Consider the following 57671-nt stretch of genomic DNA (forward strand, 5'->3'; position numbering starts at 1 on the left):
ACAATGACATTTACGAGCATTAGTGGATTATCCAATACTAAATTTAAAACAGCTTCTGTAACAAGAAGCTGTTTTATTTTATAGGCCTCTTATTTTTTTTAAAATATATTATGCATGCATAATATATTTTTATATCTTTGGAAGAACCAACAAAACAACATGCAAGACATAACGATAGATTACGCGCTCCGAGCAACTTGGCAAGCGGTAACAAAGATGTATAATGAGGAGGCGCGGAAATTCAATAGTACAATGGCCGTAGGTTTTACATTACTGAGTATAGACCCCAAAACCGGCACTCCTTCGACAGCCCTTGGCCCAAAAATGGGTATGGAAGCCACGAGTCTATCGCGAATATTGAAAAGTATGGAGGAAAAGGGACTTATAGAACGTAGGCCCAACCCCAATGATGGTAGGGGTGTACTAATACACCTCACTGCTTTTGGTCTGGAAAAGAGGAAGGATTCAAAAGATGTTGTACTTCGTTTTAACGATGTGGTGAAGGCGCATGTACCCTCGGAGAAATTAAATACCTTTTTTGAGGTAACGGAGGTCATCAACAAATTAATTGCGGAAAAGAAAATTTATTAAAAAAGTTAAAAAACTAGTTAACACCTTTTTATTGATGAACAAACACATTAAAAAAGTAGCAGTTATTGGTTCAGGTATTATGGGAAGCGGCATAGCCTGCCATTTTGCCAATATAGGAGTGGAAGTATTGCTTTTGGATATTATACCACGTGAACTTAATGATAAAGAAAAAGCAAATGGCCTTACCCTAGAGGATAAGGTTGTTAGAAATAGATTGGTAAACGATTCCTTGGCCGCTGCATTAAAATCCAAGCCCTCCCCTATTTATCACCAAAATTTTGCCCAAAGAATCTCCACGGGGAATCTTGAGGACGACATTTCCAAAGTTGGACAGGTAGATTGGATCATTGAAGTGGTAGTAGAACGTCTGGACATCAAAAAAATAGTATTTGAAAAACTGGACAAGCATAGAAAACCAGGCACTTTAATTACTTCCAACACCTCGGGCATACCCATAAAATTTATGAGTGAGGGAAGAAGTGAAGATTTTCAAAAACATTTCTGCGGAACCCATTTTTTTAATCCGGCCAGATACTTAAAACTTTTTGAAATAATTCCTGGACCAAAAACTTCTACCGAAGTATTGGACTTCTTAAATGGCTATGGGGAGCAGTTTTTAGGCAAGACCTCAGTGATAGCCAAAGACACTCCAGCTTTTATAGGGAATAGAATAGGGACCTTTAGCATTATGAGTTTGTTCCATGCTGTAAAGGAAATGGACCTTACCGTTGAGGAAATAGACAAACTTTCAGGACCGGTAATAGGCAGGCCAAAATCGGCCACCTTCCGCACAGTAGACGTTGTTGGCTTGGACACTTTAGTGCATGTAGCCAATGGTATTGCCGAAAACTGTAAGGATGATGAAAGACGGGAGCAATTTACACTTCCGGATTTTATCGGAAAAATGATGGAAAACAAATGGTTCGGAAGTAAAACAGGGCAAGGTTTTTACAAAAAGGAAGGTCGGGAGATATTGGCCCTAGACCTTAACACCATGGAATACCGACCCAGCAAAAAGGCTAGTTTTGCCACTCTTGAACTCACCAAATCTATAGAAAATGTAATCGACCGATTTAAGGTCTTGGTAACCGGAAAGGACAAAGCAGGAGCCTTTTACAGAAAAAGTTTTTCTTCATTATTTGAATATGCGTCCAATAGGATTCCCGAAATAACAGGAGAATTATATAAGATAGATGACGCCATGAAAGCAGGTTTTGCCTGGGGACATGGTCCCTTTCAAATTTGGGATGCCATAGGTGTTGAAAAAGGAATTGAAATAATGAAGGCCGAAGGCTTTCAACCGGCAGCCTGGGTTACGGAAATGATATCCTCTGGAAATAAGTCGTTCTATACTATTAAAGACGGGGCTACTTATTATTACGACATCCCTAAAAAGTCGATGGAGAAAATACCAGGTCAGGATTCCTTTATCATTTTGGACAATATTAGAAAATCCAATGAGGTATGGAAAAACTCCGGTGTTGTTATTGAAGATTTGGGCGATGGCATTTTGAATGTGGAATTCCAGTCCAAAATGAACACCATTGGTGGCGATGTTTTGGCCGGACTGAACAAGGCCATCGATTTGGCCGAAAAAGACTTTCAAAGTCTGGTGGTGGGCAACCAAGCCCCTAACTTCTCTGTTGGCGCCAATATTGGAATGATATTTATGATGGCCGTAGAACAGGAATACGATGAGCTTAATATAGCCATAAAGATGTTTCAGGATACCATGATGCGCATGCGTTATTCGGCCATTCCTACAGTTTCGGCCCCACACGGGTTGACCTTGGGCGGAGGTTGCGAGTTGTCTTTACATGCCGATAAGGTTGTTGCCGCAGCTGAAACCTACATGGGACTGGTAGAATTCGGAGTTGGGGTTATACCAGGAGGTGGCGGTTCCAAGGAAATGGCCTTAAGAGCGTCGGATACCTTTAAAAAAAATGATGTAGAGCTCAATGTACTTCAAGAGTATTTCCTCACCATTGGAATGGCAAAAGTTTCAACATCTGCTTACGAGGCCTTTGATATGGGAGTACTTGAAAAAGGGAAAGATATAGTCGTCGTAAACAAAGACCGACAAATTGCAACGGCAAAAGCCTACGCCAAACTTATGGCAGAACAGGGCTACACCCAACCTCCCAAGAGAAAAGACGTTAAGGTGCTTGGAAAACAAGCCCTTGGAATGTTTTTGGTAGGAACGGATGCCATGGAAGACAGCAATTATATAAGTGAACACGACCATAAGATTGCCAACAAATTAGCCTATGTAATGGCCGGGGGAGACTTGTCGGAGCCAACTATGGTTACAGAGCAATATCTTTTGGATCTGGAACGGGAAGCTTTCCTATCCCTATGTACGGAACGAAAAACCTTGGAACGCATACAACATATGTTAAAGACAGGGAAACCGTTGCGGAATTAAGGTAATAGACGACTAGACCCTAGAGACTAGACCAAATGGGACGACATAATTTTAAGAAATTGAAAATATGGCAAGAGGGAATGAATCTTGTAAGTGAAAACTATAAACTGACAAAAACATATCCAGATTTTGAAAGGTTTAATTTAATCAGTCAAATGAACAGATGTGCAGTCTCCATTCCATCAAATATATCTGAATGTTCAAGTAAAAGTACAAATAGGCATTTTATAAAATATTTAGAGAATAGTCTGGGGTCAGCTTTTGAATGGGAAACTCAATTAATTGTTTCTCATAATGAAAATTATTTAGACAAAGAAAAGTTCGAAGAACTTGAAAATAAAATTTTACAAATTCAAAAAATGATTGCCTCCTTTACAGATAATCTAGGCAATCAAAGCCTAGACTCTAGTATCTAGCAGTCTAAACTCTCATTATCAAAACAAAAATAGAAATATGAACAAACAAGCCTTTATAGTAAAAGCATATAGGACTGCAGTAGGAAAAGCTCCAAAAGGTGTTTTCCGTTTTAAAAGAACGGATGAGTTGGCTGCCGAAACCATAGCGTATATGATGAATGAGTTGCCGCAATTGGATAAAAAACGCATTGATGACGTTATTGTTGGAAATGCAATGCCCGAAGGTTCCCAAGGTCTTAACATGGCTCGATTAATATCCTTAATGGGGCTTAATATTGTTGATGTACCAGGGGTTACTGTAAATAGATTTTGCTCCTCTGGAATAGAAACTATCGGTATTGCCACCGCAAAAATCCAAGCAGGTATGGCCGACTGTATCATTGCTGGTGGTGCAGAAAGCATGAGTGCGGTTCCCATGACCGGATATAAAACAGAACTCAACTACGACTTGGCAAAGGCAGGACACGAAGATTATTACTGGGGTATGGGAAATACTGCGGAAGCGGTGGCCAAACAATTCAATGTATCCCGTGAGGACCAGGACGAGTTTGCCTATAATTCACATATGAAAGCGCTTAAGGCGCAGGCAGAGGATCGTTTTCAAAGTCAGATCGTACCCATTGAAGTGGAACAGATCTACGTTGATGATAATGGAAAGAAAGCTACTAAAAAATACACGGTAACCAAAGATGAGGGACCACGAAAAGGAACCAGCAAGGAAGCCTTGGCAGGACTTCGACCTGTTTTTGCTGCAGGGGGAAGTGTTACTGCTGGGAATTCCTCACAGATGAGCGACGGAGCTGCTTTTGTATTGGTCATGAGCGAGGATATGGTAAAAGAGTTAAAATTGGAACCTATTGCCAGATTGGTCAACTATGCCGCTGCCGGAGTTGAACCAAGAATCATGGGAATTGGCCCTGTAAAAGCAATTCCAAAGGCGCTAAAACAAGCTGGTCTTAAACAGAACGATATTGAATTGATCGAATTGAACGAAGCTTTCGCCTCACAGTCGTTGGCTGTAATCCGGGAACTTGGATTAAACAATGATATAGTCAATGTAAATGGGGGTGCAATTGCTCTTGGCCACCCATTGGGCTGTACCGGAGCCAAGTTGTCCGTTCAACTTTTTGATGAGATGAGAAAGAGAGATATGAAAGGTAAATATGGCATGGTGACCATGTGCGTAGGTACTGGTCAGGGTGCAGCTGGGATTTATGAATTTTTAAATTAAAAATACAGGACATATATATGAAGGGATTACTATTTCAATATACCCTTCAATACATATAATAAAACTTAATAACACGAACAATGAGTACAGAAACAACAACTAAAGAAATATTGAGGGGTGGACAATTCCTTGTGAAGGAAACCAATTGTGAGGATATTTTTACGCCTGAGGATTTTTCCGAGGAGCAAAAAATGATGCGCGACTCCGTTATTGAGTTCAACGATCGGGAGATTGTGGCCAATAGAGATCGATTCGAAGCCAAGGATTATGCCCTAACACAGGAAGTAATGACCAAGGCGGGAGAAATGGGCTTTTTAGGTGTTGCCGTTCCTGAAGCGTATGGCGGATTGGGAATGGGCTTTATTTCTACCATGATCGTTTGCGAATATATTTCTAGCGGAAGTGGTTCTTTTAGTACAGCATTTGGTGCACATACCGGTATTGGGACCATGCCCATTACGTTATACGGTACTGAAGCCCAAAAGCAAAAATATGTCCCCAAATTGGCCACTGGTGAATGGTTCGGCGCTTATTGTTTAACGGAACCAGGCGCAGGTAGTGATGCCAATTCTGGTAAAACCACTGCTACCCTTTCGGCTGACGGCAAGAGCTATAAAATCAATGGCCAAAAAATGTGGATTTCCAATGCCGGGTTCTGCAAATTGTTTATTGTTTTTGCACGTATAGAAAATGACAAAAATATCACCGGATTTATAGTTGAAAATGATCCTAGTAATGGTATTACTTTAGGGGAGGAAGAACACAAATTAGGAATTCGCGCCTCCTCTACCAGACAGGTATTCTTTAGCGATACGGTAGTTCCCGTTGAAAATATGCTTTCCGAGAGGGGAAATGGTTTTAAAATTGCCATGAATGCATTAAACATTGGACGTATTAAGTTAGCGGCCGCATGTTTGGATTCACAAAGGCGAATTACAACCAATGCCTTAAAGTACGCTACGGAACGTAAGCAGTTTAAAACAGCTATAGTAGATTTCGGGGCAATAAAATCAAAGTTGGCAGAAATGGCCACCAGTTTGTATGCTGGGGAAGCTGCCTCATACAGAGCTGCTAAAAATATTGAAGATCGTATTGCCATGCGAATGGCGGCTGGTAATAGCCATCAAGAAGCGGAGCTTAAAGGTGTGGAGGAATATGCCATAGAATGTTCCATATTAAAAGTTGCTGTATCCGAAGACGTGCAGAACTGCTCGGACGAAGGTATTCAAATTTTTGGTGGTATGGGCTTTTCAGAGGAAACCCCTATGGAAGCCGCCTGGAGAGATGCACGCATAGCCAGGATATATGAAGGCACCAATGAAATCAACAGAATGTTGTCCGTTGGCCTGTTGGTCAAGAAAGCCATGAAAGGTCATGTAGACCTGTTGGGCCCGGCTACGGCCGTAGGGAATGAACTAATGGGCATCCCCTCTTTTGACACTCCGGACTATTCAGAATTGTTGTCCGAAGAAAAAGAAATGGTTGCAAAGCTTAAGAAAGTATTCTTAATGGTGGCAGGATCTGCGGTCCAAAAATATGGACCCGCCCTAGATGAACATCAAATGTTACTGTTGGCCGCATCCAATATTTTAATAGAAATTTATTTGGCAGAATCTGCCATCCTAAGAACTGAAAAAAATGCAAAACGATTCGGGGAAGGAACTCAAAAAGAACAAATCGCCATGTCCAAATTGTACTTGTACAATGCTGTGGACACTGTTATAAAAAATGGTAAAGAGGCTATAGTTTCAATGGCTGAGGGTGATGAGCAACGTATGATGCTTATGGGCCTAAAACGGTTTACAAAATATACAAACCAACCCAATGTAGTTGAACTGCGTAATACAATTGCCGAAAAACTTAAGGCTGAAAACAAATATTGTTTTTAGTAAAGAGTAGCTAACTCAAGCTCATGCTTCTAAATGAAGCGAAACAAAGAACCGCTCTTTACAGAGCGGTTCTTTTATTTTAGGACCGCCGTTTATCTCCCATTAATACTTTCCACCTGTATTTCAAATGTGCTGATAACCAACCCAACAACTTCCTTTCCGTTTCATATACCAACAGAGGAGTAAGGTTGCCGTACCTATATAATCGGCCTATTCTCCGAATCCATTGTATTTATCCTGATTGACTCAAATATTTTTCGAGTTAATATTCAATTCATTTGACACATCCAATAATTAAAATTTCCTTAAATTTATGATTATGTGGCAATTAAACAGCTTATAAGACATTTTAGAGCCTTCCAAAGATTGAGAATGCTAAAATGAAAAACTTGTAAGCCAGGTTGAAATGGTGACAAACTATATGGTGATAATCAGGATTTAAGTTCATAAATCAGTTTATAATAAATATTCTTAGCCGGCAGTTAATCAATTAAAATATACAGTTATGAATCCTATTAACATTTTTCTAGCAGACGATGACCAAGATGATCGAGAACTTTTTATGGACGCTTTGTCCGAATTACCTATTGAAACTTCGGTAAAACAATTTGAAAACGGCGTTGATCTAATGGCGGAATTGTACTCTGACCACCCCAAGCCAGACACCATTTTTTTAGACCTTCGAATGCCCCTTATGGACGGATTTGAATGCCTAACGGATATCCGTAACATACCTGAATTATCAGAAATACAAATAATCATTTATTCCACATCCTATAATGAAAATGAAGTAGAACAACTGAAAGAGAGTGGGGCCAATCTTTACATTAAGAAACCCAACTCGTACAATCAATTAAAAACCGTCTTATATAAATCTCTGAAACCTATTCAAAATACAACCTCAAAAACCAATGACGATTTAAGTTTTATGGTTATTGTCTAGAATTACAGCAATTATACATAAGTTTTTACTTTTTTAATCCTATCGCCTATATCAAATTTGGTGGACTGCGACCTTATTCCAATAAAGCGAACGGATATATTAATCACATTTTTGCCTTTTAGGTACAGCATACAAAAGGCACAATTATCATCTTTTAGTCCTCTACGGGAAGATATATGTTAAAAGTAGCACCCTTGCCCAATTCACCCTGTGCCGTAATAACACCGTGATGATTCTCTACAATACGCTTTATTATAGCGAGTCCTATTCCTGTTCCTGGATATTCTGTCCTCCCATAAAGGCGCTGAAATAGTTCAAAGATCTTTTCACTGTATTCTTGTTCAAAGCCTATACCGTTGTCCGCAAATGTGATATGGCAATATTTAGTATCGTCATGAAAATTTACGCCTTCCAATAAATTTCCGGGAACGTACTCGTTTTTTATAGTTACGTGGACAGGTTTTTCTGGTTTTGCAAACTTTAAAGAATTACTTAGCAAGTTATAGAAGAGCTGTTTAAATTGAAATGGAATTATATTGACCATGCAAGTTTTATCTGTTTCGATAATGGCATTTTTCTGAAGAAGTTCTTCACTAAGGTCTTGTTTCACTTCCTCTATGATAAGATTAAGATTGGTTTTCTCAAAATCGCCCTCCATATTATGTGTTCGGGAATAGGCCAACAAATCGTCGATCAGCGTCTGCATCCTTTCTGCGGAAAATTGCATCCTTTTAAATAGATATTTTCCATTTTCTGAAAGTGTATCGTGATCCTTTTCAATTATTCTGGAAGCAAACGTTTGAATTTTTCTTAATGGCTCCTGTAAATCATGGCTTGATATGTATGCAAAGGATTGGAGTTCCTTGTTCATTTTCTGCAGCTCAATGTTCTTTTGTTCCAGCTCAGCTTGCTTTTCCTTAAGTGCATCATCTGATTCTTTCTTGGCTGTAAGGTCATGGGTTACTTTTGAATATCCTATAACCTCATTTTTTTCATTATGCACTGCTGTAATTACCACGCTTGCCCAAAATAAAGTATTGTCCTTTCTTACGCGCCATCCTTCCTGTAATGCCTTGCCGTTTCTGGCAGCCAGACCCAATAACCTTTTGGGAAGTCCACTTTTTCTATCTTCCTCCGTGTAAAAATTGGAAAAATTCTTACCTATTATCTCTTGGGCCTTATAGCCCTTAATTTTTTCTGCTCCTGTATTCCAGTTCTCCACAATTCCCTCGGGGTTCAAATAAAGTATGGCGTAGTCCTGTACTTCCTCCACCATTAGGTGATAGCGCTGTTCGCTTTTTTTAAGCGACTCGTTTAATTCTACCAGCTCGGCAGTGCGTTCCTGAACTTGTTTTTCCAATTTATTAAGGAAAATTTTCTGTTCCTGAATATCCGTACTACTTCCTACCCACATTTGTATAATTCCGCCATCATTACGTTGTGGCTTTGCACGGCTCAACTGCCAACGGTATTCACCATCATGTCTTTGAAAGCGATGCTCCAATAAAAAATCCTTACCGGTTGTAATGGCTTCTTCCCAAGTTTTAAAATTTCTTTTCCTATCGGCCGGATGCACCATCTGTAACCATCCTTTATTAATTAATTGATCCTGCGGCAATCCAGAAAATTCAAAAACTGATTGATTAAAATAATTCAAATTCCCTTTTGGATCTGCAGTCCAAACTAACTGGGGAAGCGAGTCTGCCAGTAATCTGAATTTTTTTTCACTTTCTTCTATTTTCTTGCGGGTAATTACTTGATCCGTAACTTCAATACCCAAAGCCATTATTCCTTCAATTTTCCCGGTAGTATCTAAAAGTGGTTCGAAGCTGAAGTTTAGATAAGCCATATTCAAATTCCCCTTTCTCATGATTTCCACAGGAAACTCCGAAGTAGAAAAAGAATTGCCAGTACTATAGACCTCGTCCAACAACTCTTTAATACCTTGTGACCTAAGTTCTGGCATTGCTTCCAAAATTGGTTGTCCCAATACTTCATCCTCCCTTCTCCCCCACATTTGCAGTGCAAGTGAATTGACCAATTCCGTAACATGGTCCTTACCTTGAAATATAGCTATCGATACAGGGGCTTGAGCAATCATTGTGCGAAGCCTACGTTCACTTTCTTGTAATTCCTTTTTGGTAATTACGGTTTCGGTAGTCTCTGTGCAGGTAACAACTACGCCATTTACCTTGCCATCATCATCAAAAGCGGCACTATAGCAGAATGTCCAATATATGTCCTCCATGCTCCCATTTCGGTGAAATGGCACCAATTGGTCACTATATGAAATAGGTTTGGCAGTAGTGACCACTTTACTGATCAAAGGGCCAATAAACTCCCATATCTCCGGCCAAACGTCCTTGCCCTTTTTTCCAATAGCCGGATGTTTTCCTTCTATCCCTAAACTTGGTCTGTACGCATCATTATAAAAGCAGATAAGCTCATCACCCCAAAAAAGAAACATGGGATAGGATGAGTGCAAAATTATGGCTAGGGTGGTACGCAAACTTACAGGCCAATTACTGATAGGGCCCAGAGAGCTGTTATTCCAGTCCATCTCCCTAATAAGCTCGCCCATGTGGCCACTATTCTCAAGGAACGAGAGATTATTTGCTTTATGGGTAGAATTCAATTTCATTTACTTTAAGGTTGTATCACAAATTCTTCTCTAGAGGCTTGTAATACTTCGTTTTGTTTGATCAAATCAATGGTCCTACCAATTACAGATTTGAGTGTAGAAAAATCGGCTGGTTTGCGAATGTAGTATTGCGCCCCTTTGCCGTATAATTGGTCCATGACATCAATATTGGAAGAAGTGGAATAAATTATTACAGGCAAATGTCTAAATTTTTCACTTTGTTTTATTTCCGATAAACACTCTGTTCCAGACTTTCGAGGCATGTTCAGATCCAGAAAGAGCACTTGTGGCAGATTGGGCAAATTATTTTCAAGAAAATCCATAAGCTCTACCCCATTGTTAACAGTTTTCAATGTTGCACACAATGAAAGCTCGTCCAAAGCTTCCTTAAAAAACATGCAATCGTCTTCATCATCGTCTGCAAGAAGTATTTGAAAGTCCCTATTGGCCACGTCCTATTGGTTTAGATATTGAAATTAACATTTGCCTCATTAATTCCTCATACGTAAAAATAAACAAAAATAAACGCCAATTGAATTTCCATTGAGATTGTTTATCACAGGCATATTCTTTAGATTCTTCTGGACTAAAAATTTGGGACCTTTTATATATACTATTATTTTTGGCTTATCTTCCTTGCTTTTAAACGGAAAGGCTTATACCTTTAGGAACAAATGTGTGGTTAACACAAGTTTCAATTAGTTATGGCATTGCCAAGCACCACTGTACTTTAAAATGCCATATGACCAAATCCAAGACCCAAAGCCCCAAGGAATACCTCAATACCCTTATATTCATACATGCTGCATTGCTTATTGGAGTTTTGTTGTTTACCATTTTCATCTATGCAACGGGGGAAGGTTTTTTGATAGATTTCACAAAAGACAATAATGTTTTTGTATATCTTGTCCCAACCATTGCCATGTTGAGCTATTTTATAAGCAACTATGTGTTCGGTAAACAATTAAAGGACTTAACAAAACTTAACTCTTTAAAAGGTAAATTGGTACTATACCTACAGGCATCTGTGGTAAGATTTGCATTTATAGAGGGTGCAGCAATATTGAGTACTATTGCTTATAGGTTGAACAACCATATTTTTTATCTGGTTATTTCCTTACTTTTAATTCTTTATCTTTTTAAACTTAGACCCACCAAGAATATGGTTATAAGCGATTTGGAATTAAAATTGGAGGACCAACAATTTTTCCAAAAAGAAAACGAGGAAATAAAATAAAATTGGTCACTACTTATAGCTTGGCATATGCAACACCTATACAATGGACATCAAAAATAAAATATACAACGACATAGATACGATTATTATCGGCTCTGGGGCCGGCGGATTGTCTGCCGCCATTTGTCTATCAAAAGCAGGCCAGCGGGTATTGGTATTGGAACAACACGATGTTCCAGGTGGCTGGTGCCATAGCTTCTATTTAAATGGCCACCGTTTTTCTCCAGGAGTACATTATATTGGCCTGCTCGGGGAAGGAGAATCTACAAGAACCCTTTATGAAGGATTGGGGATAGCCAATGATCTGGTTTTCTTTAGAATGAACCCTAAGGGATATGAACACTGCTTTATTGGAGAGGAAAGAATTGACCTGCCCGGTAATTTTAATGATTTGAACACCTCGCTAGGGCAAAGGTTCCCTATGGAAAAAAAGCGTATCTATAATTATTTGAAGTTGGTCAGGAATGTTTCCCGACAAATACAACTGATTCCCAAGATAAACGGTTTTTGGGACAATATCACTATCCCTTTTAGAACCAAGCATATGGGTAAGTATGCGCTTTTCAGCTTGAAGCGTGTTATCAACTGGCATATCAAGGACCCCCTGCTGCAAAAAGTCCTAAATATACAATGGGGAGACCACGGATTGGCTCCTTCGCGGGCCAGTTTCCCTTTGCACTGCGCTGTTATGGACCATTATTTTAGCGGGGGATACTACCCCATGGGTGGCGGTGCTGCCATTGTAAAAGCCATGACCAGGGCACTGCAAAAAAATGGTGGAACCATCCGCACAAGCACAGCAGTAAAAAGCATTCTTTTGGAAGGGGATAAAAGGAAAAAAGCCATTGGGGTGGAATTGGAAAGTGGGGAGAAAATATTTGCGTCAAGAATCATTTCCAATGCTGACCCTGGAACAACCTATCTAAACTTGGTAAAAGAACAAAACCTAAGCACAAAACTTCGTAAAAAACTTAAAAAGACAAAGTATTCCTGTAGTTCCCTAATGCTTTTTCTAAGCGTTGATATAGACGTTCGAAAATTAGGAATGGATTCGGGAAATATATGGATGATGGATAACAGGGATATGGACAGCATTTACGAGGAGATGACCGCAGTTGATATTACTAGTGGCGACGTGTTTCCAGGTTTGTTCATAAGCTGTACAACGCTAAAAGACCCCACAAGTTTCGATGGAAAACACCACTCCCTGGAAGTTATTACTTATATTAATCCCGATTCGTTCTCCAAATTTAACGAAGAAGATAAACAACGGTCAAAGGAATATTTGGAATTCAAGGAAATATTGACCCATAAAATGATAAACACTTTGGAACGTGCCCTACCCGGTATTAGCGACCATATTGTTCATAAAGAATTGGGTACACCAATCACCAACAAGTACTATTTGAAAAGTACCAATGGCAGCGTATATGGTACAGAAAAGAGTTTTGGGCAGATAGGTCCCTTTGCGTTTAGGGCTAAGAGCGAAATTGAAAATTTGTATATGTGCGGGGCAAGTATTCAATCCCATGGAGTGGCCGGTGCCAGTTATTCCGGGGTCCAAACGGCAGCTGTTATACTAAATTGCAGACAGGATGACCTGATAAAACCAGATGATTCCCAGAACATTAGGATCTTTGAAGCGGAGGATCATACTGACTATCCAACAGATATCCGACAAAAAATAAATTTGAGAAAAGCTCGATTGCTATCAAATGAAAAAAAATCAATGAAAATTCAAAACTAGCCCTAGTATTATTATTTTATAACCACTTTTACCAATATGAAAACCATGAAATTATCCATTGCCTTGTTTGTACTGACCATCTTTACCATGAATTCTAGTTTTTCCCAAGATTGGGCAAATCTAGAACGCTTTTCAGAAAACAATAAAAAAATAGGCCCACCTCTTGCCAATGAAAATCGTGTGGTATTTATGGGCAATTCCATTACCATAGGTTGGCTGAACAAAAGACCAGAATTTTTTGAGGGGAGACCTTACATCAACAGAGGTATTAGTGGGCAGACTACCCCACAAATGTTATTGCGTTTTAGACAGGACGTAATCGATTTAAATCCCAAAGTAGTGGTTATTTTGGCTGGAACCAATGATATTGCGGGTAACACAGGCCCTTCCACCCCCAAAATGATATTGGACAATATAAAGTCCATGGCAGAACTGGCAAAGGCCAACGGAATTAAAGTTATTATTTCATCCGTGCTCCCTGCCTATGACTACCCTTGGAGACCTGGATTAAATCCCAATGAAAAAATACCTGCATTGAACAAACTATTAAAAGAATATACAGAAGCAAATGGTCATATTTATTTGGACTATTTTACCGCTATGGCCGATGATAGAAACGGACTTCCCAAAAAATATGCGGACGATGAGGTTCATCCTACCCCAGCGGGTTATGCCGTAATGGAGCCCTTGGTGGAAGCAGCAATAAATAAGGCCTTACATCCCAATTAAACGTGGGATGACTCTCTATCCAATTGTTTCATTTCTCATTTCAAAACAACAAAAACTATACTTAAATACATCCGGCAGAAGTTTTATTGATTAATTGAAATACCGGGAAGACCTCTAATTACAACTTCCATTGAGCAGCGAAGGATGCCCTCATAGCAAAATATATTTCTAATTTTGGCAAATGAACAAAAGTAGTACCAGCATCCTTATTCCTTTTAAGAATACCGCGGAATTTCTACCGGATTGCATGCAATCCATCATTGACCAAACATATGACGACTGGGAAATTTTGGCTGTAAATGACCATTCTACTGACAATAGCTTGGATATCATGCATTCGTATGCGCAAAAGGAAACCAGGATCAAAGTATTGAAAAATGAAGGCAAGGGAATAATTGAGGCCCTTAGAACAGCATATTCCCATTCCAAGGGCACTTATATAACCAGAATGGATTCTGATGACATTATGTCCCCAAACAAGTTGGAAATCATGGTCAATTCCCTTAAAGCCCATGGGCAGGGCCACCTAGCCCTAGGTAAGGTGAAATACTTTTCCAAAGATGGGGTTGGGGATGGTTACAAGAGTTATGAAAAATGGTTGAACCGCTTAACGGAAAAGGGATTAAATTATTCAGAAATATATAAGGAATGTGTAATACCCTCCCCTTGTTGGATGGTACATAGGAACGATCTGGAAAAGGCAGGGTCATTTTCTTCAAATCGTTATCCGGAAGATTACGACCTAGCATTCCGTTTTTATGAGCAGGGTCTGAAATGTGTACCAACCAATGAACTTCTTCACTATTGGCGCGATTATGGCCATAGGACTTCCAGAACTAGTGAACACTATGCCCAAAATTATTTCTTGGACATTAAACTTCATTATTTTTTACAACTAGACCATGATAACAAAAGCCCCTTAGTACTCTGGGGTGCAGGCAACAAAGGAAAAACTTTGGCCAAAAAACTTCTAAAAAAAAACATAGCGTTTACATGGGTTTGCAATAACTCCAACAAAATTGGATTGGATATTTATGGTAAAAGGATGGATCACTATTTGGAAATAAATAAACTTCAAAAAGCCCAGATCATAATTACCGTTGCCAACAAAGAAGCCCAGGAATTTATAAAAGACCATTTGTTGGCACAGGGAAAAAAAACTGTTCAAGACTTTTTCTTTTTTTGTTGAACTTGTAATTGCCCCACTTCTTTAAAGAATATCCTTGCTTTTACTGGTAACTTAATTAGTTCACAGATGGACAATAAATTTAAGACTGCCTCGAAATTCTTTTCTTATATTTGAAAAATTAAATTTAGGAATGCTGTTTAAACATCCGGAACTCCTTTGGGCCCTTTTACTTCTCCTTATTCCTATTTTCATTCATCTTTTCCAACTCCGTAGATTTAAGAAAACCCCATTTACCAATGTAAAAATCTTAAAAAAAGTAGTAGCGGAATCCAGAAAGAGCAACTCCTTAAAAAAGTGGCTACTTTTATTTACCCGCCTATTGCTCCTAACTGCACTAATTATTGCTTTTGCCCAACCCTTTATACCAGGAAAATCGGCGCTGAAAAGCAACGAAATAGTTATCTACCTTGATAATTCACTAAGTATGCAGGCCAAAATGGGAACTGCAACCTTATTGGAAAATATGGTGCAGGGGATACTAAAATCTGTTCCTGAAGAAAATATTTTCACTCTTTTTACCAATGATAAAATATTTCGGGAAGTTCGTATTGGCGACATTAAAAACGATTTGCTTGCCCTGCCCTATTCCAACAACCAATTACAGTTGAAAGAAATTAATTTAAAGGCCAAAACCTTATTCTCCGAAGCTGTAGGCGCACAAAAAGATCTAGTCCTGATTTCGGATTTTCAAAAGAGAATTGGTCCTTCCTCTACAGACTCGCTTCCAGACATAAACAGGCATTTGGTAAAAATGACACCGGAAAACCTTGTTAATATTTCAATCGATACTGTATTTATCAATAGTATTTCCTCAGAGAATTTAGATTTAAAAAGTATACTCTCTACCAACGCTGAATTGGACAACACTCCGGTTTCCCTGTATAATGGAGAAAAATTGATTGCAAAAACATCGGTTACCTTCAACAAGAATAAAAAGGGCGAGGTAATTTTTACCATTCCGGCGAACGAACTTATCAATGGCGAAATTTTGATTTCCGATTCAGGACTTAATTATGACAATCAACTTTACTTCAATTTGGCCAAGCAAGATAAAATCAAGGTATTATCCGTAGGGGATGCCGATAGTGATTTTTTAAGACGTATTTACGACAAGGAGGTGTTTCAGTATTCCAATTTAAGCCTAAAGTCTTTAAATTACAGCCTATTGGAGTCGCAAAATTTGATAATTCTCAACGAACTTAACGCTGTCCCCATAGCCTTGCAGAACGCCCTACAAGCCTTTAAAAATGCCGGAGGCAGTTTAGCGGTTATTCCAAGTGGCCAAGCTAATATGGAAAATTACAATTCCTTTTTAATGGGGCTTTCCAATACTATGCTAATTTCTTCGGTTATGGAAGAAAGAAAAATTAGTCAGATTGCTTTTGCCCACCCCTTGTATAAGAATGTATTCGAAAAAGAAGTAACCAACTTCCAATATCCCTCTGTCAATTCTTTTTACAGTATTAAATCGGCCAAGCCAAAAATCCTTTCTTACCAAAGTGGTGATCCATTTTTGGTAGGGGAAGACGGTACTTATTTATTTACGGCACCCATATCAAAGGAAAATTCAAATATTTTAAATTCTCCCTTAATTGTCCCAACCTTATACAACATGGGTATGGCAAGTCTTAAGATTCCCAGAATTTATGAAATGATAGGTAGTAAAACCTCTGTTGATATCCCAGTCAATCTTACAAAAGATCGGATTTTGAAAGTGTCTCAAAAAGATTTTGAATTTATTCCCTTTCAACAATCATTTACCAACAAAACCACCTTAACTTTTGATGATTATCCTGAGATTTCCGGGATATACAATATAACGGATGAAGGAAAGATAATTAAGAACATAAGTTTCAACTTTCCCAGGGAAGAAAGTCAGCTACATTATATGGACCTTGATGAACTTAATGCAAGTAGCAAAAACAACAATATTTCAGCCTTGTTCCAAAATATAGAAAATGACAATAGCATCAACGAGCTTTGGAAATGGTTTATTATTTTAGCATTAGCATTTATATTTATTGAAGTTCTTATACAAAAATTTCTGAAATGAACATACTTTTAAAATCTGCCAAGATAGTTGCTCCTAACAACAAGGAACTTCATTTAAAAAAACGCGATATTCTTATAAAAAAAGGGGTAATTGAAGATATTGCTGCCAATTTGGATGTTCAAGGTAAGACAAAGCTTATCCAATTAAAGAATCTACATGTATCCCTCGGATGGTTCGATTCCAGCGTAAGTTTTGGTGAACCGGGATATGAGGAAAGGGAAACCATAGAAAATGGCCTATACACTGCGGCAAAGAGCGGTTTTACAGACATTGTCCTCAACCCCAATACCAATCCCCTCCCCGATAGCAGCTCCGATATTGTTTTTTTAAAGAATGCTTCCAAAAATGCAGCTACTACACTTCATGCTTTGGGAACATTGACCGTTAAGTCTGAAGGAGAAAGTTTGGCCGAACTATATGATATGAAAACTGCCGGTGCCGTAGGTTTTTATGATTATAAATTACCTTTAAGGAACTCTAACCTTCTAAAAATTGCCCTTCAATATGCCCATAATTTCAATGGCCTTGTACATTCTTTTCCTATGGATCTGCAGATTGCCGGAAAAGGAATTGTAAATGAAGGGGAAGTCTCCACAAAACTGGGTCTGAAAGGAATTCCCAATTTGGCCGAAGAGCTAAATATTGTGAGGGATCTGTTCATATTGGAATATACGGGAGGAAAACTGCACATCCCCACTATTTCAACTGCCAATTCCGTAAAACTCATTGCGGAGGCCAAAAAAAAGGGAATGGATGTTAGCTGCAGCGTAGCAGTACACAACCTATGCTTCACCGACGAGGCCTTGGCAGAGTTCGATTCCCACTATAAATTGATGCCACCGCTCAGGATCCAATCGGACCGCAAGGCTTTGATAAAAGGATTAAAGGATGGGACCATAGATTTTGTTACCACAGACCATAGGCCTATGGATATTGAACACAAAAGAGTGGAATTCGATAATGCCTCGGACGGCACTATAGGTCTGGAAAGCGCTTTTGGAATGCTAAATCAGATTTTTGATCTTGATACCACCATTTCCCTCTTGACCAAAGGTCGCGAAAGATATGGCATTGAAACACCTAGTTTCAAAGTAGGTGAAAATGCAGCACTTACCCTTTTTGATCCCGATCTGGAATACACCTTTGAAGAGCAGGACATTTTATCCAATTCAAAGAATAGCTGCTTTTTGGGAAGTAAACTTAAAGGAAAGGTTTACGGAATTGTATCCAACAATCAAATAATTAACTAAATTTATAGGAACTAAAATCTTAAAGATGGACCAGAATACTATAAGTGAGGGAAAAACTATGGCAATAATTAGTTACATTACTGTAATTGGCCTGCTCATTGCCTTTATAGTGAACAGTGATAAAAAAAATGAATTTGTCAAATTCCATATTGGACAATCATTAAGGGTTTGGATATTGGCCATTGCACTTTCCATTGTCCTTGGACTTATAGCTGTTACTATGGGTATGGGTTTCCTTAGAATATTACAGTGGGCCCCATGGATTTTGGCTATAATGGGTATCATAAATGCCAACAATGGTAAATTGGAAAAATTACCTATTATTGGGTCTATTGGGGAGTAATTATAAGAATCAATAAATTCAGGGAGGTCTAATAAGGGCCTCTTTTTTTGTTCAAATTTTAAACTTGACTAACTTTGCCTCTATGGATAATGTTATTAAGGAAGGAAAGACTACGGCAATTGTGGCTTACCTCACAATGGTTGGGGCGTTGATTGCCATTTCGATGAATTCGGATCCCAAGAACGAGTTTGCCCGGTTTCATACCCGGCAGGCATTTGGATTGCATCTCGTTTTCCTTGGCTTTGCTATCTTTTTAAGCAATTGGTACAACGAATATGCCTGGTATGGCCTCTATGTTTTTTATATAGTACTTTGGTTCTACGGTTTTCTGGGAGCCTTGAACAACAAGAAACAAGAGGTTCCTGTACTTGGTCCCTATTTTCAAAAATGGTTCACTTTTATATCTTAAAATGACTACAGCTCCCCTTTCATTGGAACACCTTATTAGACCTTCAAATAGTAACGAGGGCAAGCCCCCAGTACTCTTTATGTTCCACGGCTATGGAAGCAATGAGGAAGATCTGTTTTCCTTTGCCTCCGAACTCCCTAAAGAACTTTGCATCATATCCGTTAGGGCCCCCTACCCTATGCAACCCTATGGCAATGCTTGGTATGCCATTAACTTTGAAGCAGAAAAAGGCAAATGGAACAATGAGGAAGAAGCGGTTCTCTCCAGGGATAAAATTAAAGTATTTATAGAGGAGGCTTGCAGAACCTATGGACTGGACGAAAAAAATGTAACCCTATTAGGGTTCAGCCAAGGCACCATCCTAAGTTATGCGGTAGCCCTGTCCTACCCAGAGTTGGTCAAAAATGTAATTGCCCTGAGCGGTTATATCAATGAAAACCTTATGTTGAAGAATTATAAGGAAAACGACTTCAAAAATCTAAAAATCTATGTCTCCCACGGAAGTGTAGATCAGGTAATTCCTGTTGCTTGGGCGCAGCAAGCCCCCGCTATTTTAAAAGATCTAAACATAGATTATGTATATGAGGAATTCCCTGTTGGCCATGGTGTGGCCCCTCAAAATTTCTACTCTTTCAAGTCGTGGCTACAGGGCAAAATTTAATTGCTGCGGGTATACAATAAATGGTCCATCAAAGAAAAATCCACACCCAGATCATCCTTAAGTTCATACTTGATCAATACTTCTCCCCAATATTTCCCATCTGAGAAATCGGCCAAAATCCATTTATGGTTTAAAATGTTGATTTTGTTTATTTTAAAATCGTTTTCCATACCCTCATAAGGGATTAGCGGATTATCACCTTTACTTTCATTGGTCTCCAATAATTTATCCGAAATATAGAGGCTGGGATCCTTTAAATTTAAATGATCGTAATAGGCCAAGGCGTCATCATTATTTTCCAAAGAAAAATATTGATTGTCCAAAACCTTTATATGTAATTTCTGTATAGAATCCTCCAACTGGGAAAGCTTCTCCTCCTGGGCTTCTATTTTGGTGTTTTTTGTCTTCACCATGTTATTGGTACTTACAAATTGGTAAAGTGCTATTAGTGCAACGAATATGAACAAATACAAGTAAATCTTATGTTTCATTCCCTTATTTTCTATTTAATTGGTTTAATAAAATTGTTTTAAGTTGAAATATTTCCATTAACCCAGATATATAAGGCTGTTTAAACCTCTATAACCAGATTGTCATAGGCCAAATGCACATTATCCGGAAGCTGTTTCTCAACCTCATCATGAAAACCCAATAAGTGGCTTATATGGGTCAAATAAGCCGTTTTAGGCTTCACTATATCAATAAATTCCAAAGCTTCCTCCAAATTGAAATGTGAATGGTGGGGCTCTATTCGCAAGGCATTGATTACCAAGGTTTTTACCCCCTTTATTTTTTCCATTTCTTCTTTTTCCATACTTTTTACATCGGTTAGATATACAAAGTCCTGTATTCTAAACCCAAAAACCTGTAATCTATTGTGTTGCGCCTCTACAGGTATGGCCATTAAGTTTCCAATCCTAAACGGCTTATTATTTTTAATAGTATTGATCTCAACGGCAGGGGCCCCAGGATATCTATTTTCATCGGCGAATATATAATCGAACCGTTGTTTTATAGAAGTAACAACCCGTTCATGGGCGTAGATAGGAATATCCCCTTGTCTGAAAAAAAATGGTCTTATATCATCTATTCCTGCGGTATGATCGGAATGTTCATGGGTAAACAAAATTCCATCTATCTTTACCACATTGTTGGTAAGCATTTGCTGTCTAAAATCGGGGCCACAATCTATTACATAATTATACGAATCCCAAGAAACCATTACCGAAACCCGCAGCCTTTTATCCTTGGAATTATTGCTTAAACAAACAGGGTGTTTGCTCCCAATTACGGGGATTCCCTGTGATGTTCCAGTACCTAGAAAAGTTATTTTCAATCTTACATCTATTTAATCCAAATTTATAACTATTTTATTTAATAGATAGCCCAAACTTTTTAACTTTGCTACAAGTAAATAAGACACTATGTCCAATATTTTTAAGAAGGAAATCGCTTTTACCAATGTCCCGTCCATTAAGGCAAAAACTTTAAGGATAAATTTGAATCCTGATATTTACGGTACATTTTCTGAAATAGGTGCAGGGCAGGAAACTTCCGCGCACTTTTTTAGGTCGGGCGGTGCTTCGGGTACCATTGCTAAAGCAATGAGTGCCTACGACAAGGATTTTAGTGATGCTATTTACGGTATAGAGGAAGACGGTAGATACGTAACCCAGTCCAGGTTAAAAAAGATGTTGGCCCATGAAATGGAGAACATGGACAATAGGATAAGCCGGGAAAAACACCCCGACAGATTGTTTTTTTCCTATGCCAATACAGTTGCTACTATTGATTTCTCCAAGAGATATAAAGGCCATGGATGGATCGGAATCCGATATCAATTGGATCCCAAACAAAAAGAATTAAACGAAATTATCCTACATATTCGCTTTAAACAAAATGAAGCGAGGTTACAACAGGAAACCTTGGGTATTGTTGGGGTCAACCTTATTTACGGTGCATTTTACAAATACGATAAGCCTAGAAAATTACTTAAATACCTTTATGACCATATCGACAAGGATACGGTTGAAATAGATATGGTTAATTTTTCAGGACCAAATTTTACTGAAGTCGATAATAGGTTAATGAGTTTACAGCTCGTTAAAAATGATATGACCGATGCGGTAATGTTTGGACCCGATGGCAATAATCTTTTGCCGGCGACCATTCTTTACAAAAAAAATATTTTGGCCTTACGTGGTAGCTTTAGACCAGTGACCATGGTTAATATGGACATGTTTAAAAAATCCTATGAAATATTTATCAGGGAGCCCAGTGTTGAGGAGGAAAATACCGTTGTTATTTTTGAAATTACCCTTTCCAACCTTCGTGCTTCCGGGGAAATAGATGAACAGGATTTTATGGATCGGGCAGAACTATTATGTTCTTTGGGCCATACGGTAATGATTTCGAAATTTCAGGAGTACTTTAAACTTGTTGAATATTTTAGCAATTATACCAAATCCAAGATAGGTCTTACCATGGGGGTAAACAATTTGGTCGATATTTTTGATGAAAAATACTACCGTCATCTTAGTGGGGGTATCCTAGAGGCTTTTGGTAAATTATTCTTTAAAGATCTTAAAGTTTACTTGTACCCAATGCGCAACGAGGAAACTGGGCAAATTATGACCAGTAACACCATAAAAGTCCACCCTAGAATGAAAGAATTGTACAAATTCTTCAAATACAATGGAAAGGTGATGGACATTATAGATTACGATCCGGAAATACTACATGTTTTCTCCAGGGATGTACTCAAAAAAATAATCAACGGAGAAGAAGGTTGGGAATCCGTACTTCCTGAGGGCATAGCGGAAATAATAAAAAAGAAGAAACTTTTCATCCGTAAACCCATAGAGGAAGAACAGGAAAAAGCCTAATTTACCAGGGTTTTAATGTAAGGGGCTGTAATAATCTTTTGGATAATTACAGCCCCTTGTGCTTGTATCAGCATTTATAGAATTTGTGCAGCGTGGTCTTTGGTCTTGACCTTATCTATTACCTTTTCTACAACTCCGTCCCCATCAATAACAAAAGTCATTCTGTGAATACCATCATATTTTTTTCCCATAAACTGTTTTGGCCCCCAAACCCCAAAAATATTGAGGATGGTATGGTCTTCATCCGCTAACAACGGAAAGGGAAATTGATATTTATTTTTAAAATTTAATTGACGTTTTTGTGAGTCGGCACTAACACCTAGCAGCTCATAACCCTGTGCTTTTAGTTCGGTATAATTATCCCTCAAATTACAGGCCTCAGCGGTACACCCGGGAGTACTTGCCTTTGGATAGAAAAAGACAATTAGTTTTTTACCCTTATAGTCGGAAAGCTTAATATCATTGCCGTTTTCATCCTTAGCCGAAAATGCGGGTACCTTGTCCCCTACTTTTAAAGTATTCATAGTTATATTTTAAGTAAATTTATATTTAAAAACACACCCAAAAGAAAGGGCGTTTCCATAATTATATTTTTATAAAATTACGCAATAAATGACGAAAGCGGAAAAAGTAAACTTTACCATTGAAACTTTACAAACAATATATCCCACCATTCCAGTTCCTCTAGACCACAAAGACCCTTACACCCTGCTGATTGCAGTATTATTGTCCGCACAAAGTACCGATGTTAGGGTCAATCAGATAACTCCGATACTATTTGCCAAGGCAGACAATCCATACGATATGGTAAAAATGACGGCAGATGAAATAAGGGAAATTATTAAACCGGTTGGACTATCACCCATGAAATCCAAAGGAATTTATGGGCTTTCTAAAATCCTGATTGAAAAATATGACGGACAAGTTCCTCAAGATATCGAATTATTGGAACAATTCCCGGCAGTTGGACACAAAACTGCGAGCGTAGTGGTTTCCCAAGCATTTGGCATACCGGCTTTTCCCGTGGATACCCATATACATAGACTCATGTACAGATGGGGGTTTTCCAATGGTAAAAATGTGGTACAAACAGAAAGAGACGCGAAAAGATTATTCCCAAAAGAGTTATGGAACGATCTTCATTTACAGATAATTTGGTACGGAAGGGAATATTCCCCTGCGAGAGGGTGGAATTTGGAAAAAGACATAATAACCAAAACAATAGGAAGAAAAAAGGTTTTGGATGCCTACTACAAAACAAAAAATCCCAACTAGGAGTTGGGATTTTTTAGTCTAGTTTAAATTATTTTCGAATTGAATATTACTATATTCAACTATTTGCAAAGATTTGGAATAGCCAATCAAAAACTTTATAGTTTCAGGACTCGCTTTGGCAAGTTTACACTTGTGTTGATTCTCAGAGTAAATTTTTTCCATAAGATTATAGTATTGTTATGATAAGATAACGCTACTAAAATGGAAATATTGTCCGGTTCGTCCTATGACCTATTAATTCGTTAAAACGATATTATGTTTTTCAATAATTTTTCTAAGGTTTATAAGTGCGTATCTCATTCTTCCCAAGGCCGTATTGATACTAACCCCAGTGTTTTCAGAGATTTCCTTAAAGCTCATGTCTCTGTAAATACGCATTAAAAGAACTTCTTTTTGATCGTCCGGTAATTCTTCTATTAATAATGTAATATCAGAATCTATTTGATCCTTGATAAGTTGTTTTTCTACATTAAGTTTATCATCACCAATTACGGAAAAGATATTGAAATCATCATTCCCTTCAAACATTGGCATTCTTTTGTTTCTTCTAAAGTGATCAATTACCAAGTTGTGGGCTATTCTCATTACCCAAGGCAAAAACTTACCTTCCTCGCTATAATTTCCCTTTTTTAAGGTTTTAATCACTTTAATAAAGGTATCCTGAAAAATGTCCTCTGAAACATCCCGGTCCAATACCTTAGAATAAATAAAGCTACTAATACGTTGGTTGTGCCTGTTGATCAAAACCTCTAAAGCTTTTTCATTACCGTTAATGTAATCCTTTACTAATACTGAGTCATCTATTTGCAGTTCCATACAAAATATTGTTTTTGGTTAAACTAGGGGGCCTCCCCTTTCGGTTCGGACTTTTTTTTTATTACTTTTTTTTTTTGAAGACTTTAAATCTTCATTATTAATTAGCAACAGGATAAAAGTATATAAATGGTAAGGTGTGCAAAAAACTATGTTGTAAAACCCCCGTTAATTGATGTCAAATGCCAATTTTCTTATTTTACGCATAATAATTGGTCAAAAATGAAGTTGAAAGGGCCTAAAGGAATTACTGGTAAGACTATTTATTATTGTCAGCTGCTGGAAAGATAGAATAACCTATATATTAATGAATAAAGAAAACAAGTACAGTTTATTCTAATGGGCCTACTATAAGGATGCCCTGGTTATAAATTTAATGGGCAGGGTATTACATTGTGAAATGAAATCTTGGGAGAATACTTATTAAGGTATAGCTTTTTAAAACCAATTACCCATGTATTTAAGTAAACCATTACTTAAATACATGGGTAAGCACATACTATTGATAAAACTGTTGTAAGCCTCTAGTTTAAGCAATGCTCATCCAATTCATCCTTACACTTATCGCATTTAATGATATAAAGTGATTTAGAGTAATTCAACAAAAAATCTATTTTGGACCTACGTGTAGACATTAGTTTACAATTGTTCTTAGTAGTAACGTTGAATTTCCCCATAATAATATATTGTTATTGTCAAATAACGCAAGTGTTATGAAGAAATTAACCAAAAGCGGTTGTAAGGCCTATTAATTCGTTAAAATAATGTTGTTCTTTTCTACAATCTTCCGGAGGTTGATAAGTGCATAACGCATTCTGCCCAAGGCTGTGTTAATACTAACCCCTGTATTTTCAGATATTTCCTTAAAGCTCATATCCTTATATAAGCGCATTTCCAGAACTTCCATCTGGTCTTTCGGCAATTCCTTGATAAGAAGTGTCAGATCCTGATCTATCTGGTCCTTAATAAGTCTCCTTTCAGCATTTAATTGATCATCGCTAATTATGGAGAAGATATTAAAATCATTGCTGCCTTCAAATCTGGGCATTCGTTTATTCTTCCTAAAATAATCGATTATTAGATTATGCGAAATACGCATTACCCAAGGCAGAAATTTTCCTTCTTCATTATAATTACCCTTCTTTAGGGTTCTTATAACCTTTATAAAGGTATCTTGAAAAATATCTTCTGTAATTTCCCGATCTTGTACTTTGGAATAAATAAAACTGCTAAGTCGCTGGTTGTGGCGGTCAATTAGTTTTTCCAGGGCTCTTTCGTCCCCGTTCATGTAGTCTTTTACTAGTACTGAATCTTCTATTAATAGTTCCATACAAATTACTTTTTTGAGGCTAAAATGCCAGACCTGTTTTGTGTTACAAGTGCATTTTGAGCAAAATTTTAAAAAAGTAATTTTGTTACGTATAGGCTATTTAGGGTTTATTATGCATCAAATATAAAAAAAATTAAATCGAATCTTACTACTTTCCTTCAATGAATATAATTTAGTTGTAAGACAAAGGCTACTAGCTAATAAAACTCACATATCGTATCTTTGCAAACTTAAATACGAGCATGACCACTATAACAGACGTTAATCCCAAGCATAATATTATAATTAAAGGGGCAAAGCTCCATAATTTAAAGAATATCGACGTTGTAATACCACGTAATAAACTAGTGGTCATTACGGGGCTGTCCGGTTCGGGAAAATCAAGTTTGGCCTTTGACACCCTTTATGCCGAAGGACAAAGAAGATATGTTGAAAGTCTCTCCTCCTATGCCAGGCAGTTTTTAGGAAAGTTGGACAAGCCCAAAGTGGATTATATTAAAGGTATAGCTCCGGCCATTGCCATTGAACAAAAGGTAAATTCTACCAATCCTAGATCTACCGTAGGAACCACTACTGAAATCTATGACTATTTAAAGTTAATGTTCGCGCGTATTGGGAAAACTTTTTCCCCAATTTCGGGCAATGAGGTTAAAAAACATACTGTTTCGGACGTAGTTGAGCATATTAAAACCTTTGAAGAAGGCACAAAATTACTTTTGCTTGCCCCTATTAAAATAAGTGCCGATAGAGACCCCTATAAATCGCTCCAATTATTTTCCAAGCAGGGATTTGCAAGAATATTGTACAATGGAGAGGTTACTAGGATAGATGAGGACCTAAAGGATATAGGCCGGGAATTTGAACTGGTGGTAGACCGAATTATATATAAAAACGACGAGGACTTCTTCAATAGATTGGGCAATGCCATAGATACGGCCTTTTTTGAAGGAAAGGGCGAATGTATTGTTCAGGACCTGGCAACTGGCCAAAATACCCATTTTAGCAATAAATTTGAATTGGACGGAATGCAATTCCTAGAACCCAATGTTCATTTGTTCAGTTTCAACAACCCTTATGGGGCATGTCCCAAATGTGAGGGCTATGGGGATGTTATAGGAATAGATGAAGACCTGGTTATTCCCAACACCTCACTCTCGGTTTATGAAAACGCAATTTTTCCTTGGCGAGGGGAAAGTATGGGATGGTACAGGGATGAATTGGTGAATGTAGCTTATAAATTCGATTTCCCTATCCATAAACCTTGGTATCAGCTATCCGATGAGCAAAAGCAACTAGTTTGGGAAGGAAACAGCTATTTTACCGGTATCCATAAATTCTTTGAAGGCCTAGAAGAAAAAAGCTATAAAATACAGAATCGGGTAATGCTATCCCGATATCGGGGCAAAACCAAATGCAGTACTTGTAAGGGAAGGCGTTTAAGGAAGGAAACCGACTATGTAAAAGTTTCGAAGAAATCTATTTCCGACCTTGTGGAATTGCCAATAGAAGATCTTATCGGCTTCTTTAACCACATTAAACTTAATTATAACGAAGAGAAAATTGCCAACAGATTACTTAGGGAAATAGAAAGTAGATTGGGGTTTCTTAATAATGTAGGACTTAGTTATTTAACGTTGAACAGAAAATCCAATTCCTTGTCCGGTGGGGAAAGTCAACGAATAAATTTGGCAACTTCATTGGGAAGCAGCTTGGTAGGCTCAATGTACATATTGGACGAACCCAGTATTGGCCTTCACCCAAAAGATACCGAGAATCTAATAACCGTACTAAAATCGTTGCGGGACTTGGGCAATACCGTAATTGTAGTGGAACATGATGAAGACATTATGAAGGCTGCAGATGAGGTTATCGATATTGGCCCGGAGGCGGGCACGCATGGCGGAGAGGTGGTTGCCCATGGCACCATGGATGAAATTCTTAAATCCAATTCCCTTACGGCGGCTTACCTTAACGGTAAAATGGAAATTGCAGTACCAAAAACAAGAAGACCTTTCAAAAATTACATAGAAATAAAGGGAGCTCGGGAAAATAACCTTAAAAATATTGATGTCACCTTTCCTTTAAACGTCTTAACAGTCATTACCGGAGTATCGGGAAGTGGAAAAAGTACTTTGGTAAAAAAGCTTCTATATCCTATAGTTCTAAAGGAACTTGGAGGCTACGGTGAGAAAGCCGGGCAATACAGTTCCATGGAAGGTAAATTTCAATCCTTAAAGCACGTAGAATACGTTGATCAAAACCCAATTGGTCGTTCTTCCAGATCCAACCCCGTAACCTACATTAAGGCTTATGACGATATCCGTAATCTTTTTGCCAACCAGAAATTAAGCAAATTAAGAGGGTATCAGCCCAAACATTTTTCTTTTAATGTTGACGGTGGCAGGTGTGAAAAATGTAAAGGCGAAGGAGAGATTACCGTAGAAATGCAATTCATGGCCGATGTGCATTTGGAATGCGAAACCTGCAACGGAAAAAGGTTCAAAAAAGAAGTTTTGGAAGTGAAATTTGAAGACGCCAATATAGATGATGTCCTTAATATGACCATTGATGATGCCGTAGATTTCTTTGACAAAAACAATCAATCCAAAATTGTAACCAAGCTAAAGCCACTTCAAGATGTTGGGCTGGGATATGTCACCTTGGGACAATCTTCCTCCACCCTTTCAGGAGGGGAAGCGCAGCGTATTAAGTTGGCCTCATTTCTAGTAAAGGGGAACACCAAGGACAAAGCCCTATTTATTTTTGACGAGCCCACAACAGGTCTCCATTTCCACGATATTAAAAAATTGCTTAAATCGTTTGATGCATTGATCGGCAAAGGACATTCCATAATTGTAATAGAGCACAACATAGACTTGATAAAATGTGCCGATTACATCATAGACCTAGGCCCGGACGGAGGAAATAAGGGAGGACAACTATTGGCGCAGGGAACCCCTGAAATTGTTGCAAAGAACAAAGCTTCCTACACGGCAAAGTATTTAAAAGAAAAACTGCCCAATTAGATATAGTCGTTGGTTTAAAACTTTTGGCTATAGGCTATTGGCTCTTGGCTATTTGCCAATGGCTTTTGCCCACCGGTTTATTTTTCCTTCAACCTATTTCCTTCACAAGGCCATAAACAAATAAATTATAAATAATTGAAAATCAATATATTAAATTATTAATTGATTTTTTGGCATGCTGTTTGGTATATACAAATTGAATGTAAATAGTTGCATTCAAAATTAAAACCTTATATCATGAGAAATTTAATACTCCTTTTTACAGCGCTTATATTAGGTACTTCGGGTTCCAAGGCAGCTTCAGTGGAAGATAAGGTTGCCACAAGCAATTCTTATAGAAACAACAACTCATTTATTTTTGTTGAAAATGGCATTACATTTTCAGTTTATCCTGATGGGGAGTTCGATTTCTATATTGACAATAGAGGTGGCGTGAATGCTAATGTAAATTTTGGACATACCAATATTACTTTCAATTCAGGTTACGATTACAACCCTTATGTACAGTATGACGATTACGGTGCAGTTATACAGGTTGAGAATGTTCCCATATACTATGATTACTACGGTAGGGTAACCCAAATTGGGGAGGTAGATATCAACTATAATAGTGGCAGGGTATCCAGAGTTGGTGGTCTTTATGTGTACTACAACAACCGTGGGCTTTACAGCCACCACAGGGGGTTCATTAATGTCTATAACAGGCATTATGTGTATAGCCCTTTCCACAGCTTTTTCGTAAGACCGGCCTTAGGCTTTAGTCTAGTATTTGGTAGCCCTTACAGAAGGTATTACCAACCTGTAAGATATACCTACTATAGGCCATATCATCACAACCACAGAAAAGCATATGCTAAAATAGGTCACCATTACAAATACGACAAAGGGCATCATAATAAGAGAAGTACCATTTATAGAAACGACAAACGAGTTGCCGTTAGGGATAATGGGTATAGAAATAACAGTAACCTAAGATCCAACAGGTCCGTTGCAAGTAGAAATGATGGGTTAAGAAAAAATAACACTGTTTCCAGAAGTACTACATCCAGAAGCAACAATGTTAGTGGCAGAAACAATAATGTTTCAAGATCTACCACTCAACGTAGCAATGGAAACGGTACGGTAAAGAGAAGTACTACTGTAAGAAGCAGTACACCAAGTTCTAGAAATGACAGATCAGTTTCCAGAAGTTCTTCGATCCGCCCAAATAATAAGGGCAATGTTCAAAGAACCGTAAGTAGAACAACCAATACAAGGAGTAGTAATGGCAATGGAAGTTCTGTAACAAGGAGCAAAGCAGTTGTATCCAGACCTTCCGGAAATACCAGAACAGTGGTAAAAAAGGAAGTTAACAGAAGCCCTAGAAATACTTCGATAAGTAGAAGTTCTTCAAGTAGAAGCAATAGCGGTTCATCTGTAAGGAATACTACTGTAAAACGACCAAATGTACAGTCGAAAAGTACTGTAAAAAGGTCGGTGACAAAGTCATCTTCCAGCAGTGCAAGAAAAGTTTCAACGGCTTCCACAAGAAGAAGAAGTTCTAGAAGTAATTAAAAATAGTTTTTAGGTTGGTTAGTTGTTTAGCCCCGCAGCGAATTCGTTCCTGCGGGGTTTTACTTTCTTAGTGAGATTGGTGTGCTCCAACCCGTTCTTCGAAATATTAAAAATGCTTTTCGCTTAATGAATGTAAGGCCTGTCCTAGAGATAATCCACCTTGTCCTATTTTTTCCTCCCCAACTTTCCCAAATAAAATGAAATGGCCCCAAATACGTCTTCGGAAATTCTGAAGCGATATAAAACAAAAACATAACCAAGCAGAATCAACATACCCCTTAGGGCAATGTTCACCAATGGATGGAATGGAAACGATACAAAGTAAAAAATGGCAGATAGTATAACGAGAAGAAAAACAACTTTAAAAGTCTCCTTTGTAATTGGTTGAATACCAAATTTTAATTTAACAAAACCCAATTTTATGGTATTGTAAACAAAAAAAGCCATAAAACTAGCTATGGCCGCACCGTCCAAGCCGTATTTTGGAATAAGCCATAGGTTCAACAAAATGGTTAGGATTGCCAAGGCAACCCCCATAAGGAGCAATGCCCTATAAAAATCCGAATTGTACATTATAGCATTATTGTTGCCCAAAAGGGCATCATATACTCTGGCAAATCCAATGATAAAAACAATTGCATATCCGCCACGATAGGATTCGGGCAATAAATTGTACAAATCATTTAGATTTAGAATAATCAAAATAAATATGAGCCCAGATACTATAAACAAGGTAAGCGAGCTCTTTTGATATAATGTTTTAAGAGCCTTCATATCCTTTTTATGAAGTATTTCCGCAGTTAAGGGATAAGTAATGTTGTGCATAGACCTGGACGGAACGGCAATGACGGTTGCTATATATCCTGCAACACTGTAATAGGCGACATTTTTAATTTCTATAAATTGATTGATCATCACCTTGTCTACCTCCAACAGAACTATTGCGGCAGATCCGCCCAATATAATTAGGGTACTATAATTTATAATTTCACGGCTGTTTGCAGGAAAATTAAAATCCAACTTTAATCGTAGCGACCTTAAAGCGTAGATCTGCATTATAAGCGTCCTAAGGATATACATCCCTACCATGGCATTGAGAAAGGTCAGTACCGAAATCAGGTCCCAATAAACCAACAGAAGTAGAAATGTAATTACTATTCTGCTGAATACCTCCTTCATAAAGTTCCCAAAAACCGATTTCATCTGAACCTTGGCCCATGCGTAAAACACCTCAAAATAGGCCATTGCCACACCAATAATGAAAATATGCCATACATACCCTTTCACTATTGGGTTCTCCTTGGACAAGAAATTACCAATGGTCTCATTGGCCAGGTAGGAAATGGCCCCAATAGGCACAATAAGTATTAGCGGTAAGATAACCATTAGGGTCAAAAAACCATCCTTCCCATTAAGTTCCTGGAAACCCGAGTAATATTTGACCAAAGTGTTTGGAATCCCAAATGCCAATAGCGGCATTAAAACGGACGATGCGGACAGTATTACATTGACCAAGCCAAAATATTCGTCCGATAAAAACCGTGTATATAGAAAAAGTAGGTTCAAGGCCCCTATGGCAAAGCCACCATAGGTAATCAAAGTATTGTTCAATGATTGTTTTAAGACTATTCCCATGCTAAATACCTGGACAACTTTGCCGTTAATTCCCTTCTGTGATATTGTTCAACCTCTGCCTGAGGCAAAACCAATTGATCTTTTTTATATTCTTGAAACCATTGCAACAGGGTACTTTTTAATTCACCCAACTGGGCATAGGTATAGGTCTCCCCCGTTTTGGATCCTGCAATTAGATCTCCAACCTCCCAGTTGGTTGGACCTACACCCAAGATAGGCCTTTTTGACGCCATATACTCAAATACTTTTCCCGGAATAATACCTTGGGTCTCTTCAGAATCGATCTCTATCAATAACAGCACTTGCGACTTTCGTTGATATTGGAGTGCCTCATCGTGAGAAATATAGCCCAATAATTTGGTATACGATTGAAGTCCATAGAAATAGATACTTTCCAATACATCCGAACTAATAACACCCGCCAATTGCAATTTGAAACATTTTTTAAAATCCGGGTATTCCTGAATTAATTCTGATATGGCCTTCCAAAGATTCAAGGGGTTCCTCCCTGTAAGCAGTGACCCTATATGGGAAATGGTAAAATCGACATCCAAAGCCACGGAACCGCCCAGGGTTGAATCATACCCATTGGTGATAACAGTAATAGGTTGTTGGGTTATATTGGAAAACTCCCGTCTTGTTGTATCACTGGTCACAATTATCTTATCGGCTTTATTTAGCACCAAGTGCTCCAGCTGTTTATGCCTTGCTTGGGAAGCCTTGGTCAGTTTCAATTTTTTATGATAGCCGATCGAGGTCCACGGATCCCTAAAGTCCGTTATCCACCTAATTTTGGTACGGTTTTTTAGTTCAAGGCCAATAAGATGCAGACTATGTGGAGGGCCGGTTGTTATAACGGTTCCAATGTTTTCTTTTTCAAGGACATCCACCAAAAAATCAACTGAAGGTTTTATCCAAAATTTTCTGGCATCGGGAATAAACAGATTACCCCGTATCCATAACAACGCTTTTTCTACAACAGATTGATTTTTGGAATTGATTATTCCAGCGCTGATCTTTTTGGTCTTTTTTTTGGAAAATATTCGAGCAAAGCCATAAGGTTCATAAATGGGCTTTTTATATATTTTTATTCCTGTCGGTATTTCATCCACTAAAGATTCGTCTATAATGGGATAATTGGGGTTTTCCGGAATATATACAATAGGTTCTATATCATAATCCCTAAGGTACTTTACAAATTTCAACCATCGCTGTACTCCAGGTCCACCTGCCGGAGGCCAATAATACGTGATGATGAGTACCTTCTGCATTAAGCCGTTGGTTTTTTCCTAGAACCCCAAAAAGCATGACCAATTCCAAAAAAGAACACCAAGACCAAGATTATTGAGCTTGCCATAGTTATGTTGCCTCCAACCTTAATAAGGCTCGGCTCAAATTTAAACTCAATTTTATGTGTACCCGCAGGAATTTCCATTGCCCTGAGCACATAATTTACCTCAAAATGCTCTTTCAATTTCCCGTCGATATAGGCATTCCAGCCATGTGGATAGTACATTTCGGAAAATACGGCAACACCAGGATTGGCATTATTGGAACTATAGGTTAAATGGTTAGGCTTATATTGGGTAAGCCTTATACTCGCAGTAGAGTCCGTCTTAAAATTAACCTCCTTCAAATTGGTAAATTTCGATTTATTAAAAACCGCCTTATGCTTTACATCCAAGGTATTCAATGCCATAATTTCATCATTGGCATTATAGACCGGCACCAATTCATCTATAAACCATGCGTTGCCATTGGCATCAGGATTTAATGCCGGATAGCTCCTGCCCTCTTCATCTTGCTGTACCACATATTTTACATTGAGCATACTTAAAACCCGAACGTTGTTCTTGGAAATGTGAAAGTCGAACAAATCCTGGATTCCCGCCGGTTTAGCAGCATGGTAGCCCCAAATGGATTGGTGAAAAAAGGCGGTACGGCCTCCCCCGCCGATCTCGGAAGGGTCGTACACCCGAAAAATGGAAGTATCCTTGGCAATCTGCTTGTCCATTGTAGTTTCCTGAAAAGGTTCCAGCATTCTTCGTTGGGCTACAAAATCGTCCTCATTTACATAGCGCTTGGCAACCCCTACTAAATCGAACACTACCAGCACCCCCAACAGAACAATCACCAAATTCTGTTTCAATTTATTCTTTAAATAGAACCAAACAACAAGAGCAGCCAAAGCGACATAGATCAGTGACCTAAAAATATCGGCATTGTAAACGGCCTTCCTATCTGCCACAATTAAGGAGACAATGTCATCGCCATAATACTGGCGATAGGTTTCATCGCTCTGTCCGGTAAAACTAAACATTCCCTTGACCAGAAAAAGAAGTACTCCGATACCCAAAGTAATGAAAAGCGTTAATTTTAAGTCCTTTAGTTTCTTGGAAGTATCCTCTTTGGGATCAAAAAGTTGTACCAAAGCAAGGATGGCCAAAACAGGAACGCAAAGTTCCAGAATGACCTGAATGGATGACACCGCTCTAAATTTATTGTACAACGGAAAATAATCGATCATTACATCCGTAAGAAGACCAAAGTTTTTGCCCCATGAAAGAAGTAGTGCCATTATAGTACCTCCCAAAAGCCACCATTTTACTTTTCCCTTAACCAAAAATAGCCCCAGAACAAAGAGAAAGAACACAACGGCCCCAATATAGGCAGGGGCGGCAACAATAGGCTGGTCTCCCCAATAAAGTGGCAAAGCACTGGTAAAATCCAATGCCTTGGTCCTGGATATTCCGTTCTCCGTTAAAAAAGTATAGGTTTTGGAATCGGCTCCCAGATCCTCGCCTCCGGAACCGCCAAAAAGTCTTGGCACGAATAAATTCAAGGATTCTACAATGCCGTAACTATATTGCGTAATATATTCCCGGTCCAGGCCAGAACCGATTTCTTTGGGCTCTCCATTGGCAGTTATGGTAAGGTCCGATTTTCCCCTTGTACTCCAATCCGCATATTCCTTTGTCGCCATTAGACCAGTAGCATTGGCGGCTATTCCCAACAACACCGCCAAAACCAGGATTCCGACCGAAATACCAAAATGTTTCAATTTCTTTTTCTTAATGGCATCCACTAGATATACACCCCCAAGAATAAGCACCAACAACATAAAGTAGTAGGTCATCTGGTAGTGGTTGGCACCTACTTCCAAGGCCATGGCAATGGCCGTTAGGAGAAACCCCCAGAGGTATTTCTTCCTGAACACCAAAATTATGCCCCCCAAAAGCATGGGCATGTAGCCAATGGCATGAGCCTTTGCATTGTGCCCTACTCCCAATATAATGATCATATACGTAGAGAAACCAAAGGCCAATGCTCCCAACACCGCCAATTTGTAATCTACCTTGAGACAACATAACAAAATATAAAAACCGATAAGGTATATAAAAAGGTAATCTGCGGGCCTAGGTAAAAACCGGATGATCCGATCCAATTTTTTTACATAATCATGGGGATAATAAGCTCCCAATTGATAGGTAGGCATTCCTCCAAAGGCACTATTGGTCCAGTACGGCTCCTCCCCTGTTTTCTTTCGAAAATCGTTCTGTTCCTTGGCCATTCCAGTAAATTGGACAATATCGGATTGCTCTATTACCTTCCCCTGAAGTACGGGATGGAAATAGGCCAGCGCTACAATTATAAAAAATACGGTTACAAAAAAATGGATAAAAAAGGCTCTTAGACCGTTTCTCATGTTTGGTTATGGTAAAAGGTTATTCAATTTCCTCAAAATCTATGTATTCTCCAACATTTTTTGAGCTGTTCTTTTTCTTAGTCGTTTTTTTATCAATTATAACGTCGCCAATTTGTTCCTCATCTTGAGGTTGCTGAGCTGCAAAACCTTCAAACCTTTCCTTAAAATGTTCCTCGGTCTTCTTTGCCGCGTACCTAAACAATTTAGGAGCAAACCATTTGGCCAGAATTTTAAGCAAATAGTATACTAAGAGTACAATTAGTATCGTTTTTAAAAAACCCATAATAAGTTGACAAATTTTATATCAAAAGTACAATTCTAACGTTGTATTAATAGTGCAAAAGTCTTAAAATAATAATAAAATAGTACCTATGGAGTATAATGTTTCCAAGAAACGCCTTATGAAAATACTAATATTTGGAATTTTCACCATTCCATTGGTCTCATTTTCGCAATACACAGATGTTATCAACTCCAATAGACCTGGCCTATCCGTAAGTGCTTATGCCATTGGCACCAATGTTTTGCAGGCCGAATTTGGCGTAGGTTATGAACAACAGGACCATACAAGGTTGGCCACGGAATCTAATATTCTTGGAGCCGATCTGTCTTTGCGTTACGGACTACTTTTCGAAACCTTGGAATTGAATTATGAAGGTACTTTTGACCATCAAAATAAAACATATACCAACACAGGGGTAGAAATTGAGAACACCGATTTTTCCAGAAATAGAATAGGTCTAAAATTTTTAATTTACGATCCCTTCAAGAATCCCGAAAATAATAAACCCAATCTTTACAGCTGGAAGGCCAATTATGGTTTTAAGCTAAAAAATCTAATTCCGGCCGTATCGGTCTACGCCGGTGCCAATTTTGTATTGGGAGACAATCCTTTTTACCGAGGTGATCCCACGGTCTCGCCAAGGGTAATGCTTGCAACACAAAGTAGGCTTACCCCTAGATTCGTACTTATTTCCAATATTGCCTATGATAGATTGGGAACAGATTTCCCGGAATGGAACTACACAGTATCCTTATCGCACGCCTTTAGAGACCCAAAATGGAGTGTCTTTGTAGAAAACCAAGGAATTAAAAGTGACCGGTACGCAGATGTACTCCTAAGGGGAGGTGTGGCCCATTTGTTAGGTGAGAATATGCAGGTGGACATGAATTTGGGCGCAAGTTTTAAGAATACGCCAAGTAGGATCTTTGCCACAATGGGATTCTCTTATAGAATAGACATGCACAGGGACAAGGTGAAGGCCATTGAAGATCAAAAGGCCGGAGAAAATGGTGGGCCTATCAACAAGAACGCCATGAAGAAAAAGAAAAAAGGGAAAAACAAAGGTTCTGGCGCAGAGGATATCGATTTGGGACCTACCAAAAAACAACTTCGGAAACTAAAGAAAAAAGAAAGGAATAGGGACGATTCTGATATTGATTTCTAACAAAATAACTTTTGTCCTTTTTCCTATAGATTAATATTGCTAATATTGAACCATACAAGAACAATGGTATGGTTACTCTAAAAGAAGCAAAAACAAAATCGGAACTTAAAGATTTCGTAAAATTTCCATTTTCACTTTACAAGGGTTCCCCCTATTGGGTCCCTCCTATTATAAATGATGAACTGGAGTCTTTTGACAAAAGTAAAAATCCTGTTTTTAAGGATGCCGATGCCTGGTTTTTTCTAGCTTATAAGAACAATAAAATTGTAGGTAGGGTCGTAGCCATTATCAATAGATTGGAAGTGGACCAGCAGCAGGTAAGAAAGATGCGTTTTGGTTGGTTCGATTTTGTGGATGACTATGAAGTTTCCGAAGCGCTGTTCAACAAGGTGGCAGAAATAGGAAAGGAACATAAGTTGTCCTATATGGAAGGGCCTGTAGGTTTTTCCAATCTGGACAAGGTAGGCGTACTAACCGAAGGGTTTGATGAGATAGGTACCATGATTACTTGGTACAACCATCCTTACTATGTAAATCATTTTGAGCGCTTTGGGTTTGTAAAGGAAAAGGAGTACATGGAAAATAAATTCCCATTTAGCAATGCTGAGCCCAAATTCTTTCAAAAGGCAAATGAATTGGTCCGAAAAAGATATGGTGTAAAGGAATTGAACTTTACCAAGACCAAGGAAGTTATGCCCTGGGTAGATCAGATGTTCGACCTTTTTAACGAGACCTATTCCTCACTTTCTTCCTTTGTACGCATAACCGATATTCAAAAGGATTACTTCAAGAAAAAGTATATCAGTTTTATCAATCCCGAGTATATCAAATTTATATTGGATAAGGATGATAAATTGATAGCGTTCGGCATTGTGATGCCTTCGTTTTCCAAGGCTTTGCAAAAAGCGAATGGGAAATTGCTTCCTTTCGGCCTGTTTCATTTGCTCAGCGCCAAAAAGAACAGCAAAGAGGTTATTTTTTATTTGATAGGGGTACTTCCCGAATATCAAAATAAAGGCGTTACCGCCGTTATGTTCAATGAATATTACAAGACTTTTAAGGCCAAGGGTATAGAAAAATGTGTTAGGACTCCGGAATTGGAAGAAAATGTGGCCATTCGCCAGTTGTGGAAACATTTCGACCCAAAAATATATAAGAGAAGAAGGACCTACAAAAAGGAACTTTAAGCGGTCCTAAGGAACAAAGTTTCTATGCCATACAAAATAAACAAAGGCCAACTTAATAATAAGTTGGCCTTTGTTTTTATAAGTTGAAAAAGAATTATTCTCCCATCGCTGCCGCTACTGCCGCAGACAATCTCTTGTAAGTCCCGTTCTGTAATCGCTCCCGTATTACGGAGAAGGCCTCCAAAGTTTCGGATACATCCTGTAAGGTATGTGTAGCCGTAGGAATCATTCTCAAAAGAATCAAACCTTTGGGGATTACCGGATACACCACAATGGAACAGAAAATTCCAAAATTCTCCCGTAGATCCTTAACCAATGCCATGGCTTCGGGAATACTACCGTTAAGATAGACCGGTGTTACACAGCTAGTGGTAGTACCTATATCAAAACCTCTTTCTTTAAGTCCGTTCTGCAAGGCATTTACATTCTCCCAAAGTTTTGCCTTTAATTCTGGCTGGGTTCTAAGCATATCCAACCTCTTCAGCGCTCCTTTTACATAAATCATTGGCAATGATTTAGCAAACATTTGGGATCTCAAGTTGTATTTAAGGTATTCTATAATCTCTTTATCCGCTGCCAAAAAGGCTCCGATTCCTGCCATAGATTTGGCAAAAGTTGCAAAATAAACATCTATATCATCTTGAACTCCCTGCTCCTCACCTGCTCCAGCTCCAGTTTCACCCAAGGTTCCAAAACCGTGTGCATCATCAACGAACAATCTAAATTTGTATTTCTTCTTAAGAGCCACAATTTCCTTAAGCTTGCCCTGTTCTCCTCGCATACCAAAAACACCTTCGGATATCACCAAAATGCCTCCTCCGGTCTGCTCGGCCATTTTAACGGCCCTATCAAGGTTTTTCTCAAGACTTTCTATGTCATTGTGCTTAAAGGTAAAACGCTTACCCATATGCAAACGTACACCATCAATAATACAGGCATGAGAATCCACATCGTAAACTATAATATCATCCTTGGAAACCAACGCATCAATGGCAGAAACCATTCCCTGGTAACCAAAGTTCAACAAATAGGCAGATTCTTTCTTAACAAAGGCAGCCAATTCCTGCTCCAATTGCTCGTGGAATTCGGTATGCCCACTCATCATCCTTGCTCCCATAGGAAATGCGGCACCGTACTCCAATGCTGCCTCGCCATCTACCTTCTTCACTTCCGGTAAATTGGCCAGCCCCAAGTAATCATTTATGCTCCAAGTAATTACTTCCTTTCCTTGAAACTTCATCCTATTGGATATAGGACCTTCTAATTTTGGAAATACAAAATATCCTTCCGCTTGGGAAGCCCATTTTCCTAAAGGACCTTTATTCTCGATAATTCTGTCAAATAAATCTCTCATCTAGCCTACATTGATTATTACTGCAAAAGTATATATTTTTAATATGCATATGCAACTTATTTAATACATAAAAAGCAACGACTTATGAACCGTTGCTTTTTATATTATAAATTTTGCATAACACTTACTTTACAAATTCTATTTTTTGTGGTTCTTCAACATTCTTACTATCAAAGAATCCTTGGTCGGCCATCCACTGGTCACTGTATATCTTACTCATATACCTAGAACCATGGTCTGGAAAAATAACCACTACATTGCTATTTTCATTAAACTCGCCCATTTCCTCCAATTGCCTTACGGCCTGCATCACCGCACCACTGGTATATCCAACAAAGAGTCCTTCGGTCCTGGAAATCTCCCTGGCCGTATGGGCACTTTCTTCATCGGTAACCTTGATAAATTCGTCAATTACCTTAAAATTGGTAGCTGTAGGTATCAAGTTTTTACCCAAACCTTCAATACGGTATGGATAAATTTCCTTGGTATCCAATTCACCAGTCTCATGGTATTTCTTAAGAACGGAACCATAGGCATCCACACCTATTACGCGGATATTGGGATTTTGTTCCTTAAGATATTTTGCGGTACCGGAAATGGTACCTCCTGTACCACTACAGGCAATTAAATGCGTTATATGCCCGTTAGTCTGATTCCAAATTTCTGGTCCCGTACTTTTATAATGGGCCTCAGAATTTAAATCATTAAAATATTGATTGATATATATGGATCCCTCGGTTTCCTCGTGCAGTCTTTTGGCCACTTCGTAATAAGACCTTGGATCATCTGCGCTAACGTGTGCAGGGCATACATATACTTTTGCCCCCATAGACCTCAGCATGTCTATTTTATCCTTGGAAGATTTTGAACTTACCGCCAAGATGCATTCGTAACCTTTAATGATACTGATCATGGCAATGCTAAAACCCGTATTCCCCGAAGTGGTTTCTATTATGGTACTCCCCTTCTTTAATATTCCCCTACGCTCCGCCTCTTCTATTATATAAAGGGCAATACGATCTTTTGAAGAATGTCCTGGATTAAAACCTTCCACCTTAGCGTAAAAATTACCTTCTAAGTTGGCAGCTATTTTATTTAGTTTGATTAATGGGGTGTTTCCTACAAGTTCTAGGAGGTTGTTATAAGCGTTTATCTTATGTTCCATAAACAGTTTCTAGGTTTAGAACTTATCGACATCTATTTGATTTATGTCAATACTGATAGGACAAAATTAGTCTTTTTTTTTGATTATCGAATTTTATGCTCCAAATCTAACAAAAATGCATATTCTTTTGCCACTTCCTTTAGGGATTCAAATCGGCCCGAAGCACCGCCATGACCTGCATCCATATTAATATTGAACAACAATAAATTTTTGTCCATTTTATGCTCCCTAAGTTTCGCTACCCACTTGGCAGGTTCAAAATATTGCACCTGGGAATCGTGAAATCCTGTAATAACCAGCATATTTGGCTGCAATTGTCTCGTTACATTGTCATAAGGCGAATAGGATTTCATATAGTCATAGTATTCCTTTTCATTTGGGTTGCCCCATTCATCATATTCCCCTGTCGTTAATGGAATGGTATCGTCCAGCATGGTCGTAAGCACATCTACAAAAGGAACAGCGGCAATTACCCCGTGATATATTTCCGGGCACAGATTTACAATGGCCCCCATTAAAAGTCCACCTGCAGAACCTCCAGACGCATAGAGATGTTCCGGACTGGTATATTTCTTTTCAATCAGAAATTTGGAACAATCAATAAAATCGGTAAACGTATTTATCTTCTTCAACAATCTTCCCTCCTCGTACCATTTACGGCCTAGATATTCCCCGCCCCTAACATGTGCTATGGCATAAACAAAACCTCTGTCCAAAAGACTTAAGCGTACGGTGGAAAAATAGGGATCTATAGTATGCCCATAGGAACCATAGGCATATTGCAATAACGGACTGGAGCCGTCCAACTTGGTATTTTTGTGATAGACCAATGAGATGGGAACTTTTTTACCATCCCTGGCAGGTGCCCATATTCTTTGAGAAATATAGTTTTCCTTATTGAACTTCCCTCCCAATACCTCTTGTTCCTTTTTTATTTCCTTCTCCCTGGTCCTCATATTGAAATCTATGATGGAACTGGGTGTTGTCATGGAGTTGTATCCATATCTTAAAATTTCGGTATCAAAATCTGGATTGGTACCCACATAGGCCGTATAGGTTTCATTGTCAAATGGCAAATAATAGCTTTCCCCGGTATCCCATCTCACAATCTTCAACTTATTTAAACCATTCTCCCGCTCGGACAAAACATAATATTCATTGAACATTTCAATATCTTCCAACAATACATCTTCCCTGTGTTGAATAAAGTCTACCCAATTTTCAGATTCGGTTTTATCTTCAGGGGTCGTCATCAATTTAAAATTGGTTGCCCCTTCCATGTTGGTAAGGATATAAAAGTTGTCTTCATAATGGGTTAAGGAGTACTCCATACCCCTAATTCTCTTAGAAAACACATGAAACTGTCCAGTAGGGTCGTCTGCCCTTAAAATTTGAAATTCAGTAGTCAGCGTACTGGAAGAACCAATAACTATAAATTCTTTGGATTTGGTTTTGTAAACAAAGGTGGTAAAGGTTTCATCCTCCTCATGAAAAACCAGTTCATCTTCCTCGGGAGATGTTCCCAATACATGTCTGTAAATATTATTGGACCTAAGGGTAACAGGATCTTTCTTGGTATAGAACAAGGTCTTATTATCATTGGCCCATACCGCGCTGCCCGTAGTGTTCTCTATTTTATCCCCATAAATCTCTTGGGTACGCAAATTTTTTATTTGTAGGGTATATTGCCTGCGGGAAACAGTATCCACCCCAAAGGCAGCAAGTTCGTTATTGGGACTTACGGACAAGCCTCCTAGGTTAAAATAATCGAACCCCTCCGCCATAAGGTTGCAGTTGAACATTATTTCCTCCTCGGCATCCTCATTTTCAAACCTTCTGGTAAAAATGGGATACTCCTTACCTACCTCATATCTTGTAGCATACCAATAGCCATTAAACTTATAGGGTACAGAAGAATCATCTTCCTTTATCCTAGACTTCATCTCTAGGAAGAGGCTATACTTAAGCTCCTGGGTATGGGACGTCATTGCCTCGTAGTATGCATTTTCCTGTTCCAAAAAAGCAATAACTTCCGGATTTTCCCTTTCGTTCAGCCAATAGTAATCATCTATCCTTACATCATTGTGCTTTATTAATCGCTTCTCAATCTTTTTTGCACTTGGTGCTTTTAATTCCCGCTGCATGAGTGTGGTATATTATATGTAAATAAGAAAGCGCAAAAATAATATTTAAATGCAATCGACCTCTTTAAATGTGTTGTTTATCCATTATTATATTATGCCACCCTCAAGGTGTCCATAAGAACAACTGTCATCTTTAATTCCAATATATCCCGATCATTTTAGTAATTTTGATCAATGAACTTTTTAAATCTATAATTATGTTTGGAGATATGATGGGCATGTTGGGAAAACTAAAGGAAACCCAAGAAAAAGTAAAGGCCACCAAAGAAAGGATGAATACCGTAATACTTGAGGAGCAATCTCCGGATAGTTTGCTCAAGGTTAGGATTACGGCCAATAGAACAATTAAATCCATCACTATAGACGATAGTCTATTGGAGGACAAGGATCAACTGGAAGATTATTTGATCCTTACCCTGAACAAGGCTATAGAAAAGGCCACAACCATAAATGAGACCGAATTGGCAGCAGTTGCCAAGGAAGGAATGCCAAACATCCCTGGTATGGATTCATTTTTGAAATAAATTTCAGTAAGTTTATCAGAGCCTTTTTTAATCATAACTTATAAACATGAAAAAAAATTTCTTGCTACTACTGTTTCCATTTCTTGTACATGCACAAAATAATAGTGCCGACATCAAAGAAACCGATTGGCTGACCGATTACGCGAATGCCCAAGAAGTTGCAAAAAAAACCAATTCCAACATCCTTATGTATTTCACGGGCAGTGATTGGTGCTCGCCCTGTAAGGCCTTAAAAAAAGATCTGTTCGATACCAATCAATTTAAGGAAGTGGCCAAAGATTATGTACTCCTATACGTAGATCTCCCGAGAAAGAAAGAACTTCTTAGCGCCGAAGAAATGAAACAAAACAAGGCTCTGCTATCCCAATGGAATAAAAAGGGCATTTTTCCACTAATAAGCTTGGTCAGCACCGAAGAAAAGGAATTGGCCTCACTGTCCGGCTATGGCTCCAAAGTGGATGTGGAAAAGTATCTGGACTTTCTTAGGAAGAACAGTAAAATGTAAATCCAATCCCTAGAAGTTTCCTTTTTTCAATAACCCAACTCAGAATTTGAATAGGGCGTTGTTTCTCATTGCCCAATGCCAAATAATATATTCTTGCCCATAAAAATCCATATTCCCAATATCATATAAGGCTGTATTGGCCTAAAATTTATTATAATTGTAAGCGCTTTTTTTTTAGCCAAAAACCTTTATTAACAATTACAAAATTCTCCTATATGTTAACGGACAATTATTTTAAGACCTATCCAGACGAAAATGGTTTTTTTAAAGAATATGGTGGATCCTTTATCCCACCCGTTCTGGAAGAGGAAATGAAAAAAATTACTGACGCTTATTATGCCATAAGTAAATCGCATAACTTTATTTCTGAACTCCGAAGTATTCGCAAACACTATCAAGGCAGACCAACGCCCGTTTATTATTGTAACAGGCTGTCCGAAAAATATGGAGGAAGAATATATCTGAAACGTGAAGACCTAAACCATACAGGCGCCCATAAACTCAACCATTGTATGGGTGAGGCGCTTTTGGCAAAACATTTGGGCAAAAAGAAACTAATTGCCGAGACTGGGGCCGGACAACACGGGGTTGCCCTGGCAACTGCAGCCGCCTATTTTGGATTGGAATGTGAGATACATATGGGCGAAGTGGATATTGCCAAAGAACATCCCAATGTAGTTCGGATGAAAATTCTTGGTGCAAAGGTAGTACCTGTTACCCATGGCTTAAAAACCTTAAAAGAAGCTGTGGATTCTGCCTTTGAAGCGTATTTAAAGGACCCTATAACCACCATATATTGTATAGGTTCTGTGGTTGGCCCACATCCCTTTCCCATGATGGTGAGGGATTTTCAGCGGGTAGTAGGTATAGAGGCCAAAGAGCAGTTTTTTGAAATGACCGGAGAATTGCCGGATAAGGTAGTAGCCTGTGTTGGCGGCGGAAGCAATGCCATGGGGATATTCTCCTCATTTCTGGAGGAACCGGAATGTACCTTATACGGTGTGGAACCCGGTGGGCGTTCCATGGAATACGGTGAGCACGCCGCCACAATGACCTTGGGCAGTCCAGGAATCATCCATGGATTTAAATGTTATATGCTTAAGGACGATAAAGGAGAACCAGGCGCGGTACATTCCGTTGCCAGTGGTTTGGATTACCCGGGAGTTGGCCCTGAACACAGTATGCTAAAGGACCTTAAAAAAGTAACCTATGACGTTGTTTCGGATCAAGAAACCATAGATGCCTTTTATGAATTGAGTCGCCTGGAAGGTATTATCCCTGCATTGGAAAGTGCCCATGCTGTGGCATATGCCATAAAATTGGCACAACAAGATCCACGATCCTCCATTTTAGTAAATTTAAGTGGTAGGGGCGATAAGGACCTGGATTATGTGGTAGATACCTACGGGCTACCTGAAGATGCAAAATAATTTCTAAAATATATAGGAAGGGCGTCCAAAGGCTAAATATAAAGGCTATTTGGGCGCCTTTTTAAATGACTTTCCCATCCCGTGGCAATCATCCTATTTTAGGTAACCAAAATATAAGCTTTTGATTACATACCACTCCTTGGCCAGCTAAGTGCCAACTACCCCAAAGAAAGGTCTACAACAAAGGTTTCCAAGCCAAATAGAGGTCTATTTATAAGGAAAATAAAAATTGCCGAGATAAGATTGATAAAATTAAAGATTCACTTTTTTTTGTGTAACTTTAAAAAAAGTTGCCGTAGGCTATGCTAAAAATAAAAAAGGAATCGGACACATCATACACCTTTAGTCTGCAGTCGGAAAGTGGACAGACCCTTCTGAACAGTATCCCCTTTAATTCCAAGGAAGAGATTGACAAGACCATTGCCAATCTTAAGGCCTTGATTGGGCAATCTTCGGTTTTTGAACGCAAGACAGACTATAATGGTAAATTTCTTTTCACCCTTAAGAATAATGAAGGTAAAATTTTGGGCAAATCCATGCTTTATAGTTCCGAAGCTGGAATGGAAAATGGCATAAAAAATCTTAAAACAAGCATTTCCTTATTGCCCGATACCATTGGTCTATAATTTCGTAAGAATATCCATAAAAGCCTCGTGCATTTCATCGGTATAATCCAAATGGGTTACAATACGCAGTTTATTTTGCCCCATCCCAATGATTTGAACATTCCTTTTGTTCAGTTTGTCCATGAAATCATCAGAGGACATATGCTTTTCATCTATTTCAAAAATAACAATATTGGTTTCCGTAGGTTCTACCTTTTTAATGTAGGACAACCCGTTTAGCAATACACTTATTTCCTTGGCCTTCCTATGATCTTCCGCCAATCTTTTCCTGTTGTTTTCCAAGGCGTAAATTCCCGCTGCCGCAAGGTATCCCGCCTGTCGCATACCGCCGCCAAGTACCTTTCTCACCCTTAGCGCTTTGTCAATATGCTCCTTGTCCCCCAACAAAACGGAACCTACGGGACATCCCAACCCCTTGCTTAAACAAACACTAATAGTATGGAACAGTGCCCCATAATCCAAGGCAGATTCTTTTTTGGCAATCAGGGCATTCCAAAGTCGGGCTCCATCCAAATGATATTTTAGATTATGCCTTTCACAAACCTTTTTTATGGACTTCAACTCCTTCAGATCCCAACAGGCCCCACCTCCCTTATTGGTTGTGTTTTCTATACAGACCAACGAGGTTAACGGGCTATGATAAAAGTCTGGTGGGTTTATTACTTCCTCGACCTGACTTGCGGTCATCATTCCTCTATGACCATCTACCAATCTGCAGGAGACCCCACTATTAAAACTCACTCCTCCCCCTTCATAATTATAAACATGTGCATACTTATCACAGATTAATTGCTCCCCTGGTTGGGTGTGCAATTTTATAGCCGTTTGGTTGGCCATAGTACCACTTGGAAAAAACAAGGCCGCTTCCATACCGAACAAGTTCGCCATCATTTCTTCCAACTTGTTGACAGTAGGATCATTTTTAAAAACATCATCCCCTACCTCAGCGGTCATCATGGCCTGCAACATACCAGGCGTAGGTTTTGTGACGGTATCACTAATAAGATTTATAAACATAAAAATTGAAAATTATATATAACAAATGAATCAAGATGAACAAACTTATTGAACGTGGGTTCCTAAATTTTTGTAAACGTATTAAACATTTTTCAAGTAGCTATTTTTTTCCTTTCATTTAATGTGAATTATCAATAATACCATTCCATTTTTTAAGTATGGATAATTCTCTTGCTTAAAAAAATTAAATCGCATGTATGTAACTAAAATAAAGTAACTTGAAGAAAAATATGCCTATGAAGCCAGAGGTGAAAAAACCGATATTTTCTTCTTACATCAACAATCCTGCACTTTTTGATGAAGTTTTCAACAATGATGGAGCGGCTAAAAATGTTTATCAAAAATTGTTAGATCTGTACGGGAATCATTCCATTCAAGACTATGTGCAATTGAACAATAAGGCTAAGTCCTCATTTTTTAACCAAGGAATCACTTTCCAGGTATACGACAATAAAGAAACGCAAGAGAAAATATTTCCATTCGATCTATTTCCAAGAATCATAGATGAGGATGAATGGGAAATCATTGAAAGGGGCGCTATACAGCGCAGTAGGGCATTAAACCTATTTTTATGGGATATTTACCACGATAAAAAAATCATCAAAGATGGCATAGTTCCACTGGACTTGATCAGTTCCTCTGCAAACTATTTACATCAAATGATTGGAGTTGACCCTCCTGGGGGCATTTACAACCACATATCCGGCACTGACATTATTAAACACTCGGATGGCAACTATTATGTCCTTGAGGACAACATTAGATGTCCTTCCGGGGTAAGTTATGTTATTTGTAATCGTACCGCCTTAAAAAGAGCGCTCTTCGGGGTTTTCAATCATTATAAAACGCATTCGGTGACCAACTACGCCGAAAACCTATTGGATATATTGGAAAGTGTAAAACCAAAAGGGGTCGATGTCCCAAATTGTGTGGTTATTACACCAGGTATGTACAATTCTGCCTTTTACGAACATTCATATCTGGCAAAAGCTATGGGTGTGGAATTGGTGGAAGGTAGAGATCTATTTGTTGAGAACGATTTTGTCTACATGAAGACCATTCGTGGACCCATTAAGGTTGATGTGATTTACCGAAGAGTGGATGACCAATATATAGATCCCCTGGAATTTAGGGCCGATTCGTCATTGGGGGTACCAGGTCTTTTCGCTGCCTATATAAAAGGCAATGTTTGTTTGGCAAATGCTCCGGGCACAGGAGTAGCAGATGATAAAGCCATCTACACCTACATGCCGAAAATCATTAAATATTATTTGGATGAGACTCCCATTCTCAACAATGTACACACCTACCATTGCAGCAGGCCCAATGAACTTAAATATGTATTGGAACACATACATGAACTAGTGGTGAAGCCTGTGGATGAAGCAGGCGGTTATGGTATATCAATTGGCAACAGACTCTCTAAGGCTGAAATTAAGGTAGTTCAGGAAGAAATAAAACAAAATCCTAGAAAATACATTGCCCAGCCTATTATGTCCTTATCGGTACATCCAACCTATATAGATGACAGTGAATCTTTTGAACAACGTCATGTAGACCTTAGGACATTTACCCTATTGGGCAATAAAAAGGAGTTTGTACTCAAAGGTGGATTGTCTCGAGTAGCACTAAAAAAAGGAAACTTAATTGTAAATTCCTCTCAAGGAGGTGGTTCCAAAGATACCTGGGTATTAAAAAAATAAAAAAATCTTATGTTAGCTAGAGTTGCCAATAACCTTTTTTGGATGGGACGTTATATTGAACGTTCCGAACATGTTGCCAGATACTTAAATGTAAATTATTTTTCATCATTGGACGCACCGAACGAGCTGTCACAATCCAGACAATTTGTTCTTCAATCCATGATGTTCCTGGTAGGGGAGCCATTGGATGACGATAGCATAATTCTTAAAGAAGAAGATATTTTATTCAACATAGGACTAAATGCCAATTTACCTTATTCCATTATCAATAATGTAAAATATGCCCGAGAGAATGCCAATAGTGCCAGAGACCTTATTTCTACGGAACTGTACGAATCCATCAATAAATTTTATCATTTTGTAATCAGGTATTCGATAGAGGATTTCACAAAAAAGGGTCTATACGATTTTACCGTTAACATCACTGAAATGACCGCCATTTTAAGAGGAAAAATAAGAGGTACGCTTTTGCATGACGAGGTGTATGCAATTATTATGCTCGGTATAAATCTGGAGAGGGCCACGCAGGTAATCAGAATCATTAATGCCAAATACAATGATGCCGTAAAGGCCAAAGGAAGTTATGGCGATAAAATTAGCAATAGCTTTGAATGGACCACACTTCTTAAATGTGTGGAATCTTATGATATGATGCGCAGATATTATAAAAAGACACCTACCAGTATTTCCACTTTGGAATTCTTAATTTTAAATCCAGATTGTCCAAGATCTGTCATCAATAGTATAAACCAAGTATATAAGCATATTAAAGTTTTGGATGAATCCAAAACTCCGGATAAAAATTCTACCGCTTTTTTAATAAGTAAAGTTAAGGGAGAATATGAATTTAAATTTGCCGAAGAAATTGAGGAAGACATTCAGGGCTTTATTGAAAAAATACTCAATAGTCTGGTGCAGATTAGTCTTAAAATGGAAAATGAATTTTTTACCTATTGATTTATAATCCATTGGATTACCTTTGCGTTAACAACTACTTATAATGTCATTTGAATATTCAGTTACTTATTGTGCCGAAAATAACTACGAAAATCCTGTAGAAAATGCATATTGGCAATTTTTGATTGTTCCTGAGAATAACGACACGCAAGAATTGATCAGCGTGGAAATAAAAAATTCATTGGAAGCCAAAAGTGCTTTTTCCCAAAATGGTTTTGGATTTCAGACCATAAGAATAAATACTTCGGAACGATTCCAGAAAATTAACTTCAGTGCCACTTTTAAACTTAAAAAAATAAGCTTCAACCCTTTTGGACAAATTCCAATCTTTGATATCCCAAGCAACTATGAACTTGTTAAAAGTTTGAATTTCAAGGTAGATCATGAGCCTTATCTGCGTGAGACCAAATATACTGCCTTGCCAGCCGGTTCAGAAAACTTGTTTGTTTTTGATACCTCCATAAGTATATTCGAGAATCTTCAAAAACTAAATAAATGGATCTATCTTTTTATTCATTTCAATACTGGCGTTACCCATGTGAATACCTTATTGGAAGAAATCATTAATAATCCTGAGGGGGTATGCCAGGATTTCACACATTTGTTCTGTGCTTTGGCAAAAGCAAATAATATTCCCACCCGCTATGTCTCGGGTTACCTGCACCAGGGTAATGGTTACTTTGGCGACTCGCAAATGCATGCTTGGGCAGAAGCATATATCCCCCAAGTTGGCTGGATAGGCTTTGACCCTACCAACAATTTATTGGTCAATGACAACCATATTAAAGTAGCCCACGGCAAAGACTATAATGATTGCTCCCCTTTAAAAGGCGTAGTATATTCCCAAGGCGCTAATAAAACCTCCCATTCTGTGGAAGTACAGGCCGAACAATAAATATCATTTCATATTTGGTACATAATCAGAAAAAAGAATCCTATTTTTGGCTGAAAATAATTAGTATATGATAACTACGGACCATTATAAGAGTCTCATTGATCGCCTTGGTGCGTTAAGGAGGTATCTTTGACATAGATGCCAAGCTTGTAGAAATAGAAAACGAGGAGGAAAAAACCCTGGCTCCAGACTTTTGGAACCATCCCCAGGAAGCCCAGGAACAGATGAAATTAATTCAATCCAAGAAACAATGGGTTGATGATTATAATAGCGCTCAAAGCTTAGTAGCCGATCTTGAGATTTTCTTGGAATTTCAGAAAGAAGGTGAAATGTCCGAAGCTGATGTTGAAGGTCATTACGACAAGACCATTGAGGCCTTGGAGAAATTGGAATTCAAAAATATGCTCTCTGCAGAGGGAGATGAACTCACAGCCATAATTCAAATTACTGCGGGTGCCGGAGGCACGGAAAGTTGTGATTGGGCATCCATGTTGATGCGGATGTACATGATGTGGAGTGAAAAAAATGGTTACAAGGTAAAAGAGCTCAATTATCAGGAAGGTGATGTTGCAGGAATCAAAACCGTGACCTTGGAAATTGAAGGGGATTATAGCTTTGGATGGCTTAAGGGAGAGAACGGAGTACACAGGCTGGTACGTATTTCACCTTTCGACAGTAACGCAAAGCGCCATACTTCTTTTGCTTCCGTATATGTTTACCCACTGGTGGACGACAGTATAGAAATAGATATAAACCCTGCCGATGTGGAGATCACCACGGCTAGATCAAGTGGTGCCGGGGGACAGAATGTCAACAAAGTAGAAACCAAGGTACAGCTGACCCACAAACCTTCCGGAATACAGATTTCTTGTTCAGATTCAAGATCACAGCACGACAATAGGGCCACCGCATTAAAAATGCTTAAATCCCAATTGTACGAAATAGAATTGCGCAAGAAAATGGAAGCCCGACAGGAAATTGAGTCGTCCAAAATGAAAATTGAATGGGGTTCACAGATTAGGAATTATGTAATGCACCCATACAAATTGGTGAAGGACGTGCGTACGGGTGAAGAAACTGGAAACGTTGATGCGGTAATGGACGGCAATATAGATCAGTTCTTAAAGGCCTATCTTATGATGATGGGGCAAAAGGAAGAAAGCTGAACCATGACTCCATATTACAACCTGTAAAATTGTTAATGGATAAGGCTAGAAAGTTTCGGGTACCTGTTTTGAAGATTATTATCATGACCATTAGGAGACTGGAAATTTTTGGCCACGAAACTTAAAATCTAATAAATATGATTAAAATATATCACAACCCCAGATGTGGAAAGTCCAGAGAAGGATTGGCCATTCTAGAGAATTCGGGAAAAGACTTTGAGATCATTAAATATCTTGAAAACGTACCTACCAAAAAAGAACTCGAAGCCATTCTAAAAATTTTAGGTATATCACCAATGGAGTTGGTGAGAACCAACGAAGCCATTTGGAAAGAAAAATTCAAGGGAAAATCCATGACGGACGATGAAGTAATAGCTGCCATGATAGCGTTTCCCAAACTCATAGAACGCCCCATAGTCATCAAGGACAGCAAAGGGGTGGTTGGACGACCTCCCGAAAAAATAAAGGACCTTTTAAATTAGGATCTGAGTTAAACTGATTTGAAAAAAGGAACATTTATTATTATATTATGTACTTCCCAAAGAATCAAAGCAATTGCCGCCGCAATACGGCACAGTTCTTGAAATATTCATTTTAACAAACATTTAACCCTTAAGGGTTAAACCATCTATTAATTTTGGAATCCCACTAAGCAGTTGACATTATGAAAACGAACAAGAAATTATTTTTAAGTTTTTTATTGATCGTATTATCATTCCCTTTTTTAAGTGCCCAATATGGGTATGGTAATGGATACGGAAATGGATATGGATACGGAGGATATGGTAGACAGCGAAATACTATTCCACAAGTACAGGAAACGCCTAAGGAACCGGAAAAATTAACGGCTGCTCAAATTGTGGATCAGGAAATGCCGAGCATTACAGAAAAATTAGGCTTAAACCCGTTTGAGGAAGCTGTTTTGAGCACCACCTTAAAAAAATACCTGCAGGAACGTATAGAATTGCAGATACTGGAGCTACCGGCCGATAAGATGAGGGAAAGTTATGAAAAAATCACTTTAAAGCAAGATGAAGAACTTAAGGCAGGATTACCAGCAGATAAGTATGAGGCCTTTGTAGAACTTCAGAAAAGCGGTTTTAAAAAGGTTAAAGAAAAAAAGAAGAAGAGAAAAAACAAATCCAAAACATAGCAAATGAAAAAACTACTCCCAGTTACACTATTATTCATCACTTTAATAGGTTATGCACAAGGGGGCCAAGGCCCGCAAGAACCGATAAAAATAACTGGGACCGTTTTGGACCAAGAAACAGATCAACCCTTGGAATATGCCACTTTGGTACTACAAAGTGTTAGAAATCCTGAAAAAGTTACAGGTGGGATTACGGATGTCAACGGGCAATTCGAAGTTGAGACAGCTCCTGGAAACTATAATATCAGTGTAGAATACATCTCGTATAAATCCTATAAATTAAATAATCAAAGTCTAAGATCTTCCACCAACCTTGGTGTAATCCGTCTTTCCTTAGACGTTGCCCAGTTGGCCGAAGTAGAAGTGGTCGGCGAGCGCACCACAGTAGAATTACGGCTGGATAAAAAAGTATATAACGTTGGTTCGGACCTAACCGTGAAAGGTGGTTCGGTAACCGATGTACTGAGCAACGTACCTTCGGTTTCCGTGGATGTGGAAGGTAACATTAGTCTCAGGGGAAACGAAAGTGTTAGAATCCTTATCAATGGCAAACCATCGGCCTTGTCGGGCCTGAGTCCCGAGTCCCTGCAACAGTTGCCTGCGGATGCCATAGAAAAGGTAGAGGTAATTACCAACCCCTCCGCAAGGTATGATGCCGAAGGAACAGCAGGTATTTTGAATATAATTCTAAAGCAGAGCAAGACCGCCGGGGTAAACGGATCCGTCAATGTTTATACAGGGCATCCAGAGACTTATGGAGGATCCTTGAGCCTAAATTTAAGACGGGACAACTTCAATATCTTCACCAATACCACCTACCGTTATCGCAGCGGCCCAGGGAATGCATTATTCGATCAGGAAAACTTTGACAGTAACGGCAACACCTTGAGTTATCAGAATGAAGTAAGGGATTACCAAAGAAAGGACAAAAGTTTTAACACCAATGTTGGTTTTGAACTGTTTTTGGATGAAAGCAGCAGCATTACCAATTCTTTTGTGTTTAGCAAATCTAATGGGGATAACACAGTGAATGTGGATTTTTCCAATTTTGATGCCAATAGAACCCCAACCATCCAAAGAAACCGATTTACCACTGAGGACGAGTTTGAGGAGGAGGTTCAATACTCATTGAATTACCAAAAGAAATTTGAAAGGGAAGGACATATCCTTACCTTCGACTACCAGTACTCAAAGGGAATTGATAATGAAAATTCGATTATCGAGGAGGTCATCCTAGGGGATAATATTGCTTTGGATACCGAAAGGACCATAGATGACCAAACACAGATATCCCAATTGGTGCAGATGGATTATGTACTTCCATTTGGAAAGGATAATCAGTCCCAATTTGAAATTGGGTATCGCGGGACCTTTAACAATAACAATACCGATTTTGATTTTGGTATCGAACAACAAGATGGGGGATTCAATAGCGACCCCAACTTCAGCAATGAATTAAATTATAAGGAGTATGTAAATGCGGCCTATACCCAATTGGGGTCTAAATTTAACAAATTCAGTATTCTAGGCGGATTGAGAATGGAGGCTTCCGATATCGGGATCGAACTGGTCAACTCTAACGAACTTACCAATAAGGACTATGTAAATTGGTTCCCATCCATATTCCTGGGCTATGAATTCTCCGAGAAGGAACAAGTTACCTTAAGCTATAGCAAAAGACTTAGAAGACCCCGTTCTAGGTTTATCAACCCGTTCCCTTCCAGATCCAGTAACACCAATCTATTTCAAGGAAATGCGGATTTGGACCCTACTTTTACCGATTCATATGATTTGGGATATTTGAAAAGGTGGGATAAGTTTACTTTTACTACCTCTGGATACTTTAACAGATCTACTGGAGTGTTTCAATTTGTTTCCAGGGAAACGGGCGACTTTGTAACCATTGAAAATCCAGACGACCCACAGAATCCCATTGTAGTTCCCGTACAGGTGCGGAGCCCAATAAATTTAGCTACTGAAGACCGTTTAGGTATGGAGTTTACTACTACCTATACCCCAAAAAGGAATTGGAGGCTGACATGGAACCTAAATGCTTTCCACAGGGATTTACAGGGGGACTATACCTACACCAACAGTCAGAATGAAGTAATTGTTCAAAATTTTGATGCCAACAACTTCTCTTGGTTTACCCGCTTTAGCGCTAAATTACCTTTACCGGGAAAAATCGATTTTCAGACCAATTTCTTTTATATGGGTCCTTCCGAAGATGCGCAAAACACCAACAAGGGTATGTTGAGTTCGGATCTAGGGTTAAGCAAGGATGTTTTAAAAGATAAGGGCTCCCTGACGTTAAATGTAAGCGACATATTTAATTCTAGAAAACGTATAACGGACACCAGAACAGAAAATGTAGCTACTTACAGCGAATTTCAATTTAGGCAAAGGCAAATTACCTTGTCGTTTCAATACAGGTTTAACCAACCCCAAAACAGAAATGATAGGAATAGGGAAGGCAGAAATGGCGGCGGAGAAGATATGGACTTTGAAGGATAAAATTATCAAACCCTTAAACATAAAAAGGGAGCCGATGGGCTCCCTTTTTATTTACAGTATATTGTCGTCGTATCCCTATTGGTTACGTTTTGCTTTTTTAGCTTCGCGCTTTTCTTTCAATATTTCCAGGATAGAACCTCCTATCCAGTAGGGAATAACAAAAGTCAACAAAAAAATCATCAACCAAAACCCGATGGTCAAGATGGTCAAAAATGCTAAAAACCCTAAATATTGGTCAAAATCGAACATGATTGCTATGTTTTTTTAATGGTGGTACAAAGATATCAAAATCTAAGTTATTATTCCAAGGCCTATTTAAAATAATTTAACTTAAGTACACAAACTTCATCAATTAATCCTTCCTCATTAGCACACTAGCTTACATTTGCTAACAAAAGGAAAAAGAAGTTGCATATTACTTATTTCAAGTTATCCAATATAAAATCCAAGGTACTGTTCCTATTGTAATTCTTTTCAAAAGCCACATTGGTATGTGTTAAATTATTTGCCAAGCCCAAGTCCTTAAATCGGTTTATGGTAGCCTCAGATTCCATGGTAACCTTACCGGTTAGCAACGTATCCATGGACAAGCCGTTTTTATGCCTTTTATAAATCTTTTTTAATCCGCTTAGATACAGGCGGTCCTTGGTAAATCCGCCTCCCCTGTGGACCCGCATGGTAATGGTAAAGGCCTTGTTCCTGTCCAGTTTGTACTGGCCGTGTAACATGTCGAAAGTATCCGAAAAACCATACCCTTTTATCAAACTGTCAGAGGCCAAGACCCTATAAGCAAGTTCCTTTAATCTCTTAAGGGTTAGGGCCCCACTCATGTATTCACTAAAAACCGCCAAGCCCTCTTGAGTTTCCACATTCTTCGGAAAACCATTGGAAAAAACTTTTAAGGGTTGTAACATGCCGTTGTAGGTAGTTACCAAATGCACTCCAATCTCATGATTGGCCAAGGTAAGCAGTTGGTTTCTGCTAAAAACGGTATTCTTCTTAATAAGAAGGGATTGGGTGTTATTGCTCACCATGGCATCTGCGGCAATGCTATTGGAGAAGGAAATATTTAAAGGAAAATCATATTGCCGCACAAACTCTTCAAAATAAACCTTTGCGTCCTCCGGGGTATATATTTTTTCCATATCCTCGGTATCCGGCTCATCGGCCACATGTAGAATGAACCTGGCATTCTGAACATCTTTCTCCGTGGGTGTCCCATAAACCCTAAGGGAGTTGTAATAGAACTTTTTGTTCTGACCAATAGTCTCTATACACTGAATCATATTGGCATAGTAATACACCACTTCCTGATAGAACTTCATTATCTGTTCATCCTTTATGCGCTCCAAGCGCTGGGAAAAGAACAAACGGTTTAACTTGTAAGGATCAAATTGTAACTTTTTATATTTAAATACGGGTTCATCAACATATTTGGATGAAAAGAAACGGTGCTTTTCCTTTTCAATATTTAATGGATTTAAATAGGTCAACAATTCAATTTTTTTTACCAACCTGTCCAAATTGGCATCTATTGCAAATACATTGGGAAACTGCTCAATGATTTCCCGGCTCACTTCTTGTTTTAACATTACAACTACTATTTAATATACCTCGTTGAGGCTCTAATTATTTAGGGATATCATTTAACTTCCCTACCGATTTTGCAACTACCACGGACACCATGGCATCGCCCGTTACGTTTATTACTGTTCTGGCCATATCCAAAGGTCGGTCTACCGCAAAGATCAACGCCAATCCTACCGCCAACTTATCACTTGGAAACCCTATGGACTCCAAAACAATTACCAACATTACCATTCCGGCCCCCGGAACTGCCGCAGAACCAATGGAAGCCAAAAGCGCGGTTAATATTATCATTAATTGGTCTGTAATTTCCAAATG

At 38.6% G+C, this 57671-nt stretch carries 51 protein-coding genes (2 of these 51 cut by a window edge); 33 read left to right on the forward strand and 18 right to left on the reverse strand.

From position 1 onward, the window contains the following. The 7 genes from MWU82_RS12805 to MWU82_RS12835 form a co-directional block, all read left to right on the forward strand. A protein-coding gene (locus tag MWU82_RS12805) for an AMP-dependent synthetase/ligase (RefSeq protein ID WP_215948045.1) crosses the window boundary here: on the forward strand, positions 1-23 show its 3' portion. Its footprint begins 1750 nt before the window's first position; the window shows 23 of its 1773 coding nt (coding positions 1751-1773); its start codon lies off the left edge, out of view; its stop codon occupies positions 21-23. A gap of 136 nt (positions 24-159) precedes the next feature. Then, positions 160-591, forward strand: a complete 432-nt coding sequence (locus tag MWU82_RS12810) for a MarR family transcriptional regulator (RefSeq protein ID WP_215948559.1) — start codon at positions 160-162, stop codon at positions 589-591. A 34-nt stretch (positions 592-625) separates the two neighbouring features. Next, positions 626-3016, forward strand: a complete 2391-nt coding sequence (locus MWU82_RS12815; protein ID WP_247096661.1) for a 3-hydroxyacyl-CoA dehydrogenase/enoyl-CoA hydratase family protein — start codon at positions 626-628, stop codon at positions 3014-3016. Between the two features lie 35 nt (positions 3017-3051). Then, a complete protein-coding gene (locus MWU82_RS12820) occupies positions 3052-3432 on the forward strand; it encodes a four helix bundle protein (RefSeq protein WP_247096663.1) in 381 nt (126 codons plus the stop codon). Positions 3433-3469: 37 nt separating this feature from the next. Beyond that, positions 3470-4663, forward strand: coding sequence for an acetyl-CoA C-acyltransferase (locus tag MWU82_RS12825; RefSeq protein WP_215948042.1), 1194 nt, complete (start codon positions 3470-3472; stop codon positions 4661-4663). Between the two features lie 80 nt (positions 4664-4743). Continuing rightward, positions 4744-6552 carry an acyl-CoA dehydrogenase family protein gene (locus MWU82_RS12830; protein WP_215948041.1) on the forward strand — a complete coding sequence of 603 codons (1809 nt, stop codon included), beginning with the start codon at positions 4744-4746 and terminating at the stop codon, positions 6550-6552. 505 nt (positions 6553-7057) lie between these two features. Continuing rightward, entirely contained in the window at positions 7058-7495 is a 438-nt protein-coding gene (locus MWU82_RS12835) for a response regulator (RefSeq protein ID WP_215948040.1), read from the forward strand. A 154-nt stretch (positions 7496-7649) separates the two neighbouring features. Here MWU82_RS12835 and MWU82_RS12840 read toward each other — a convergent pair whose 3' ends face one another. Both MWU82_RS12840 and MWU82_RS12845 read right to left on the reverse strand, forming a co-directional pair. Then, a complete protein-coding gene (locus tag MWU82_RS12840) occupies positions 7650-10136 on the reverse strand; it encodes a PAS domain S-box protein (RefSeq protein ID WP_247096665.1) in 2487 nt (828 codons plus the stop codon). Positions 10137-10141: 5 nt separating this feature from the next. After that, a complete protein-coding gene (locus MWU82_RS12845) occupies positions 10142-10588 on the reverse strand; it encodes a response regulator (protein WP_215948038.1) in 447 nt (148 codons plus the stop codon). A 290-nt stretch (positions 10589-10878) separates the two neighbouring features. On the opposite strand from MWU82_RS12845, the gene MWU82_RS12850 reads away from it, so the two are divergent. From MWU82_RS12850 to MWU82_RS12890, 9 genes are all read left to right on the forward strand, one after another. Then, positions 10879-11373, forward strand: a complete 495-nt coding sequence (locus MWU82_RS12850; RefSeq protein ID WP_247096666.1) for a hypothetical protein — start codon at positions 10879-10881, stop codon at positions 11371-11373. A gap of 43 nt (positions 11374-11416) precedes the next feature. Next, positions 11417-13120 (forward strand): NAD(P)/FAD-dependent oxidoreductase, encoded by a 1704-nt coding sequence (locus MWU82_RS12855; RefSeq protein WP_247096668.1) that lies wholly within the window; start codon positions 11417-11419, stop codon positions 13118-13120. 45 nt (positions 13121-13165) lie between these two features. Continuing rightward, entirely contained in the window at positions 13166-13849 is a 684-nt protein-coding gene (locus tag MWU82_RS12860) for an SGNH/GDSL hydrolase family protein (protein WP_247096669.1), read from the forward strand. A gap of 181 nt (positions 13850-14030) precedes the next feature. Beyond that, complete coding sequence (locus tag MWU82_RS12865) at positions 14031-15038, forward strand: glycosyltransferase family 2 protein (RefSeq protein ID WP_247096670.1); 1008 nt, start codon at positions 14031-14033, stop codon at positions 15036-15038. 130 nt (positions 15039-15168) lie between these two features. Beyond that, the gene (locus MWU82_RS12870; RefSeq protein WP_247096671.1) at positions 15169-17091 is read left to right on the forward strand and encodes a BatA domain-containing protein; all 1923 of its coding nucleotides are present in this window, start codon (positions 15169-15171) and stop codon (positions 17089-17091) included. Beyond that, the gene (locus MWU82_RS12875) at positions 17088-18341 is read left to right on the forward strand and encodes a dihydroorotase (protein WP_247096672.1); all 1254 of its coding nucleotides are present in this window, start codon (positions 17088-17090) and stop codon (positions 18339-18341) included. The genes MWU82_RS12870 and MWU82_RS12875 overlap by 4 nt, the downstream gene beginning before the upstream one ends. 25 nt (positions 18342-18366) lie before the next feature. After that, on the forward strand, positions 18367-18684 hold the full coding sequence (locus tag MWU82_RS12880) for a DUF4870 domain-containing protein (protein WP_215948031.1): 318 nt from the start codon (positions 18367-18369) through the stop codon (positions 18682-18684). Between the two features lie 82 nt (positions 18685-18766). Beyond that, positions 18767-19093 carry a hypothetical protein gene (locus tag MWU82_RS12885; protein WP_085498161.1) on the forward strand — a complete coding sequence of 109 codons (327 nt, stop codon included), beginning with the start codon at positions 18767-18769 and terminating at the stop codon, positions 19091-19093. 1 nt (position 19094) lies between these two features. Beyond that, entirely contained in the window at positions 19095-19754 is a 660-nt protein-coding gene (locus MWU82_RS12890; protein ID WP_215948030.1) for an alpha/beta fold hydrolase, read from the forward strand. Here the strand turns inward: MWU82_RS12890 and MWU82_RS12895 are convergent. Both MWU82_RS12895 and MWU82_RS12900 read right to left on the reverse strand, forming a co-directional pair. Next, positions 19751-20245 carry a hydrolase gene (locus MWU82_RS12895; protein WP_215948029.1) on the reverse strand — a complete coding sequence of 165 codons (495 nt, stop codon included), beginning with the start codon at positions 20243-20245 and terminating at the stop codon, positions 19751-19753. The two genes, MWU82_RS12890 and MWU82_RS12895, sit on opposite strands and share 4 nt — an antisense overlap. Positions 20246-20325: 80 nt before the next feature. Then, entirely contained in the window at positions 20326-21090 is a 765-nt protein-coding gene (locus MWU82_RS12900) for an MBL fold metallo-hydrolase (protein WP_215948028.1), read from the reverse strand. 88 nt (positions 21091-21178) lie between these two features. On the opposite strand from MWU82_RS12900, the gene MWU82_RS12905 reads away from it, so the two are divergent. Beyond that, entirely contained in the window at positions 21179-22639 is a 1461-nt protein-coding gene (locus MWU82_RS12905; RefSeq protein WP_215948027.1) for a TonB-dependent receptor, read from the forward strand. A 74-nt stretch (positions 22640-22713) separates the two neighbouring features. On the opposite strand, the gene bcp is transcribed toward MWU82_RS12905, so the two are convergent. Next, positions 22714-23163: a thioredoxin-dependent thiol peroxidase gene (gene bcp / locus MWU82_RS12910; RefSeq protein WP_215948026.1), complete on the reverse strand. Its 450-nt coding sequence runs from the start codon at positions 23161-23163 to the stop codon at positions 22714-22716. 88 nt (positions 23164-23251) lie between these two features. On the opposite strand from bcp, the gene nth reads away from it, so the two are divergent. Next, positions 23252-23914, forward strand: coding sequence for an endonuclease III (nth, locus tag MWU82_RS12915; RefSeq protein WP_215948025.1), 663 nt, complete (start codon positions 23252-23254; stop codon positions 23912-23914). Between the two features lie 234 nt (positions 23915-24148). On the opposite strand, the gene MWU82_RS12920 is transcribed toward nth, so the two are convergent. Both MWU82_RS12920 and MWU82_RS12925 read right to left on the reverse strand, forming a co-directional pair. Beyond that, a complete protein-coding gene (locus MWU82_RS12920) occupies positions 24149-24730 on the reverse strand; it encodes a sigma-70 family RNA polymerase sigma factor (RefSeq protein ID WP_247096673.1) in 582 nt (193 codons plus the stop codon). Positions 24731-25475: 745 nt separating this feature from the next. After that, positions 25476-26057 carry a sigma-70 family RNA polymerase sigma factor gene (locus MWU82_RS12925; RefSeq protein WP_215948024.1) on the reverse strand — a complete coding sequence of 194 codons (582 nt, stop codon included), beginning with the start codon at positions 26055-26057 and terminating at the stop codon, positions 25476-25478. Between the two features lie 242 nt (positions 26058-26299). Here MWU82_RS12925 and uvrA point away from each other — a divergent pair, with 242 nt between their 5' ends. Together uvrA and MWU82_RS12935 are read left to right on the forward strand one after the other, a co-directional pair. Beyond that, positions 26300-29083: an excinuclease ABC subunit UvrA gene (gene uvrA / locus MWU82_RS12930; RefSeq protein ID WP_247096674.1), complete on the forward strand. Its 2784-nt coding sequence runs from the start codon at positions 26300-26302 to the stop codon at positions 29081-29083. 237 nt (positions 29084-29320) lie between these two features. After that, positions 29321-30637, forward strand: a complete 1317-nt coding sequence (locus MWU82_RS12935; RefSeq protein ID WP_247096675.1) for a hypothetical protein — start codon at positions 29321-29323, stop codon at positions 30635-30637. A gap of 165 nt (positions 30638-30802) precedes the next feature. Here the strand turns inward: MWU82_RS12935 and MWU82_RS12940 are convergent, their stop codons facing one another. Genes MWU82_RS12940 through MWU82_RS12955 form a run of 4 tightly spaced genes read right to left on the reverse strand, consistent with a single transcriptional unit; the run spans position 30803 to position 36261 of the window. Continuing rightward, a complete protein-coding gene (locus MWU82_RS12940) occupies positions 30803-32272 on the reverse strand; it encodes a polysaccharide biosynthesis C-terminal domain-containing protein (protein ID WP_247096676.1) in 1470 nt (489 codons plus the stop codon). Then, on the reverse strand, positions 32263-33543 hold the full coding sequence (locus tag MWU82_RS12945; protein WP_247096677.1) for a glycosyltransferase family 4 protein: 1281 nt from the start codon (positions 33541-33543) through the stop codon (positions 32263-32265). The genes MWU82_RS12940 and MWU82_RS12945 overlap by 10 nt, the downstream gene beginning before the upstream one ends. Beyond that, on the reverse strand, positions 33543-35978 hold the full coding sequence (locus tag MWU82_RS12950) for a YfhO family protein (protein WP_247096678.1): 2436 nt from the start codon (positions 35976-35978) through the stop codon (positions 33543-33545). The genes MWU82_RS12945 and MWU82_RS12950 overlap by 1 nt, the downstream gene beginning before the upstream one ends. A 19-nt stretch (positions 35979-35997) precedes the next feature. Beyond that, the gene (locus MWU82_RS12955; RefSeq protein WP_072861561.1) at positions 35998-36261 is read right to left on the reverse strand and encodes a DUF4834 family protein; all 264 of its coding nucleotides are present in this window, start codon (positions 36259-36261) and stop codon (positions 35998-36000) included. Between the two features lie 118 nt (positions 36262-36379). Between MWU82_RS12955 and MWU82_RS12960 the strand changes: the two genes are divergently transcribed. Further along, on the forward strand, positions 36380-37426 hold the full coding sequence (locus tag MWU82_RS12960) for a transporter (RefSeq protein WP_247096679.1): 1047 nt from the start codon (positions 36380-36382) through the stop codon (positions 37424-37426). Between the two features lie 68 nt (positions 37427-37494). Next, on the forward strand, positions 37495-38613 hold the full coding sequence (locus tag MWU82_RS12965) for a GNAT family N-acetyltransferase (protein ID WP_247096680.1): 1119 nt from the start codon (positions 37495-37497) through the stop codon (positions 38611-38613). Between the two features lie 94 nt (positions 38614-38707). On the opposite strand, the gene MWU82_RS12970 is transcribed toward MWU82_RS12965, so the two are convergent. From MWU82_RS12970 to MWU82_RS12980, 3 genes are all read right to left on the reverse strand, one after another. After that, complete coding sequence (locus MWU82_RS12970) at positions 38708-39967, reverse strand: aminotransferase class I/II-fold pyridoxal phosphate-dependent enzyme (protein WP_247096681.1); 1260 nt, start codon at positions 39965-39967, stop codon at positions 38708-38710. Positions 39968-40091: 124 nt separating this feature from the next. Continuing rightward, entirely contained in the window at positions 40092-41132 is a 1041-nt protein-coding gene (locus MWU82_RS12975) for a cysteine synthase family protein (protein WP_072861565.1), read from the reverse strand. Between the two features lie 83 nt (positions 41133-41215). Further along, entirely contained in the window at positions 41216-43276 is a 2061-nt protein-coding gene (locus MWU82_RS12980; protein ID WP_247096682.1) for a S9 family peptidase, read from the reverse strand. Positions 43277-43473: 197 nt separating this feature from the next. Between MWU82_RS12980 and MWU82_RS12985 the strand changes: the two genes are divergently transcribed. The 4 genes from MWU82_RS12985 (at position 43474) to MWU82_RS13000 (ending at position 46361) form a co-directional block, all read left to right on the forward strand. Further along, the gene (locus MWU82_RS12985) at positions 43474-43800 is read left to right on the forward strand and encodes a YbaB/EbfC family nucleoid-associated protein (protein WP_072861567.1); all 327 of its coding nucleotides are present in this window, start codon (positions 43474-43476) and stop codon (positions 43798-43800) included. A 46-nt stretch (positions 43801-43846) separates the two neighbouring features. After that, complete coding sequence (locus tag MWU82_RS12990) at positions 43847-44305, forward strand: thioredoxin family protein (protein ID WP_247096683.1); 459 nt, start codon at positions 43847-43849, stop codon at positions 44303-44305. Between the two features lie 215 nt (positions 44306-44520). Beyond that, positions 44521-45735 (forward strand): tryptophan synthase subunit beta, encoded by a 1215-nt coding sequence (gene trpB / locus MWU82_RS12995; RefSeq protein ID WP_247096684.1) that lies wholly within the window; start codon positions 44521-44523, stop codon positions 45733-45735. A 302-nt stretch (positions 45736-46037) separates the two neighbouring features. Further along, positions 46038-46361, forward strand: a complete 324-nt coding sequence (locus tag MWU82_RS13000) for a YegP family protein (RefSeq protein ID WP_247096685.1) — start codon at positions 46038-46040, stop codon at positions 46359-46361. Here the strand turns inward: MWU82_RS13000 and MWU82_RS13005 are convergent. Next, positions 46356-47378, reverse strand: a complete 1023-nt coding sequence (locus MWU82_RS13005) for a GntG family PLP-dependent aldolase (protein ID WP_247096686.1) — start codon at positions 47376-47378, stop codon at positions 46356-46358. The genes MWU82_RS13000 and MWU82_RS13005 overlap by 6 nt on opposite strands. A gap of 236 nt (positions 47379-47614) precedes the next feature. Between MWU82_RS13005 and MWU82_RS13010 the strand changes: the two genes are divergently transcribed. From MWU82_RS13010 to MWU82_RS13040, 7 genes are all read left to right on the forward strand, one after another. Then, entirely contained in the window at positions 47615-49081 is a 1467-nt protein-coding gene (locus tag MWU82_RS13010) for a circularly permuted type 2 ATP-grasp protein (protein WP_215948557.1), read from the forward strand. A gap of 9 nt (positions 49082-49090) precedes the next feature. Beyond that, positions 49091-50038 (forward strand): alpha-E domain-containing protein, encoded by a 948-nt coding sequence (locus MWU82_RS13015; protein WP_215948008.1) that lies wholly within the window; start codon positions 49091-49093, stop codon positions 50036-50038. A 43-nt stretch (positions 50039-50081) separates the two neighbouring features. Further along, positions 50082-50933: a transglutaminase family protein gene (locus MWU82_RS13020; protein ID WP_215948007.1), complete on the forward strand. Its 852-nt coding sequence runs from the start codon at positions 50082-50084 to the stop codon at positions 50931-50933. Between the two features lie 67 nt (positions 50934-51000). Next, a protein-coding gene (prfB, locus tag MWU82_RS13025; protein WP_215948006.1) for a peptide chain release factor 2 occupies positions 51001-52099 on the forward strand; the annotation gives its coding sequence in 2 pieces (ribosomal slippage) (positions 51001-51063 and positions 51065-52099; 1098 coding nt in all). A gap of 137 nt (positions 52100-52236) precedes the next feature. After that, positions 52237-52581 carry an arsenate reductase (glutaredoxin) gene (gene arsC, locus MWU82_RS13030; RefSeq protein ID WP_215948005.1) on the forward strand — a complete coding sequence of 115 codons (345 nt, stop codon included), beginning with the start codon at positions 52237-52239 and terminating at the stop codon, positions 52579-52581. 182 nt (positions 52582-52763) lie between these two features. After that, positions 52764-53252: a hypothetical protein gene (locus MWU82_RS13035; RefSeq protein WP_215948004.1), complete on the forward strand. Its 489-nt coding sequence runs from the start codon at positions 52764-52766 to the stop codon at positions 53250-53252. A 3-nt stretch (positions 53253-53255) separates the two neighbouring features. Then, positions 53256-55766, forward strand: coding sequence for a TonB-dependent receptor (locus MWU82_RS13040; protein ID WP_247096687.1), 2511 nt, complete (start codon positions 53256-53258; stop codon positions 55764-55766). Positions 55767-55841: 75 nt separating this feature from the next. Here the strand turns inward: MWU82_RS13040 and MWU82_RS13045 are convergent, their stop codons facing one another. From MWU82_RS13045 to MWU82_RS13055, 3 genes are all read right to left on the reverse strand, one after another. Beyond that, positions 55842-56015 (reverse strand): hypothetical protein, encoded by a 174-nt coding sequence (locus MWU82_RS13045; RefSeq protein WP_093980103.1) that lies wholly within the window; start codon positions 56013-56015, stop codon positions 55842-55844. A gap of 170 nt (positions 56016-56185) precedes the next feature. Next, the gene (locus MWU82_RS13050) at positions 56186-57358 is read right to left on the reverse strand and encodes a flavohemoglobin expression-modulating QEGLA motif protein (RefSeq protein ID WP_247096688.1); all 1173 of its coding nucleotides are present in this window, start codon (positions 57356-57358) and stop codon (positions 56186-56188) included. A 37-nt stretch (positions 57359-57395) separates the two neighbouring features. Then, positions 57396-57671, reverse strand: the final stretch of a protein-coding gene (locus tag MWU82_RS13055; RefSeq protein ID WP_072865057.1) for a dicarboxylate/amino acid:cation symporter. The gene runs 1017 nt beyond the window's last position; 276 of the gene's 1293 nt are visible here — the last part of the coding sequence; the start codon falls outside the window, past its right edge; its stop codon occupies positions 57396-57398.

Source organism: Arenibacter sp. S6351L (assembly GCF_023016025.1).
GTDB lineage: Bacteria > Bacteroidota > Bacteroidia > Flavobacteriales > Flavobacteriaceae > Arenibacter > Arenibacter algicola_B.

Bases quoted from the DNA above. Each gene is read 5' to 3' on its own strand.
- MWU82_RS12810 (WP_215948559.1), top strand. From the start codon at position 160: ATGCAAGACATAACGATAGATTACGCGCTCCGAGCAACTTGGCAAGCG.
- MWU82_RS12815 (WP_247096661.1), top strand. From the start codon at position 626: ATGAACAAACACATTAAAAAAGTAGCAGTTATTGGTTCAGGTATTATG.
- MWU82_RS12820 (WP_247096663.1), top strand. From the start codon at position 3,052: ATGGGACGACATAATTTTAAGAAATTGAAAATATGGCAAGAGGGAATG.
- MWU82_RS12825 (WP_215948042.1), top strand. From the start codon at position 3,470: ATGAACAAACAAGCCTTTATAGTAAAAGCATATAGGACTGCAGTAGGA.
- MWU82_RS12830 (WP_215948041.1), top strand. From the start codon at position 4,744: ATGAGTACAGAAACAACAACTAAAGAAATATTGAGGGGTGGACAATTC.
- MWU82_RS12835 (WP_215948040.1), top strand. From the start codon at position 7,058: ATGAATCCTATTAACATTTTTCTAGCAGACGATGACCAAGATGATCGA.
- MWU82_RS12840 (WP_247096665.1), bottom strand. From the start codon at position 10,136: ATGAAATTGAATTCTACCCATAAAGCAAATAATCTCTCGTTCCTTGAG.
- MWU82_RS12850 (WP_247096666.1), top strand. From the start codon at position 10,879: ATGACCAAATCCAAGACCCAAAGCCCCAAGGAATACCTCAATACCCTT.
- MWU82_RS12855 (WP_247096668.1), top strand. From the start codon at position 11,417: ATGGACATCAAAAATAAAATATACAACGACATAGATACGATTATTATC.
- MWU82_RS12860 (WP_247096669.1), top strand. From the start codon at position 13,166: ATGAAATTATCCATTGCCTTGTTTGTACTGACCATCTTTACCATGAAT.
- MWU82_RS12865 (WP_247096670.1), top strand. From the start codon at position 14,031: ATGAACAAAAGTAGTACCAGCATCCTTATTCCTTTTAAGAATACCGCG.
- MWU82_RS12870 (WP_247096671.1), top strand. From the start codon at position 15,169: ATGCTGTTTAAACATCCGGAACTCCTTTGGGCCCTTTTACTTCTCCTT.
- MWU82_RS12875 (WP_247096672.1), top strand. From the start codon at position 17,088: ATGAACATACTTTTAAAATCTGCCAAGATAGTTGCTCCTAACAACAAG.
- MWU82_RS12880 (WP_215948031.1), top strand. From the start codon at position 18,367: ATGGACCAGAATACTATAAGTGAGGGAAAAACTATGGCAATAATTAGT.
- MWU82_RS12885 (WP_085498161.1), top strand. From the start codon at position 18,767: ATGGATAATGTTATTAAGGAAGGAAAGACTACGGCAATTGTGGCTTAC.
- MWU82_RS12890 (WP_215948030.1), top strand. From the start codon at position 19,095: ATGACTACAGCTCCCCTTTCATTGGAACACCTTATTAGACCTTCAAAT.
- MWU82_RS12895 (WP_215948029.1), bottom strand. From the start codon at position 20,245: ATGAAACATAAGATTTACTTGTATTTGTTCATATTCGTTGCACTAATA.
- MWU82_RS12905 (WP_215948027.1), top strand. From the start codon at position 21,179: ATGTCCAATATTTTTAAGAAGGAAATCGCTTTTACCAATGTCCCGTCC.
- bcp (WP_215948026.1), bottom strand. From the start codon at position 23,163: ATGAATACTTTAAAAGTAGGGGACAAGGTACCCGCATTTTCGGCTAAG.
- nth (WP_215948025.1), top strand. From the start codon at position 23,252: ATGACGAAAGCGGAAAAAGTAAACTTTACCATTGAAACTTTACAAACA.
- MWU82_RS12920 (WP_247096673.1), bottom strand. From the start codon at position 24,730: ATGGAACTGCAAATAGATGACTCAGTATTAGTAAAGGATTACATTAAC.
- MWU82_RS12925 (WP_215948024.1), bottom strand. From the start codon at position 26,057: ATGGAACTATTAATAGAAGATTCAGTACTAGTAAAAGACTACATGAAC.
- uvrA (WP_247096674.1), top strand. From the start codon at position 26,300: ATGACCACTATAACAGACGTTAATCCCAAGCATAATATTATAATTAAA.
- MWU82_RS12935 (WP_247096675.1), top strand. From the start codon at position 29,321: ATGAGAAATTTAATACTCCTTTTTACAGCGCTTATATTAGGTACTTCG.
- MWU82_RS12940 (WP_247096676.1), bottom strand. From the start codon at position 32,272: ATGGGAATAGTCTTAAAACAATCATTGAACAATACTTTGATTACCTAT.
- MWU82_RS12945 (WP_247096677.1), bottom strand. From the start codon at position 33,543: ATGCAGAAGGTACTCATCATCACGTATTATTGGCCTCCGGCAGGTGGA.
- MWU82_RS12950 (WP_247096678.1), bottom strand. From the start codon at position 35,978: ATGAGAAACGGTCTAAGAGCCTTTTTTATCCATTTTTTTGTAACCGTA.
- MWU82_RS12955 (WP_072861561.1), bottom strand. From the start codon at position 36,261: ATGGGTTTTTTAAAAACGATACTAATTGTACTCTTAGTATACTATTTG.
- MWU82_RS12960 (WP_247096679.1), top strand. From the start codon at position 36,380: ATGAAAATACTAATATTTGGAATTTTCACCATTCCATTGGTCTCATTT.
- MWU82_RS12965 (WP_247096680.1), top strand. From the start codon at position 37,495: ATGGTTACTCTAAAAGAAGCAAAAACAAAATCGGAACTTAAAGATTTC.
- MWU82_RS12970 (WP_247096681.1), bottom strand. From the start codon at position 39,967: ATGAGAGATTTATTTGACAGAATTATCGAGAATAAAGGTCCTTTAGGA.
- MWU82_RS12975 (WP_072861565.1), bottom strand. From the start codon at position 41,132: ATGGAACATAAGATAAACGCTTATAACAACCTCCTAGAACTTGTAGGA.
- MWU82_RS12980 (WP_247096682.1), bottom strand. From the start codon at position 43,276: ATGCAGCGGGAATTAAAAGCACCAAGTGCAAAAAAGATTGAGAAGCGA.
- MWU82_RS12985 (WP_072861567.1), top strand. From the start codon at position 43,474: ATGTTTGGAGATATGATGGGCATGTTGGGAAAACTAAAGGAAACCCAA.
- MWU82_RS12990 (WP_247096683.1), top strand. From the start codon at position 43,847: ATGAAAAAAAATTTCTTGCTACTACTGTTTCCATTTCTTGTACATGCA.
- trpB (WP_247096684.1), top strand. From the start codon at position 44,521: ATGTTAACGGACAATTATTTTAAGACCTATCCAGACGAAAATGGTTTT.
- MWU82_RS13000 (WP_247096685.1), top strand. From the start codon at position 46,038: ATGCTAAAAATAAAAAAGGAATCGGACACATCATACACCTTTAGTCTG.
- MWU82_RS13005 (WP_247096686.1), bottom strand. From the start codon at position 47,378: ATGTTTATAAATCTTATTAGTGATACCGTCACAAAACCTACGCCTGGT.
- MWU82_RS13010 (WP_215948557.1), top strand. From the start codon at position 47,615: ATGAAGCCAGAGGTGAAAAAACCGATATTTTCTTCTTACATCAACAAT.
- MWU82_RS13015 (WP_215948008.1), top strand. From the start codon at position 49,091: ATGTTAGCTAGAGTTGCCAATAACCTTTTTTGGATGGGACGTTATATT.
- MWU82_RS13020 (WP_215948007.1), top strand. From the start codon at position 50,082: ATGTCATTTGAATATTCAGTTACTTATTGTGCCGAAAATAACTACGAA.
- arsC (WP_215948005.1), top strand. From the start codon at position 52,237: ATGATTAAAATATATCACAACCCCAGATGTGGAAAGTCCAGAGAAGGA.
- MWU82_RS13035 (WP_215948004.1), top strand. From the start codon at position 52,764: ATGAAAACGAACAAGAAATTATTTTTAAGTTTTTTATTGATCGTATTA.
- MWU82_RS13040 (WP_247096687.1), top strand. From the start codon at position 53,256: ATGAAAAAACTACTCCCAGTTACACTATTATTCATCACTTTAATAGGT.
- MWU82_RS13045 (WP_093980103.1), bottom strand. From the start codon at position 56,015: ATGTTCGATTTTGACCAATATTTAGGGTTTTTAGCATTTTTGACCATC.
- MWU82_RS13050 (WP_247096688.1), bottom strand. From the start codon at position 57,358: ATGTTAAAACAAGAAGTGAGCCGGGAAATCATTGAGCAGTTTCCCAAT.